We start from the raw sequence: 55,496 nt of genomic DNA, 5'->3' as shown, positions 1-55,496 counted from the left end.
CCGTGATGGGCATGGCGGTCGGCAGTGGTTCCTTTGCCCCGTTGATGGAACACCCCAATCGGGGCAAGCGCAGCATCGGCCTGGCGCTGGAGCAGCCCGGGGCGCTGCAGGTCCTGCACGAACTAATCCGCACCAGCGATGTGTTCCTGACGAACTTCCTGCCCGCCGCGCGACGGCGGCTGGGCATCGAACTCGATGATGTCCGCAAGATCAACCCGGACATCATCTACGTCCGCGGGTCCGGTTTCGGTGCCGCCGGCCCCGACAGCGAGAAAGGCGGCTACGACAGCACCGCCTTCTGGGCTCAGGCCGGTGGCGCGGTAGGGGCCACGCCGGCGGAGTTCGATGGCCTGCCCAAGATGCCTGCCGGCGCCTACGGTGACTCGCTCGGCGGCATGACCATCGCCGGAGGCATCGCGGCGGCGCTCCTAGCGCGCGAACGCACCGGCGAAACGTCGGTGGTCGACGTCTCCCTGCTCGGCGTGGGTGCCTGGGCCAGCGCTCTCTCCGTCGGTTTGGCGCTTCTCGAGGGCGGCCCACCGGCGCCGCGCGCGCCCGGTAACACGGCGCCGACGAACCCGCTGGTGGGCAACTACCGAACCGCCGACAACCGTTGGCTCGTCCTGGCGATGCTCCAACCCGGGCGCTATTGGCCTGAGTTCTGTCGGCACATCGACCGCGAGGACCTCATCGATGATGAGCGATTCGCTAGCGCCGAGGCACTCATGGGCAATACGCCGGCTGCGGCCGAGATCGTGCAGGAGGTCCTCGGCGCGCGGACCCTCGCCGAATGGGTCACCCGGTTCGCCGGTATGGAGGGCCAATGGGCCATCGCGCAGGATCCGTGGGAAGTGGGCCAGGACGCGGCGTTGCGGGCCAACGGAATGATCGCCGAGGTGCTCGACTGCGAGGGCAATGCTCGGGAACTGGTCGCCAACCCGGTCCAGTTCGATGAAAAGCCGGTGCAGCTCACGCGGGCCCCACAGTTCGCCGAACACACCGACGACATCCTGCGCGCCCTCGGCAAGTCGGACGACGAACTAATCGACCTCAAAATCAGTGGTGCGGTGACCTGAAGAAAAGCCGCCGCGGTTGTCAGGTCGCGGTGCGCAGGATGGCCGCCGAGCAGAAGGCCCAGAGGTCATCGACACTGGTCGACCGCCCACCGGACAACACCGCGGAGTGCGACGTCGCCAGCAGTAGTTCCTGCAGCAGCGCGGCCTGGGTGGCTAGCGGGACGTCATCCCGGAGCAGGCCTGCCTCGGCAACCGCTTCGAGCAACTCGACGATGAACGAGTGCAGGGGTTCCAGGGCGTGAGCGAGGTCATTGGGGCGGGATTCGGCGAGCCGCAGGTGCAGCACACTGAGGCCGCGCGCCAGTCGGGCCGGCATCGCGGTGATTTCGGACAGTGCCTCCATCAGCGTCCGCAGCCGCAGCACGGGATCCGTGATGCCCTCACACCGCTCCCGCATCATCGGCATCGCCGTAGTCCGCAGGATCGTCTCGTACACCGCCAACAGCAGGCTGTCTTTGCCGTCGAAGAAGGTGTAGAACGTCCGCTGCGACATGTTCGATTTGTCGACGACATCCTGGATGGTGAAGTCGCTTTCGTCGCGCTCCCCGAGGAGTTCTATCGCCGCCGAGACGAAGCGGTCGCTTCGGGCCTGGGCACGCGCGCGGGCGTTGCGCAGTGACCGGTCGACACTGTCCCTTTGCCAGCCCGGCACATGCGGCTCCGCGGGCTGATGATTCTTCTTCGCCTTCAGCTCAGTTGACCGCGCCATGACGCTCCGCTCTCTCAAGGTCGACTTCGGCCAGGAAATCACCGATGACTCCCCTGACCGTATCCGGGCACTTCTGGTGGGCCGAATGCGCCGCGCCAGCGATCTCGACAAACCGCGCCCGTGGATTGACTTGCGCGAACCGCCGACCCTGTTGCTGACGAGTCGATTCGTCCCGCTCGCCTGCCATCAACAGAATCGGGCACGCGACGCTGGCCAGCGTGTCCTCGGTCAATTCGGGCCAAGCCACGCTGTCCTCGTGCATCGCCGTGACCAGGTCACGCCAGTGCTCTGGCCCATGGGTGGCCTCGTGCAGGCGTCGCAGCGCGAAGGGCCAACTCCGGTACAGATGCTCCAGCCGCGGAGCGCGGTAGTCGATGGGGCGCCCCGTCCCGGGAGAAATGAGGACCAAAGATCGCGCTGTTCCCGGATTGTCTAGCTCCAGCGTCAGCGCAATCTCCGCGCCGTAGGAAAAACCCACCACATGCGGGCGACCCAGGTCCAGGTACTCGATGAGATAGCGCAGGTCCGCGCGGACCACGTCCCCCGTCGTCGCCGTCGGCCGGAATTCCGATCGGCCATGGCCGCGCAGATCGGGCAGGATGCAGCGATAGCCCGGCCCGAGGGCGGCGGCCAGGCCAGCCCATTCGAACTCGCCGGTGGCGGTCGCACCATGGACGAACAGAATCGGCTGAGGTCCGTCGCCGACCACTGCATAGGCCAACGTCAACCCGTCGTGTTGATAGGTGAAGGGGCGAGACATGCCCAACTGCTCAGTCATGCACGCCCCGCAACAACGTGGTTCTCGTTCACTGGCAGACCACAGGTCCATGCGGCGACAGACGACGTGGTTTGAGCCTTCATTCGTCTCCCTCATGCCCTCGGCTAGCGTCCACTCAATTCTTGCATTGCGCCCATCATGTTCTACCAGTGCGAAACGCTGAGCTGCCGTCTGACGAGGTTAACACGCTAAAGCTAAGCTAGCCTGCCTGTCGGACCGGCGACAGTCATTGCAACTCAACTCCAGGCGATGGATTTGAGTTCGGTGAACTCCTCGATCCCGTGGTGGCCCCATTCCCGGCCGACGCCGCTCTGCTTGAATCCGCCGAAGACACCGGTGATGCCCACACCGCTGGGCTGATCGACTGACCAGCCAGGGCCAGAGCTGCCCAGGGCCTCGGTGTTAACAGTGGGCGAACCGACCGTCTGCACCGAGACGTTTCCGGCCCGGATCTGGCGGGCGACGTTGAAGCCGCGCGCGGTATTGCCGGCGATGACGCCGCCACCGAGGCCGTAGATCGAATCGTTGGCGAGGCGGATCGCTTCGGCTTCGGTCTTGTAGGTGATCACGGTGAGGACCGGACCAAAGATTTCCTCCTGGGCAATCCGCATGTCGTTGCGGGCGTTGATGAATAGCGTCGGCTCGTAGAAAAAACCCTTAGCCAGGTGCGCGGGACGTTTGCCACCGAAGACGAGCTCGGCTCCCTCGTCGAGGCCGGACTGTACGTATGCCTCCACCCGGGCGCGCTGCCGCTCGCGGATCAACGGGCCGATCAGCGTGTCGGGCTCTCGGGGGTCGCCCACCTTGAGCGACGACGCCGACTTCTTGGCCCCGTCGACGTACGCGTCGAGCAGGTGCTCAGGTAGCAACATTCTGGTGTGGATGGCGCAGCCCTGCCCGGCGTGAATCATCGAGGTGATGATGCCCATGTTGGCGACGTGATCCTCAGGGACGTCGTTCAAGACGATCGACGCGCTTTTGCCGCCGAGCTCGAGCTGGAGGCGTTTGACCGTGGGCGCCGCGGCCGCCATGATGGCCCGCCCGGTCGCGGTGGAGCCGGTGAACGTCACCATGTCGACCAGCGGGTGAGTGGTCATCTCCTCGCCGACTTCTGGACCGCCGGCGATCACGTTCAGCACGCCGGGTGGAAGGTCGGCATCCTGAGCTGCTTTGGCGATCTCGAAAGCATCCAGTGGCGTCCACTGGTGTGGCTTGAGCACGACGGTGCAGCCGGCCGCCAAAGCCGGCAGGACCTTCACGATGTTGAGAAAGAACGGGAAATTGAACGGGGTAATCGCGGCCACCACTCCGACCGGCTCCCGGACGACGGCATGCCCGGCCATCCCGGTCGGGCCCCCGGCCGGCGGCGACACCTCCGTCCAGCGCACCGCGAACTCCATGGCCTCGGCGATCCAATCGGCGATGTCGATGGTGCCGCGGACCTGAATGATGTCAGCGAGGAAGCCGACCGACCCAGACTCGGCCATCACCAACTTCTTGAGGAAATCGTGGCGCTTGTCGAGGATCGCGGCGAACCAGCGTAGCACGGCGGCGCGTTCTCGAGGCGACGTCCGTGACCAGGGCCCGTCATCGAAGGCCCGTCGCGCCGCCACGATGGCGGCATGGGTGGCCTTGAGGCCAGCATCGGGAACCGAGCCGATGACCTCCTCGGTGGCCGGGTCGATGACCTCGATGACCCCGACTGTGTCGTCGGCCGTCCAGGCGCCGTCGATGAGCAAGTTGTCGTAATCCCACCGGTCACTCACCGCGTACTACCTCCCACTCGCAAGACTTCGACGCACACTGCAGCGCGAACGCCGGCTTACTGCAACAGACATAATCGTGTCAGAGGACGCTAGCAGCGCTATCCCAATTAGGAGAATATTATGTTTCTCAATTAGCACCTGATATATCTTCTTTAAGGCAGACAACATTTTCCAAGATGCCGGAGGAACGATGGAAGACGTACTGGGATATGCGGGACGCCATGTAGTGGTTACCGGCGCCGCATCAGGCATGGGCGCCGCGACAGCAACAACCCTGACCAAGCTCGGAGCACGGGTCACTGCGCTCGACGTGCGGCCCACCGACCTTCCGGTCGACCGGGTCGTCGAGGTGGACCTGCGGGATCGCGCCTCCATCGAGCGGGCAGCCGAATCCATTAAGGGACCGGTGGATGGCTATTTCGGCTGCGCGGGCCTGCCTGGACCGCCGTTCTCCGGCCTCGACGTGTTGCTGGTCAACTTCGTGGGTGCTCGGCATCTGGTGAACCTGGTCCTGCCCAAGATTCCGGCAGGCGGGGCGGTCGCCGTGGTCGCCTCCAATGCCGCTATGGGATGGCAACTGGAGCTCGAGCAGCTGACGGAACTGGTGTCCACCGACGGATTCGATGAAGGCAAGCGGTGGTGCGAAGCCAATGACGCGATGGGGGCCGTCGGGGCGTACCCGTTTTCAAAAAAGGCGATCAACGCCTGGGTCGGATCCCGGGCCGCCACGCTGATCACCGATGGCATCCGGCTCAACTGCATCAACCCCGGCCCGACAGACACAGCGATGCTGCCCCACTTCGTGGAATTCGCGGGGCAGAACATCATCGACGCCTTCGTCGGCCCGATCCGGCGGCGCTCAACCGCCGAGGAACAAGCGTGGCCGCTGATCTTCCTCAACAGCCCCCGATCGAGCTACATCAACGGCGAAGCACTGGTCACAGATGGCGGATTCTTCGGCGCCGTGCAATCCGGCCAGCTCGATCTCACCAAGATGTTCGCTGCCCCGGACACCACCGGCGCGCCTGAGCCACTCCGATGACCGCATCCACACGCAGTTGCCGCCGCGGTACCTGAACGACCCCGACGTCCGGGCCAGGCTGGGCGCCCTGCGCGTGACGCCATCGAGGCCCTCGAAGAGCCCGGCGTCATCGCGGAGGGTCTCAGTTCGCTCGCGGATGACCTGGTCAAACGCGGCCAATGCGCGCCGCTCGGACAGGCGATCTCGGACGCCATCGGGATCGATGGCCGCACCCGCGTGATGAAGTACCAGCCGCTATATTCGCGGGTAACAGACACTCCCGACGGCGTCGCGCTGAACTTCGCCCAACTCGAAATAAAAGCCGCTCCCGACCATGAGGACGCATTGCAATTTCTGTCGAAAAGCACTGAGCCGTTTCGGGTTTGCGAGCTACCGGGGCTGTCCGCGGAGCAGCAGACGGAACTGGCCAGATCGCTGATCATGGCTGGATTCCTTGTTCGGCTGCCCGTCGGGCCCGGCTCAGAGCCAGACACATAAGACCCGTCGAGCTACTCAAACTCTGTGGTGTTCAAGGGATTTGAACTCCGGCGCCTTCCCGGTACCCCGGGGGTTGGTATGCCAAAAGTCTGCCTCAGTAATAGGTACCGGGCGCGGCTGCTCCGCCCGGCGGTTGGTAGCCAGCGGCTGAATTCCGCAGCTGCCATATCAGCTCGGGGCACAGCAAGTTGACCGCATAGGAGACCAGATAATTGGCCGCGAACTCATCGTTTGGGGTCACGTCGCTCTTCACGTCACCCATAACCTGCGCGTACGCTTCGCCCCGGCCGACCTTGTCGCAGATCCCGTGGCCGTAGGCAAGCGCGTCGTTGTTCGGAAAGCCGTAATGCCGCCGCACCACCACGTCGTAGACATACTCGACCTCGGGCGCCGGTACCGCACGCGCCGGCGGTGCCAGTGTCAGCGGGACCCCGCTGACGGCAGTTGCGGCGACAATCACAGCGACGAGCGACCGACGAAAAGTGGTCCTCTGTCGACCTGCTGATCCGACCGGGCTTCGCGCGGCTATCGGCATACACCGAGACATTAAACTATATAACGGATAAGATCTAGCGGTTTCACCGTCGCCGGGACGACGTGTACACCGGAGGACGCGAGCGATGAGTTACCGATGAACTGCACGCCTGGGTGCGTGCGCACATAACTCACGCTGATCCGGTGTGCTGACGCTTCAGGTGTGTTGCACGAAGGGTGGCACGATCGAGCTTGCCTGCGCTGTTGACCGGCAGCTCGGCGACCGTGTACCAGTAACGCGGGATCTTGAAGCCAGCCAGCGTGACGCGGGCGAAGGAACGTAGTTCCTCGGGCCGCGGCGGACGAGTCGAATCCGCGGGCACGACAAACGCGGCCAAGGTTTCTCCGAGTCGTGGATCCGGCACACCCACCACGCCGACCGCGGCGACCGCGGGGTGGGCACCGAGCACATTCTCGACTTCCACCGGATAGATGTTCTCCCCGCCGCGAACCACCATGTCGTGCCGACGACCGCAAAGACGGAGATAACCGTCGGCATCCAGCACACCCAGATCGCCGGTGCGCAACCATCCGTCGGCGCCTTGGACGGAAAGGTGCGTCGCGGAGGCGAACACTTCGCCGATTCCAGCCCGGTCCGGCTCGTCGATGTGCAGACGAAGGCCGCTCACCGGCCGGCCCACACTGGACAGAACGTCGGGATCTTTGGCCGCAGCCAGCCGATGATCATCTGGGCTCAGGCTGGTGATCGGGCTGCCCTCGGTTTGGCCGTAGAGGCTGACCATCGCGACGTCGGGCAGCACGTCAAGAACGCGTCGCAACGTGTCGACGCTGATCGGCGAGGCGCCATAGATCAACGTCTTGAGCGGAACTGCGTCGAGAAGTCCCTCGCTGAGCAACATCTCGATCATGGTCGGCACGAGCAGGCAGTGGGTGGCGTGAAGTTGCTTCAGGTTGCGCCACCAATCGAAGGAGAATCTCGTGGTACAGATAACTGCCGCCCCGGCCGTAAGCGCCACCAGGATGTTGCCCAGACCACCGATGTGATGTAGCGGCGAACCGGTTGCATAACGGTCGTCGGGGCCAATGCCGATCAGGCGACGTAAAAGCGCGGCGCGCGCGTCAAGCACTCCCTCGCTCAGCGAAACTCGCTTGGGAACTCCGGTGGTTCCCGCGGTGTGCAGGTAGATCGCCGTGGGACCGGGTTCCGGATGCAGCGGACGCCTCGACACCGGCAAGAAAGGTATTGTCACCGCACGGATTTCGACCGCGTCGGCAACGTGTCGAGCCGTCTCGGCGAACGCGGCCTCGGCGAGTAACACCGACGAGCCGCTTCGACGCACCGTCTCGGCCAGTTCTGCGGAAGTATGCCGCGGCCCAAGCGGAGCCAGCGGTCTGTCGACGGCGGCACCGCCGAATAGCAGTGCAAGCGCGTCGGCATTAGTGGTGAGCAACGCGGGGATCGGCTGACCTGAGTGGACTTCGAGGTCGACGAGCAGGTCCGCGGCCGCGACGGCCTTTCCGATCAGTTCACGACCGCTAACGGAGCCGGCGTCGCCTATGACAGCTGCACGTTCACTGCGCTCGTGGACTGCGGAGATCCGCTCGAGCCATGTCATCCCAGCGGTTGAACCGCACTAGGGCGAGCAGCTATCAACGTCTCTCCTCGTCGGTTTTGTCAAAGCGATAAATAGTTTACTGTTTGTGTGAATTGATGCGAAGGAGGGCACGGTAACGTGCGGATCATCGTCACAGGCGGAAATAGTGGCGTCGGGAAAGCCACCGCGCACGCCATGGCCGCTGCCGGCCACGAAGTGATCATCGCGTGCCGGACCCCGGCAAAGGCGTACGAAGCCGCGGCGTCGATGCCCGGCGAAGTCGAGGTACGTGAGCTGGATCTAGCCGACCTCACCAGCGTGCGCAAGTTCACCGACACCGTCGACTACGTCGACGTGCTGGTGAACAACGCCGGCGTGTTGGGCTTGCCGCTGACCCGCACGGCCGACGGCTTCGAGGCTCACATGGGCACCAACCACCTTGGCCACTTCGCGTTGACATGTCTACTCGGCGACCGGATCCGCGACCGTGTCGTGGCGGTGGCCAGCACCAACTACAACACCGCCCGCATGCAGTTCGATGACCTCAACTACCACCGGCGCCGCTACAACCCATGGTCGGCTTACGGGGAGTCCAAGCTGGCCAACCTGCTGTTCGTTCGGGAGTTGGTCGCCCGCGGAAAGACCGCCTACGCCTCCGATCCCGGCATGACCGACACCGGCATCACTCGCAACGGTTCGGGTGTACTGCAGTGGGCGGGCCGTGTGCTCTCGCCGCGTATCGCGCAGAGCCCGGCCGACGGTGCTCGCTCGACTATTCAGGCGATCACCACGACCTTGCCCAACGGCACCTACATCGCGCCGCGCGGCCTGATGCACCAGTGGGGCCGACCGAAGCCGACCAAACTCAAAGACAAGGCCCGCGATGCCGAAAGCGCGCGACGGCTGTGGGATACCTCGGTGGAGTTGACCGGTTGCGAGTGGCAGGACAGAGGTCCGTGACCGTCGAGCGGCTGCTGCCGACACCGGAAGCACGCGAGTTGGTTTCCCTCGCGGCCGACGTCGCCGACAAGGTGCTCGATCCGATCGTCGACGAGCATGAGAAGAACGAGACGTATCCCGAAGGTGTTTTCGCGACTCTGGGTGAGACCGGGCTGCTGACGCTGCCGCACCCGCAGGAATGGGGCGGCGGCGGGCAACCATACGAGGTGTACCTACAGGTTCTCGAGGAATTGGCGGCTCGGTGGGCGGCAGTCGCCGTAGCCGTCAGCGTTCACGTCCTGTCCTGCCATCCAATGATCGCGTTCGGCACCGCCGAGCAACAACAGCAGTGGCTGCCAAGCATGCTGAGCGGTCACACGATCGGTGCCTACAGCCTGTCCGAGCCACAGGCCGGCTCCGACGCCGCCGCACTGAACTGTAAGGCCGCCGCGATCGACGGCGGTTACCGCATCAACGGCGCCAAGGCCTGGATCACCCATGGCGGCATCGCAGATTTCTACAGCCTATTCGCCCGCACCGGTGAAGGTGGACAAGGTATTTCGTGTTTTCTAGTCGATAAGAACACAGACGGACTCACGTTCGGCAAACCCGAGGAGAAGATGGGCTTGCATGCCATCCCGACCACCACGGCGCACTACGACGATGCGTTTGTGCCTGCCCAACGCCGTATCGGCGTCGAAGGCCAAGGACTCCAGATCGCCTTCAGCGCATTGGATTCCGGGCGCCTGGGCATCGCGGCGGTGGCCGTCGGGCTGGCGCAGGCAGCACTCGACGAGGCGGTTTCCTACGCCCATCAACGAACGACTTTCGGCCGCAAGATCATCGATCATCAAGGCCTGGCGTTCCTGCTGGCCGATATGGCCGCCGCGGTCGACTCTGCACGCGCCACATACCTGGACGCGACGCGCCGCCGCGACGCCGGACTCCCCTATTCGCGCAACGCTTCAGTGGCGAAGCTGATTGCCACCGACGCCGCAATGAAGGTCACCACCGATGCCGTCCAGGTTTTCGGCGGCTACGGCTACACCAGGGATTACCGTGTCGAGCGCTACATGCGCGAAGCCAAGATCACCCAGATCTTCGAAGGCACCAACCAGATTCAGCGGCTGGTCATCGGCCGATCGTTGGTCGCCTCATGACTTATCAACGCCCCCAGTTGCGATTAGCACCCAGCCCTACCGCAGAGTCCCATGCGTTCTGGACCGGTGGTCGCAACGGCGAGTTGCTGATCACCCGCTGCCACGGTTGCGGCCACTTCTTCCACCCGCCGGGGCCGGCGTGTTGGCGTTGCCGCAGTACCGATGTTGCACCAGAACCCGTTTCGGGGCAGGCAGTCGTCGCGGCGTATACGGTGAACCGCCAAAACTGGATTCCTGGTCTTGACCCGCCTTACATTGTCGCGATGGTCGAGCTTGCCGAGGAGCCCGATACCCGGCTGATGTCCAACGTGGTCGACGTCGCTCCGGACGCGATCAGCATCGGGATGGCCGTCGAGGTCTTCTTCGAAGACTGGACCGCGATGTCGGGCGAGGAACACAGCCGGGTGTGGCTTCCGCTGTTTCGTCCGGTCAAACCGACGTAAAAGTGCGAAACCGACTCGCGGCCAAGGCTTCGGTGCTAGTGTGACAGTCAACTGTCATACTTGAGTCTCAACGATGAGGATTGCGATGACCGGCCAAGCCCTGCACGTCACGCTTCAGTCCGCCGACGACATCACGCCCGACGTTTTGACGTCGCTGATACGTCGACACGATCCCGCCGCGACGGTTACCGGCGTCACGATTGGGCACACCTGGCAGGGCACCACGTCGCACCTTCACCTCGACGTGAAATACGCAGATCCAGATACCCGACTTCCGGAGCGGCTCTTCATCAAGACGCAATTGGGCACGGTGCACGACCTGCCGGAGGCGTTCGACGAATCGTTGTCCGAAGGCGGTGGCGGAACCGTGTTGTATGACGACGAGACAAGGTTTTACCGCGACCTGCGTCCGGACCTGAACGTCGAGACAATGACGACCTTCTTCGCCGACCACCTCGATGGCCCGTCGCAGTTTCTGATCCTCGGAGAGGACATCACCCTGCGCGGCGCGCAGGTCCCCGACGCGGTGACTGGCCTTACCGTCGAGCAGGCCGACGCGCTGCTCACAACGTTGAGCCAACTGCACGCTCCGTTCTGGGGCAGCCGACGGCTGGTCGCGGGCGGCGACCTGTCCTGGCTACAGGATCCCGTCACCGGTGGATTTGCACACTTTCTGCGCGACAACGGGTTTACGATAATCCGCGCGCTGATGGAGGCCCCGTACAAGAAGGCCCTCATGGATACAGCGGGCACCGACATGGACGGGATGGAGTCGGCGTTCTGGAGACTCCAGGAGCGGGTGGCCCGCGACCCGATCACGGTGCTGCACGGCGACCCGCATCCGCGCAACACGTATATGCTGCCCGATGGCCGGGTGGGTGTCCTTGACTGGCAACTGATTCGGCGCGGATCGTGGTCACACGACATCGGTTACGCGTTGATCGCAGCACTGTCCCCGGAGCTTCGGCGGGCCCATGAGCGCGAGCTGCTGGACAACTACCGCGGTCGGCTGCTCGACGCCGGTGTCACTGCGCTACCCGACCGCGAGGCGATGTGGACTGCGTATCGCGAGAGCCCGGCTTGGGGCTTCTGCATGTGGGCGATCGCGCCCGACCAGATGTACTCGGTCGAGGTCGTCGGCGCGGTGCTCGGCCGCTTCGCCGAGGCCTATTCCGACCTGGGCACCGGTACGCTGTTGCGCTGACTGCAGTCAGGTCATGTTCATGCCGGCATCGAGCATCAGCGTCGTGCCCGTGTAATATCGCCCACTGTCCGAGACCAGGAACAACACCGTCTCCGAGACGTCGGACGGTTCGATCACCGTTACCGGTAGGGCGTTGGTCATCGCCTTGGCGAGATGCTCGTTCTGGGCGATCACCTCGAACAGCGCCGGATTCTCCACGATCATCGAGGTGTTGACACCGGTCGGTGCGATCGCCATGACACGGATGTTCTTGGCCGCCATACGCTGTGCGTAGGCCCGTACCAGTCCAGTGACGCCGATTTTGGCCGCGGCGTATGCGTCCGCGCCGCCGCTGCCGTCAGTCAGTGCCTTCAGACCAGCCATCGAGCTGGTGGCGACAATGGCACCGCCGCGATCGGACTTCATCATGTGGGCGCTAGCGATCTGCAGGGTGTTCCACACACCGGTGAGTAGCACGCCGATGCCGAGCTCCCACGCCGCCTCGGGATCGGGCTCGTCAACCCGGTTCAGTACGATCCCCGCGTTCGCCACCACCGTATCTATGTAGCCGAATTCTGCGACGCCATCGTCGAAGGCAGCCTGTAGTGCTTTGCGGTCGCGGACGTCAGCCTGACGGGCGATCATCCGCTGACCGGTCTTCTCCACCAAGTTGACGGTCTCGTCAAGGTCTTCCGGCGTGGCCATCGCATACAGCACGCCGTCGAGTTGGCGGCAGATGTCGACACCAACAATATCCGCACCTTCCTCGGCTAACCGGACAGCGTGTGACCGCCCCTGGCCCTTGCCAGCTCCGGTGATGAAGGCGACGCGACCGTCCATTCTGCCCATTTGCTGCTCCCAGCCTTTACTTGATGACGAATTCGGGTATGCGATAACCGCTTTCGCCGAGGTCGACGATGCGCATCCGCACCGGCTGCCCGATCCGGACATCGGCGGGATCGACATCGATGACCGCGTTGATCCGCAATCCCGGCTGCTCGGCCAGTTCGACGAGCCCGACGACATGGGGGGGCACGCGGCCGGGTACGAGGGCCTGGCGGATCACGATGTAGCTGAAGATCGTGCCGTTGCCGCTGACTTCCTCGAAGTGCACGGGCCCACCGGTGTACCGGCTGCGTTCCAACGGCGGGTGGATCCACTTCCCGGTATCGTCGCAGCGGCACAACATCAACTTGCCATTCTTCAGGCCCTGCCAGTACGGCGCCGAGTCAGGGTCGGGCACCGGAATTGGTGCCGCCAGTACAGGATTCGTCATGGGTGCTCCCTGCTGTAGACGTTGGCCCCGCCGAACGGGCCCGCACCAGCGGTCACGAGCGCGAGTTCGGCATTATCAACCTGACGGACACCAGCCGCGTGCCGAAGTTGCAGCGCTGCCTCGTAATGGTGGTTGAGGCCATGGATATAGCCCTCGGACAGCAGACCACCGTGCGGGTTGACTACCACGTCGCCGCCATAGGTGGCGCGCCCGGTCGAAAAGAACTTGCCGACTTCCCCCTTCTCGCAGAAGCCGAAGCCCTCCATGGTGGCCATCACCGTGTAGGTGAAGCAGTCGTACATGCAGGCCAGGTCCATGTCGGCGGGAGTCAGACCCGTCTTCTGCCAGATCTTCGGACCTGCCGTGCGAGAGAACATCTCGGTGGGATCGTCCCACTCGCTCCAGCCGGCTCCACCCTGTGAGTTCGATGATCCGACGAGCCACATCGGGGGCTGCTTGGTGTTTCTGGCGATGTCCTCGCCGACGATCAGCACCGCTACAGCGCCGTCGACCTCGGATGTGCAATCCAATACCCGGAACGGCTCGTTGATCCAACGCGACGCCAGATATTCGTCCATGGAAAGCGGTTCGCGCCGCAGCGCATGTTCGTTGGGTCCGGCGTGCGTGCGCTGGGTGATGGCGATCTGCCCCAGATCTTCTGAGGTCGAGCCGTATTCGTGCTGATGACGTCTAGCCCACATGGCGATCCACTGAGGGGGCACGAGAAAGCCCGATACCGTATCGAATTGATCGTGGTGCGGCACCTGCATCGGTCCGTCGACGTGGCCGAAGCGGTGCCCGGAGCGGCCGTTGAGCGAGCGGTACACCAGCACCGCCTTGCACAAGCCCGCCTCGATCACGGCTGCGGCCGTGGCAATCTGGTCGGCAACGAGGTTGCCGCCGCCGTACATGGCGTTGGCCCAAGCTAATTCGTCGATCCCTAGCGCCCACCCGACGTAGATGGGCTGCTCGGAGTCGTTGACCATGTACGTGCAGATTCCATCGACGTCGGCGGCCGTCAGACCGGCGTCGGCGATGGCGTCCCGGCAGGCAGCGACGGCCATTCCGCGGGTCGTGCGGCCGGAGTTGCGGGAATATTCGGTACGGCCGATCCCGACGACGGCACATGTCATATGACGCTCCGATCTATTTAGGCGCCGGATCGCGCGGCAGGCCCAGGATGCGCTCGGCGATCAGGTTTCTGACGATTTCCGACGTGCCGCCCGCAATCGTCAGACATCGGCTGAACAGATAGTCGTGTACGACGTCGGGTTCCTCACCCACCAGGATGGCCCGGTCGGCAATACGCAGTGCCAACTCTGCCACCCGCTGGGCGTGCTCGGCCCCGAACAGCTTGGCGATGTTGCCTTCGATTCCGGGTCCGACGTCAAAGACCGCCCTCGCCGCCTGCCGCAGGTTCAGCGTGGCCAAGGTATACGACTCGATGAGCAGCGCACCGACGTCACGTGCCGAGCCGGTGTCGTCGGGCCGGTGCCGAGCCAACAGATCGATCAAAGCGTCGGCGGTCATGGTGACAGAGCCACCGCCGATCGACACCCGCTCGTTGCCGAAGGCTGCCATCGCCACGCTCCACCCGTCGTTCACACCGCCGACCACGTCGCGATCGGGCACGAAGACGTCGTCGAAGAACACCTCGTTGAACAGCGTCTCGCCGGTGATCTCGGTGAGTGGACGAATCCGTACCGCCGGGTCGGCGAGGTCAATGATCATCGCCGTAATGCCCTTGTGCTTGCGCACATTCGGATCAGTGCGCACGGTGGCCAGCCCACGCTGGCAGTTCACCGCGTCACTGGTCCACACCTTCTGACCGCTGACCACCCAGCCGTCGTCGACTCGTTTCGCTTTGGTGGCAACAGCCGCCGCATCCGAGCCGGCGCCGGGCTCACTGAACAGCTGGCACCACCGCAGTTCACCCTCGAGGCTCGGCCAGATCAATCGGTCGAGTTGTTCGGTGCTTCCGTGTTGCAGTAGCGTCGGCACTACCCATTCGCCGAGTCCGAGGCTGGGTTTGTCCAACCCGTCCAGGGCGTCCTCGATGATCAACTGCTCGACGCTGTCCGCAGCTCGTCCGTATGGCGCGGGCCAGTGTGGTTGCAGATAACCGCTTCGCGCCCAGAGCCTTTGGTGGTCGTCGGCGTCGGCCGCCTCAAGTTCAGAGCGGAAATCCAGTGCGGCCTGGCGATACTGCTCGGCACCCTCGGGCAGGTCTACCGACTGGCGCCGGCGAACGCCCGCGCGCTGCAGCGCGATCACATTGTCCCGCAATGCATCCTGGTCGCCAGCGAAGGCCTGCAATACCGTCGCCCGCCTGATGTAGAGGTGGGCGTCGTGCTCCCAGGTATAGCCGATGCCGCCATGCACTTGCACGTTCTGCAGCGCCACCCGTTGATAAGCGGTCAGCGCATGTCCGGCAGCCATCGTCGCGGCCAGATCGGCCTCCGCGCCATCAGCGCGCGCGGCGTCCCAGGTGGCCGCGACTGCCAGTTCGGTATCGAGAAGCATGTTCGCGCAGTGATGTTTGACGGCCTGAAACGAGCCGATAGGCCTGCCGAATTGTTCGCGACCTGCGGCGTAGGCCGTCGCCATCTCGGTACACGCGCCCAGCCCGCCAACAGCTTCAGCGGCGGCCAGCAGCCGAAGGATGCGCCTCGCTATCCCGGCGGCGCCCGGGAAGATCTCGGCAGCCGGCGCGGCACTGAGGTTGACCACAACCACCGGGGCTAGCAGCTGATCCACCGAGTCGACGGTTCGGATGCTGATGCCGTCACCGGCCTCCACCAGGACAAGATCGTCGCCGGTCGGGAGCAGAAACAGATCTGCGCCTGCCTCGGCCAGTGCCGGCACAGCTGCGGCCGAGACTCTCGAATCACGAACGACGGCAACGCTATTGGTACCGATTCCGGCGACGACGTCACCGGATACCAGCCGCGGCAACCACAGCTCACGCTGGTCGTCGGACCCTGCCTCGGCGATCACGGCGGATACCGCGACCGTGGGCAGAAAGGGTCCGCCCACCGCGGCGCGACCGAGCTGCTCCAGCACGATGGTCAGTTCAGGCAGTCCGTAGCCCTGACCGTCGAACCGTTCGTCGACGTGCAGGCCAAGCCACCCGGTCGAGACCATCTCTTTCCAGAGTCCGTCGGTCGACCACCAGCGGCCGCTCCTTTCTGGGTCGAGCAGGATGCGGCGGGCACTCGCGGTGCCCGCGCGCCCGGCGACCATCGCGCGAGCCACTTCGGCGAGTGCGCGATGGTCTTCGGTTATCGCCAATGGCATTGGCAGCTCCTCGTTCTGTTCACCAAGACGTGCCGAACCGCTCGCGGTAGGTCACTGACGTCGCCGGGCGCCGGCGGGGTGGTGAGAGCTTGCGCGCGGGCAACCCTAGGTACACCGCAGCCATCGGGATCAGGTTCTGCGGCAGCTTCAGCAATTCGCGCACGCGATCGACGCCGAAGGTGGTCAGGCCAGTGGTTAGACATGAGCCATACCCCAGGTCGGCAGCGGCGAGAAGCATGTTCTGCACGGCCGGGTAGATGGAAGACGGCGCGTGAATCTCGGGCACCCGATCGGTATCGGCGCACACCACCACCACGACCGGAGCAGCGGCGAATCCGCCTTTGTTGAAGCCAAATTCAAGGTCGGCGACCAATACCTTGTCTTCGACGCTTTGCTTGACGAAGTCGCCGCCACCTGCGTTCCATGTCTCCGTCCACCAAGCTGCGAGCAGGGCGCGGTGGCTATCGTCGCGGACCACGATGAAGGTCCACGGCTGGGTGTTCTCTGCGCTCGGCGCGTGCACCGCGGCCGCCAGTATCTGCTCGACGTCAGAGTCAGGTACCTTGCCGTCCGGATCGAAGCGCCGACACGCGCGCTGCGCGTGGATGCCGGCGAGCAACTCGCCCACTAGCGCTCCGCCAGGACGCGTTCGCCGCGCGGGGCCCATCCGGTGAGAGACACCGTGGTCAGATCAAGCCACTCCCCCAATGACAGCGTTCCTGCCATGACGCGTTTTAGGAACTCCGCCATCACGATGTCGGGCTCGTTGTCCAGCTCGTAGATCACCATGTAACGGTGAGTCGGCGGCGGCAGCTGAGCGGGCAGGTCCTGGTCTTCGGGGACCTTCAGTTCGGTGATGTCGTAACGCTGTGCCGTAACGACTCCCGGAACGTCGAGAACCTCAGGCACGTGCTGAGTGTCGTACCACTTGTTGAATGCGTCGTCTTCGCCCTCGATCGGATTGGTGAGCGCAATGAACAGGTTCGGAGCCACGCAACACGCCTTTCGCAACAGCCAGGGGTTGCAGTCACACTATGACAGTCAACTGCCATAGTCAACGCCGGGCATGCGCCTTGACGTATGACAGTAGACTGCCATAATGAGGGCGTCGTGATCGACGTGCCGTCGGATCCTCCTGTCGGCGCTCCGCCACCGGGCCATGAAATCGGAAGGCGCCAGATGAGATTCGCCGTCTACCTGCCCAACTGTATGCACGTCGCCGCGATCACACAGCCGTGGGAGCACCAGCTCACCGGCGCCGACATCGCGCGAGTTGCCCAACAGGCCGAGCACCTAGGCTATTCGATGGTTTTCCTGCCCGAGCACTTCCTCACCCCGACTGGTCATCTCGAGTTGTCCGGGAACCACTACTTCGACGCAACCACCGCCCAGGCCTTCGTCGCGGGCGCCACCTCGACGATCACCATCGGGTCGATGGTCACGATCTTGCCGTTGCACAACCCGATCGTCGCCGCGAAGCAGATCGCAACGCTCGACTGGCTCAGTGGCGGTCGCGCCCAGACCACCGTCGGTGTCGGTTGGCTCAAAGAGGAGTATGACGCGATCGGTGTTCCCTTCAATAAGCGTGGCCGCTTGACCGATGAGTATCTCGAGGCGATGTTCGAGTTGTGGCACAGCGACTCGCCAAGCTTCGACGGCGACTTCGTCAAGTTCGACGACATCGCGTTCGGGCCCAAGCCGATCTCCAAACCCCACCCGACAGTGTGGATGGGCGGAGATGCCGACGCGGTGTTGCGCCGGGCGGCCCGGTTCGGCGACGGTTGGGCGCCTTGGCTGACCAAGCCCGACGAACTGCCGGCCAAGATGGACTACCTGCGCGCGCAGCCCGGGTTCGACGACCGGCCGTTCTCCCTGTTTTACAGCCTCGCGGTGTTGTCCATCGGTCAAGAGCACGTATTCGTCGACGACCCGAATGCGCATTTCGGCCAGAGCGCCCAGCAGGTGATCGACAACTGCAACATGCTGGCCGAGCGCGGCGTTACGGACACCTGGGTCAACCCGCCGGCACTGGATGGCTTCAATGCCTACCTCGACCATATGCAGTGGGTGGCGGAGGAAATCATCCCGAAGGTCGGATGAGTCTTCGCGCGAAAAACGTCAGATTTACTGACTCCCCGACGACGGCTTGATATTCAGCGGTACCGATTGCAGAGACATCGTCCCGGTCGGCCAGGGCATCTGCGGCGACTTGTCTTGAGCCAGAGTGTATTCGGGTATGCGGGAGTGCCATTCCTCGAGGATCAGACGGAGTTCGAGACGCGCCAGGTGCGAACCCAGACACCGGTGCGGTCCACGCCCGAACGCGAAGTGCACGACCTTGCTATCGAGATGAATCTCGTCGGCGTCCTGGTACCGCCGCGGATCACGGTCGGCGCTGCCATAACTGAGCATGACCGTGGTGTCCTTCGGCACGATCCTGCCCGCCACTTCGACCTCCTCGGTGGTGACACGCGGCGCGAACGGGACAGGTCCGTCGACGCGCAAAATATCCTCGATGAATGCCGGGATGAGCGCGAAGTCGTTGGCGACACGGTGGCGCATCTCGGTGTCGGCCGCCAGCCTGGCCAGGGAGAACCCCACCGCAGAGGTGACGGTATCCAGCCCGGCCAGCACGAACATGAAGCACAGGCCAAGGATCTCGTTGTCCGACATGCCGCCCTCGTCGGTGTCTTGTATCAGCTGGGTGAGCATGTCGCTGCCGGTCGAATCGGCGCGCCGCTCGGCGATGTGCTCGGTCAAATAGGTGAACAATTCCAGCGCGTGAGCCATCACCTCTGGGGTCGCCTCGGCGCTACTCGGATCGGTGAATTGCAGAATCGCGTCCTTCCACCGCACCAGCCGGTCGCGGTCCGCCATGGGCAACCCGAACAGCGTCAGAAACACCTGGGAGGGAAAAGGTGTAGCGAGATCGGTAACCACGTCGCACTCGCCGCGCGCGACGATGGCGTCGATCAATTCTCCTGCCTGCCTGCGCAATTCGGGCTCACGCTCGGCCATCTTCTTAGGGCTGAAGAACGGATCAAGCATTCGGCGGAACCGAGTGTGATCCGGCGGGTCGATCGCAATCGGTACCAGCGGGACGGGGCTTCCTAAGCGGTCGAAAGCTCTTGCCGACGAAAAGATCTCAGGTCGTTTGGCCGCGAACTCGACGGCCTCGGCGCTGGTCAGCACGATCTCCTCGCCAGAACTCACCGCCTCGCCCGCCTCCCGCAGTTCGCGCCAGGCGCGCGTGCGGTCCGCCGTGAAGGGCAGATCGTTGATATTCAGCGTTCCGGTTACGCCCAGCTCGGTCATTGAGACGGAAACTCCCTCTACCCGCGCCGACCGGCGCTCGGGTATCACTGTGACAGTTGACTGTCATACATTGGAAGTATCGTCGGTAGCACGACAAGTGTCAACGATGTACCGGCACCCCTAGTCGTTGTACTGTCAGGACACCCAGACGTAGGAGGAGGTTGGCGGATGGCCCGGGGCGATCGATCACCGCGGGACGCGCATGCGGACCGGATCCGCAATGCTCTGCTGAATGCTGCCCTAAATCTGTTCAGCACCAACGGGTACGACGAGACCACCACAGACCAGATCGCCGAAAGCGTGGGCGTTTCGCCGAGGACCTTCTTCCGGTACTTCCCGACCAAGGAGTCAGTGCTTTTCTTCGGCGAGTACGACTTCATCGACGCCGTGAGCGGCGTGTACCTCGCTCAACCGGAGAAGATGTCAGATTTCGAGGCGCTGGCCAATTCGTTTGCTGTGCTTGCGCCCGGCCTCAAGCGCATCCGCAAAAGGATCGCGCAGTACCACGACGCCGTCGCGTCGTCGCTCGTCCTGCTGGGCCGCGAACGCCGAAACCACGAGGCCAACGCAGAGACCGTCGCCAAGGTGATCGCCGAAAGACGCCGATTGCCCGCCCCCGACAGCGAATGCCGACTGTTGGCAGCGGTCGGCATGCTGCTCGTCGAGCGCGCCCTCAATCATTGGTTGTCGACGCCGGGCCGGTCGCTCGACGACCTGATCCGTCAGGAGTTCGCCGCCCTGCCCGCGGTCCTGAAGTAGCGCGACCTAGCGATCGTTGAAGCGGGTGCCATCGGGGCAGCGCCGTGGTGTGCCTGGTCCGCAGTACTGCGTGCGCAAGTAGCTCGGATAAGTCTGGGTCGGCCCGGCATAGAAGCCGGCGAGGTTCACCGGCAGGTCGTACACCCCGATCGCCACCACGTGTAGAAAGCCGGTGACGGCCAGCACTCTTAACAGCCCTCTGACCCGTGGGCCGGCCCACCGCAGAGTCTCCACACCAGCCTCCACCCGGATCCTGCCGTCGTGGTTGCGGAAAAACATCAGTGCACCGCTTGAACTCAGCACCAGCGACCACAGGATGGGGCCGTACAGCGGGATCTGGACAGTCTGACCCGCCCAGAGCGTGACGCCGGGAATCGACGCAGGATAGCCGAGCAGGCCGTGGCGCACCGCAAAGATCTCGAGCGGAAACTCGATGACGTATACCGCGAGCCAACCGACGCAGAAGGTGCGGACGGGTCCCAGCGTCGGCCAACGTCGGCGGGCACGACCCATGGCCCCGCGGGCGATCGAGCCCATGGCCAACGGCATCCAGATGTAGATCATTCCGATCATCAGCGCTGGTTCGGCCATCAGTCGACCGTCGGGGCTTAACCAGCCGGGGATGTTCTGCGTCCAGTTGCCGAAGTTGACCAGGCCGGCGTTGTAGAACAGCGTTGGCTGAAACCAGTTGATCAGCGGGTCATGCCACCACGCGATCGCCGATCCGATCACGATGGCCGCTTCGACGCAGAGTTGACGCTCGCGAACGCTCTTACGGACTATGCAGCCAATCGCGACCAATGCCAGTATCGGGCAGGCGATTTGGAAGGCGGTCATCGCCCACCGGGTGGCTCCGGGGATCGGGTCGGGACCCGGATTCACCGGTGTCGCATTGCCCGACGCGATCCACGAGATGTAGACGAAGGCAGCGATGACGACGAACACCGCGCCGAGGCTCGACCAGAACAGCACCGGCCGAATGGTCTTGATCCGCCCGGTCTCGATTGTCGACGGCTCTGTATGCCGAGGCGACTTCAGATCCGTCACTGCACAGCTCCCTTGACACGACCTAACCAAAGATGGCAGTTAACTGTCATAGTGTCAACGTCCGGCGGTGTCACTGTAGATTCGCGTGACAAACGACATGTAGTGAACTAGGTTACACAAGTACTTGGATCCCTCTCCATCACTTGCTCGTTGAGAGGCAACGATGCTTTTCGCCACGTCACAATTGGCACCACCAGCGACCCTCAACCCGTCCGGTGTCTGGTTCTTCAACTGGGTGATACCGATCGCCGGCAGCATCTTCATCGTTCTCGCGGTAGCCGATGTGATTCGGCGGCGGCGCCTGACCTGGGGATTCCTTTTCCTGTTCAACAGCCTTGCGGTGTACTGGATGGAGACCATCGGCGACTGGGGCCAGATGTTGTTCTACAGTCCGGCGTTTGCGCAACACCATCTGCTCGAGTGGCTGCCGCTCAAGACTCCCAACGATCCTCTGTTCATGCCGTTCGCCTACGCGGTGTACTGGGGAGTACACGCGCTTCTGGTGTTGTGGCTGAGTCAATGGGTGTCCGCGCGGTTTGGCTGGACCATGCTCAAATCCATGCTGGTGCTTGCAATTCCGGTCAACTACGTGTGGGATTTCGCCGTCGAGGGCACCGCCACGGCAATGGGTTGGTGGACCTACGATCCCGGCATTGGTCCCGCTCTCGAGTGGGGCAACGGCGGTCGCATCACTTTGCTGTGGACCATTGGCATCATGTGCGTGTGGCCCAACCTGATCGCCTATTGGGCCGGTAAGCCGCCGATTCGCGGTCTCAATCACTTCGAGCGGTTCTGCCGATTGGATCGGTTCACAGTTCCCAAGACTTCGTTGCATTCGTCGCTCGGCAGCGAAAGTTGGGGCGGGATAGCCGTTGCGACCAAGCGGGTGCCGTTGACCAAGCAGCAGGAATTCGACGACTACCTCAACTATGAGGTCGCGATTCCGCGATGGCGATTCGAGCTCATGCGACTGGGCGCCTGGTTCATCGTCTTCCAGATCACCTTCTTCGTTTTTCTGGTCATCCCGCTCGTGGTGTTGCGCACGGCGACCGGCGCCGACAGCCCCTACATTCCGTGATCCGATGGGAGCCCTTGTGCCAACTGACCGCATGAAGGACATGTCCGCTGAATTCTTTCTTCCTCCGCAGACCAATGCCGCGCTCCAGCGAGAAACCATCTGGCTTGTCGCGGTAAGCGTGGCCTTCATCGTGATCCTCGGCGTCATCGTGGCACTGACCCGAGGCATCGTCATCACGGTGTGATGCGCTAGTCGGCGGGGCGACGAGTTTCGCCGTGGCACCCGGACTCATCTAACATAAGTGTCACTTCTAACGAAGGGGTGATGGACGTGACTGCAGAGCGGCTGGTTGTCTGCGCAAGCCACAGCCCGGGCAAGGAACGCGACGTCGAACATGCCTTCGGCCGCCGGTTTCGCTCGGCACTGACGTCAGCGGCCGAGCGCGCACGACACTTCGACCCGGACGTGGTGATCGTGTTCGGCGGTGACCATCGCCGCGCATTTCGCCACGTAGTACCCGCATTCGGGGTCGCATTGTCCGCGTCGATCCTGGCCGAGGGCGGCCATCCGGCCGGCGACCTGGACGTCCCGCCGGCGCTGGCACGCCGACTGTGCGAACACCTGCTATCGGCCGGCTTCGACGTCGCCGCGTGTCGGGACATCGGACTGGATCACGCGTTCGCTCAACCCATTCGGGACCTGCTCGGGGAGCTGGCCGTCAAGCCGGTCATCCCGGTGCCGGTGAACTGCGCCACGGCTCCGCTTCCGACTGGGCATCGGGTGGCCGAATTCGGCGCGGAGGTGGGCCGATTCCTTGACGGCATCGCCGAGCGGGTGCTCGTGATCGGTACCGGAGGGTTGTCACATTCCCCGCCGAGTCTGGAAGTCGACACTTATGACCTCAGCGATGAGGATCGGGCGCGGATCATCGCCGAGGGTATGGCCGAAGCGCGGACCAAGATCCGTCCCGACTGGGACGCCGAAGTGTTGGACGCGATGTCGAATTGGGATGTCGCTGAACTGATTCGACTCGTCGACAATGCCCACGCGCGCGCGGGCGCGGGCGCCAACGAGGTCAGGACCTGGCTGGCCGCAGGCGCCGCCGGTGGTGGGCGGCCGGTAACCCCGCTGGTCTATGAGCCTGTGCCGGAATGGATCACCGGAATGGCCGTCGCCGCCTCAGCGTGATCACGTCAGTCCGCCCAAGCCCCACGTCGGCCAGTTCGGCGAATCTGACATTGTTGTCATCAGCTCGAGGAGTGGGCCCACATTGACCGACGCGCCACTGTCCGGCATCACCGTCGTGAGCCTCGAGCAGGCAGTCGCGGCCCCATATGCGACCCGGCAGCTCGCCGACCTCGGCGCGCGGGTGATCAAGGTCGAGCGCCCGCAGGGGGGTGACTTCGCCAGAGGTTACGACCGTGCCGTGCACGGCGAGTCCAGCTACTTCGTCTGGCTCAACCGCGGCAAGGAATCGTTGACCGTGGACTTCAAGCAGCCCGAGGGCAGGCGCATCGTCCACCGCCTGCTGGAAGGCGCCGACGTGCTGGTACAAAATCTGGGGCCGGGCGCTGCGGCCCGGATGGGATTAGATGCTGAGTCGGTGGCCCGCGCACACCCGCGGACCGTCACGGCGACGATCAGCGGGTACGGCCAGGACGGCCCCTGGAGCGACCGCAAGGCCTACGACCTGCTGGTGCAAGCCGAGGCCGGGCTGTTGTCGGTGACTGGCTCGCCAGCCGAGGTGGCGCGCACGGGTGTATCGATCGCCGATATCGCCGCGGGCATGTTCACCTTCTCCGGAATCCTCACGGCGCTCTACGCCCGCGCGACGACCGGTGTTGTCCGGCCGGTATCAGTGTCGTTGTTCGACGCGTTGGTCGAATGGATGTCCCAGCCGCTCTACTACGGCCGGTACGGGGGAACGGCGCCGCCACGCACGGGTGCGCGGCATCCGACGATCGCCCCGTACGGCCCGTTCACCGCAGGCGACGGCGGAACCGTGTTGCTCGCCGTGCAGAACCCCGCCGAATGGCACCGGCTCTGCGAGACCGTATTGGACAGAAGGGATCTCGTCGCCGATCCACGGTTCGCCACGAACCCGGATCGGGTCGCGCACCGCGACGAGTTGGAGGCGATCATCGCGTCCACGGTGGCACGGCTGCGCGCCGAGGAACTCGAGGAGCGCCTGCACAGCGCCGGTGTGGCACACGCGCGCATGAATAGTGTCGACCAGCTGTGGCTACACCCGGTACTCGTCGGCCGCGACCGGTGGCACGAGATTCAGACGCCCGGCGGTCCAGCCGCCGCGCTGCCGCCGCCCGCCAGCCTGGCCGGCGTCGATCCAGTTATCGGCGATGTGCCCGCGTTGGGCGAACACAACCGAAAGATCCTGCGCGAGTTGGGATATTCAGCAGAAGCCACCGACGAACTCATCGCCGCCGGCATCACCACCGCATAGCGCATGACCCCAACTACTTTGCGCGCCCGAAGAAGCCGCGGTTGATGCAGTTCATCAACACGTCGATCAGATCGTCGTCGTCAATCGGGTCGGGCAGATCGAGAGCGGCCTGCGGCACCCGGGTGACGAGCGCGCGCAGTATCAGTGCCGAGACCACCGGATCGAACGGGTACCGATCCGGTCCGCGGATCAGCATCCTGGCCGCGCCGATGTCCATCTGCACCTGACCGTTCTCCCCGATGCTCACGATCGTGGGATCGTCGGTGGCGCCCTCGGCCCACGCCTCGATGCAACCCGAATACTTGTCGTAAAACTCGACGTAGGTGCCCAGCCAGTGCCGCAACGTCGACTTCTTGGCCACCGGATCGACGTCAGCGATCCGGTCGGCGAATGCCATTCCGGCGCTATAGATTTCGGCTGCAACGGCGGCGAGCAGGTCCTGTTTGTCGCTGAAGTACTTGTAGAACGTGCCGCGCGCAACGTCGGCTGCCTCGACGATGTCGTCGACGCTGGTGCTGCGATAGCCCCGGGCACGGAATTGGGCGGCGCCGGCATCGGCTAAAGCATTCACGGTGATGACGGCGCGCTTGCTGAGACTCGCGGTGCGCTCGCTGACGGAAAGCCCTTCGACGCCCGGCGCCGGAGGCACGTCGACGGCGTCGATGTCGCCCGCCGGATCAGCGCTGGCGTGTAAAGCCAACGACCGCAACACCGATGGCGAGGTGTCGGGGAACAACGCCAGCTGAAGGAATACCGACAACGTGTCGACCGCTTCCTTGGCGCTGCGGTCGTAGGCGCGATCGGTGTGGACAAACAGATTGATGCGGTGCACCAGCGCGGTCATGATCATGGCGGCGACTTCCGGGTCCATGCCCTGAAGGCCCGAGGCAGCGAGTCGCGCGGCAACGCGGTGGTTATAACCGCGCACGAACCGGGTGATTTCGGGGCGCACCTTGGTGTCCGACGACGCGATCGCCGTCCACTGCACGAACATCGTGGAGTACTTGTCGAATACCCAGCTCCACTCGCCCAGCCACCAGTTCAGATTGTCGAAGCCCACCTCGTCAGGTCCAAGCGGGCCGATGCGCCGCGCCACCCGGAACAACGCACTGCCGCATTCGTTGAGCAGCTCGAGGAAGATCTCGTCCTTGCCCTTGAAGTACTGATAGAGAGTGGCCCGGGAGACCCCGGCCGCTTTCGCTATCGCGTCGACCGACGTGTCGAAGTACCCGACCCGGCCGAACAGCTCCAACGAGACCTCGGCGATCCGGCTCCGGGTGGTGGCACCGCGAGCGCCCACGGCGGGGCTGGAGGGGCCGTAGCTGGCCCGGCGGACGATCGAGGCTTCGGACATGGTGTTTCCAGCCTATGGCCGATCCGGGCCACCCGCGTCGCGCCGAGCGGCGTTTCGCGGGTTGAGGAACTCCGCGGTGCCGGTGATCGCGACGCCGCCCGTCTGCCGGGTGGCGGTCAACTCGACGCGCACCCGTTCGGCGTCGGGCTCCGTCGATACCGCAGTCACGACGCCAGAGCAGGTCAGCACGTCGCCCGGCCAGACCTGTTCGCGAAAGCGGACACCGAAACGGCGCACGCTGCCCGCGCCCAGCCAATCCGTGGCGAACCCGGCCAGCAACGCCGCGGAGAACATGCCCTGCGCGAACACCGAAGGGTAGCCGGCGGACTGCGCGAGCTGATCGTCGTAATGCATCGGGTTGAGGTCGCCGGACGCGCCGGCGTAGCGGACGAACATCTGCCGGGTGAGCGGGCCGAACTCACGGGCCGGTGCCTGGGTACCCACCCTCAAGGCGGTGGCCGCCGCCAGCTGTGCCCCACCCCCGTTGCCAGAGCTCATCGCGGGGCCGTCTCGATGAAGGTGGCCTTGGCCTCGGCGACGAGCGCTCCCCCAGCGTCGCGGTACTCGGTGACCACGGTGGCGAAACGCATTGTGCCTCCACGTTTGCCCGGTTTCGAGTACCGGCCGACTACCCGCTCCTGTGCGGTCAGGACGTCCCCTGCGGCGGGCAGGTCGCCGTGGAAGATGTACTCCTGTTCGCCGTGCAGCAGGCGCTTGCGATCGAAACCCACGTCGACTCGGACGCCGGCGGGCGCCCAGCGGCCTGCGGTGGTCAAAAACGTCGGCGGCATGATCGCGTCCGGACCACGGTATGAGGGGTCGTCGCACAACATGGCCTCGGCGAACTCGGCGATCTTGCCGCGCTCCACGACCAGCTCCCATGGCCGTCCGGCAGTATCGTCGGCGCCCCCGGCAGGCGATGCAGTCATAGTGACCAATACTGTCAGAAAATCAGCAGAACCGAAACTGAAATATCGCGTCATTACCAATGAGCTGCTTGTCCAAAGATGACATTGCTGCCAGAATCGGTGCCCATGATCGAGTTGGCGGCGAGCTACGCTGCAGGCAAGTGGGTGTCGGGCGCGCACACCGGAACACTGCATGTGACGTCCCCGACCACCGGCGAGCTACTCGGCACGGTCGGTGTCGCCGGCCGTGCGGAAGTGGACTCCGCGGTCGCCGCAGCCCGCGGCGCACAGCAGCCCTGGGGGCGGGCCTCCGCTGCCGATCGCGGCGCCGCGCTGGGGCGACTCGCCGACGCGCTGAGCAGCCGCAAGGGCGAACTGGCGGACCTGACGACCGCGGAGATCGGCTCGCCGCGATCCTGGAGCACGTTCGGTCAGGTCATCACCGCGGTCGGCGTGCTGCGCGCCTACGCGGCGATCACCCCGGACTACCCGTTCTCCGCCATCCGTCCATCGATGACGGGCGGCACCGTCGAGGTGCGTCAGCTTCCCGTCGGCGTGGTCGGCGCCATCGTGCCGTGGAACACGCCGCTGTTCATCGCCGCGTTGAAGCTCGGTCCCGCGTTGGCCGCGGGGTGCACGGTGGTGCTCAAGCCAGCGCCCGACGCCCCGCTCGAATTCGGCGTGCTGATGGAGGCGATCGAGGAGGCTGGTCTGCCCGACGGAGTCGTCAACGTCGTCAACGGTGGCGCCGAAACCGGCGAGCTGCTGACCGAACATCCGGGTGTCGACAAGGTCAGCTTCACCGGCTCGACTGCCGTCGGCGCCAGGATCGCGGCGTCGTGCGGCTCCCGAATCCGCCGCTGCAGCACCGAACTGGGCGGCAAGTCGCCGGCCATCGTGCTGCCCGACGCGCCGCTCGAGACAACGGTGCGCGGTTTGGTCGCCGGCGTGATGGGCAACAACGGCCAGCTGTGCGCCGCGCTGACGCGAATCTTGTTGCCGCGCAGCCGCTACGACGAATTTGCGGCAGCACTGACTGCCGCAGTCGCCGGGCTGATCGTCGGGGATCCCGCCGACCGGGCCACCAATGTTGGTCCGCTGATCAACGAGGCCGCGCGCGAGAGGGTCGAGGGGTTCCTGCGGCGCGCGCGGCAGGACGGCGCCACCGTGCTGGTCGGTGGCGAGCGGCCCGACCGCCCAGGGTGGTTCGTCTCGCCCACGCTTGTTGCTGCGACCAACGACATGGAAATCGCCCGCGAGGAGGTTTTCGGACCGGTCGCGGTCGTGATCCCCTACGACGACACCGGCCCCGACGACGCCGCTGAGGCGGTGGCCATCGCCAACGACTCCCGCTACGGGCTGGTCGGCGCGGTGTGGTCTGCCGACGCGGAACGGGCGGCGGCCGTGGCGGCCCAACTGCTGGTAGGTTCGGTGGCCGTCAACTCGACCGCCGTGCTCGACTTCGCCAGCCCGTTCGGCGGATTCAAGCAGTCCGGCATCGGACGCGAGGGGGGCCCCGAGGGCATCGCCGGGTTCGTCGAACATCACGCCATCATTCGTTGAGCCGGAAGGGATTCCAGTGCAGACCCACGCAGCGGTCCTGTTCGAACGCAACACTCCCTGGTCCATCGAGTCCATCGAGCTCGACGCGCCGAAGGCGACCGAGGTGTTGGTCGAACTGCACGCCTCGGGCATGTGCCACTCCGACGACCACCTCGTCACCGGCGACATGCCGATCCGACTGCCCTGCATCGGTGGCCACGAGGGTGCGGGTGTGGTCAAGTCCGTCGGCGAGCACGTGTCGTGGCTGTCGCCGGGCGACCACGTGGTGTTCAGCTTCATCCCGTCGTGCGGCCGGTGCCCCTCCTGCTCGACGGGCCATCAGAGCCTGTGCGACCTTGGCGCAAAGATCTACTCGGGCATGCAGATTCACGACGGCACCGCTCGCCATCATCTCGGCGACGACGACCTCGCACTGGCCTGCGGCGTCGGCTCATTCGCGCACCACACCGTGGTGCACGAGGCGAGTTGCGTGAAGATCCCGGAGCACTATCGCCTCGACCTGGCCTGTCTTCTCGGCTGCGGGTTCATTACCGGTTGGGGATCGTCGGTCTATGCCGCCGACGTCCGCCCGGGCGACACGGTCGCCATCGCCGGGGTCGGTGGCATCGGAGCCGCGGCGGTACAGGGCGCTCGGCTCGCGGGAGCCCGCACGATCACCGTCATAGATCCGTCCGAGTACAAGCGGGCCGAAGCGGTGAAGATGGGAGCCACTCACACCGCGGCGGACTGGAACGAGGCGAAAGACGTTGTCGCCGAGGCAACCTGGAACCGCGGGGTGGACAAGTTCATCTGCGCGATGGGAGTCGGTGACGGCCAACTGGTCGGCCGGGCGTTGGCCATGACGGCCAAGCGTGGCCGGCTGGTGGTCACTAACATCCACCCGATGCGGGAGCGGGAGATCCGGGCCAATCTGATGGACCTCACCCTGACGGAGAAGCAGATCGTCGGAACTCTCTACGGCTCGGGCAATCCCCGTGCCGACATCCCGAAGATCCTCGAGCTGTACAGCGCCGGGCAGGTGGACCTCGAATCCATGGTCACTCGCACCTACCCCTTGGAGAAGGTCAATGACGGTTACGCCGACATGCACGCCGGCGCCAATATCCGTGGCGTCCTGATCTATCCGCCCGCCGAGGCCTCGATCGGCTGATCGTCCAGCCACGCGCGCACCGGCTCCCAGCCGCCGCCTTCGGACGAGCGGTGCGCGGCATCGATGACCGCGAGCGACAGCAGCCCGTCCTCAAAGGTGGCCGCGTCGCTGGGGCCACCGTCGAACGCGGGCAGCCAATCCTGCAGCATCAGCGCCATCGCCCTGCTGGCGTGACCGGCCAGTCCCCCGGGCAACCGCTCGGGGTGCGCGGGCTCGCGTTCATCCACCGTCAGGGGACTCAATCCCGCATCGGTGGCAGTACCGAGACTGTATGCCGCGGAACGCAAGTCGCCGTCGCCGATGATGGTCCCATCGGAGCCGAACAATTCGAGGCGGTAGTGATCGGCGTGGGCGCCCATCACCGAGAGGCTCAGAATGACCGTCAGCCCGGACTCCATGCGCATCAGCAGTGCCGCGGTGTCGTCGGCGGTCACGGGCAGGGTCCCGCCGTCGGGCAGTTCGCGGACGGGGTCGCTGGTGCGAACCTCCGCGCACACCGACACGGGGCGGCCCAGCAGGCTGCACAGGAAGTCCAGGTCGTGCACCAGCATGCCGGCCAGATAACCGCCGCCCTGCTCGCGGTCGTACATCCAATGGGCCTGAAGCGGATGACTCGGATGCCAGTAGGACGCGCTGCGACTGACCCGCGCGAGGTACTGCGAGCCGAGGAAGCCCGAGCGCACCCGGTCCGCGACGGCCAACCAGTCCGGGTTCCACCGGTTTTCGAAACAGCAGGCGGTCGGCAGCTTGGAATCGGCCGCGGCACGGACCATGTGGCGGGCCGCTTCGAGGTCACCGGCCAGCGGCTTCTCGCACAACACGGGCTTACCTGCCGCGAGTGCGGCGATCGTCATCTCGCGGTGCAGCACGGTGGGAGTCGCGACCGAGATGACGTCGAGGTCGTCGCGAGTCACGAAGGATTGCCAGTCGGTGGAGGTCTGTTCGATCCCCAGCCTCGCCGCCACGCGTTCCAGCCGCGCGGGTGTGCGCGCACACAGCGCGACCGGCTCGAAGCCCTTGGCCGCCCGGAAACCGGGTACCTGCACGTGCGCGCCCCACCCGACGCCGATGATGCCGACCCGTAACGTCATGCGCTCTCCTTCGACGACCTTCCGGTTGCAGTGACACTAATGTTAGATAACTCGTGGCAGCGGTCAAGAAATATTGCGCCATTGCGCCACTTATCCAGTATCACGGCATTGCCTATAAGTGACATGAGTGCCAGAATCGGGTGCTGTGAGCGCGATCGACACCGACGAGCAGCAGTTCGCACCGCTGATCGATCTGCGGTGGTGGCAGGAGCGTCCGGCGGACCGGAGCGAGCTCTACCGGCGCCTTCGCGAGGCCGACGGTCCAGTCTTCGTTCGGACCAACCGACCCGACTCGCCGCGGCCCCGCGGGTTCTGGGCGGTCGGCGCCCACCGCGACGTTGTCGACATCAGCCGGCGCCCCAGCGACTTCAGTTCCGGGCAGGGCACGCAGATTTTCGACCAGACCGCCGAGATGCGCGAATACCGGGGCTCCATCATCGACATGGACGATCCCGAACACATGCGGCTGCGCAAGATCGTCTCGCGCGGCTTCACCCCCCGCATGCTCTCCGAGCTCCGTGGCCTGGCCGAAGAGACCACTGCCGAGATCCTCGAGGAGATGCCCCGTTCGGGTGACTGCGACTTCGTCTCGTCGTTCGCGACGCTGCTGCCGCTGCGCATCATCGACAACATGCTTGGCGTCCCACGCGAACACGAACAGTTCATCCTGCGCGCGACCAATATCGTGCTCGGCGCTTCGGACCCCGAGTACGTACCCGACCAGACCGTCGCCGGCATCGGGGCCGCCGTCACCGAGATCAGCGAGCAGCTCATCGAGCTGCTCAAGCAAATTGCCGAGGACCGCATCGCCCATCCCCGCGACGACGTGATCAGCAAGCTGGTCAACTCCGACGAAGAAAACCTCACCCCCCAGGAGCTGGCCAAGTTCTTCATCCTGCTGATTGGCGCGGGCAACGAGACTACCCGCAATGCGCTGACTCACGGCCTGCTCACTCTCAGCGCGCACCCCGAGCAGCGCGACCGCCTGCTGGCGAACTACGACGAGATGGCGCCCACCGCGGTCGAGGAAATCTTGCGGTATGCCAGCCCGGTGATCCACATGCGCCGCACCGTGACCCGCGACGGCGTGACGTTGACCGACGCCCATGGCGGGGTCACCCACACCTTCAACGCCGGTGACAAGGTCGTGGTTTGGTATCCCGCCGCCAACCGCGACCCGGCAGTATTCGACCAGCCGGAGCGCTTCGATATCGCGCGAAAACCCAACAACCACATCGCTTTCGGTGGCCCGGGACCGCACTATTGCCTGGGTGCGCACCTGGCCCGGTTGGAGCTGAACGTGGCGTTTCAGATGCTCTACGAGCGCTACCCCGACATCACCGCGGTTGGCGAACCGGTCATGCTGAGGTCGAACTTCGTCAACGGCATCAAGCACCTGAAAGCCACGTACACACCATGAACACGCAGGCAGCAATTTTGTCCGACATCGCGGACGGCGTCATGACGATCACTTTGAACCGGCCCGAGGCCGCCAACGCGGTACGTCCCGATGATCGCGATGCCCTGATCGCGTTACTGGCCGCCGCCGACGCCGACGAGAAGGTACGCGTGGTGGTGCTGCGGGCCAACGGTAAGCACTTCTGCTCCGGCGCCGACGTGGGATCGCTGGCCGAACGGCGCGAGAAGGGCGAGAAGCGGGTGCTGGAGCCGACGCGGCGCATCATGAACGGCGCCCAGAAGCTGGTGGCCAGCGTGCTGGACTGCAACAAGCCGGTGATCTCCGCGGTGCACGGTGCGGCGACGGGCCTGGGGGCCCACGTCGTATACGCCTCGGATCTGGTGATCGCGACCGAAACTGCCTACTTCGCAGAGTCTTTCGTCAAGCGTGGGCTGGTTGTCGACGGTGGCGGCTGCTATCTGCTGCCCCGCCGCATCGGTATGCAGAAGGCCAAGGAGATGGCGTTCTTCGGCGAAAAGCTCTCAGCCAGTGAGGCATTCACGCTAGGGCTGGTGAACCGGGTGGTCAGCGCCGCCGACTTCGACGCCACGATCGCCGATTTCGCCGGCCGGCTGGCGGGAGCGCCGACCTCCGCGATCGCATTCACCAAGCGGCTGCTCAACGACTCCCCCGACACCGACCGGTCCGGTGCATTCGTCGCGGAAGCGATGGCGCAGGAGATCCAGTCGTATTCGCACGACTCCACCGAGGGCGTGCAGGCGTTCGTGGAGAAACGACCGACCGAGTTCACCGGGTGGTGAGGGTGGCTCGCGCTGACATTCCCACCATCGACGCGGCAAGCGCTCCCTACTGGGAGGCCGCCAGGCAGGGTCAATTGCTGATCGCCGAATGCGCGGCGTGCGGCAGGGTGCACCACTACCCGCGGCCGTTCTGCCCGTTCTGCTGGAGCGAGGACGTGCGCCCGGTTCAGGCGAGTGGGACTGGGACGTTGTACACGTATTCGACTGTCTACGTGAATGATCTGGCACCATTCAAGGAGCGAGTGCCGTATGTCGCCGCGATCGTCGAACTGGCCGAAGGTCCGCGGCTGATGACGACGATCGAAGGTGCGGACCCTGACGGCCTTCGGGTCGGGATGCCGGTCACCGCGGTCTTTCGACCGGTGGACGATGCCGATCCCGACAGCCCCTATCTGACGGTCTTCACACCAAGCGAGGAGAGCCCATGACCGGACTACTCGACGGCAAAGTCGCCCTGGTGACCGGGGCGGGGCATGGCATCGGCCGCGGCCACGCGCTCGAACTGGCCAAGCACGGCGCCACCGTGATCATCAACGACCTCGGCACCAGCCTGTCGGGCGAGGGCACCGGAAAGGTCGCCGACGAAGTGGTGACGATCATCGAAAGCCGCGGCGGCACTGCGGTTTCGGACTTCAGCGACGTCGGCGACGAGGAGCAGGTCGACCTCGCCGTCGAGCGTGCCTACTCGCAGCTGGGCAGGCTGGACATCGTCGTCAACAACGCGGGAATCGTTCGCGACAAGGCGATCTGGAACATGACCGCCGACGACTTCGACCTGGTGATGCGGGTGCACGTCCGCGGTAGCTGGCTCACCAGCCGCTCGGTCGCCCGCAAGTGGCGCGCGGAATCGAAGGAATCCGGGCGAAAGGTCTACGGCCGCATCATCAACACCACCTCCGGTGCCGGACTGCACGGCCACTTCGGTCAGACCAACTACAGTGCCGCCAAGGCCGCGATCGTCGGTCTGACCCAGACCCTGAGCCTGGAGTTGGCGTCGATCGGCGCCACCGTGAATGCGATCAGCCCGGGTGGGCGCACCCGGATGTCGGCGTCCATGCCCGGCGCGCAGGCGCCGATCGAGCCCGACGAACGCGCCGAGGACGAGTTCGACCCCAAGGACCCGTCACTAGGTTCGCCGGTGGTGGCCTGGTTGGCCAGCCCCGAGGCCGGCCACGTCAGCGGTCAGGTGATCCGCGCGATGGGCGAGCATCTCCAGCTACTCAAGGGCTGGCATCCCGTCGCGTCTGTCTCGAATGGCGAAAAGCGCTGGGATGCAAATCAACTCGGCGCCATCATGGCCACTGACGTGTTCGGCACCCGCAACACCGGGCTGCGACTCGGAGGATGACCAGCACAGCGGACGTCGAAGAGGTCGAGCGGGAGTTTCGGCGGTATTTCATGACCGGGCCGGTGCTCGAGGACTGGCACGCCTGGGCACACCTATTCACCGAGGACGCGACCTACTTCGACCACTTCTACGGAACGTTCACCGGCCCAGCGGAGATCGCCAAGTTCCTCGAGGGCACGATGGGTGCCGCACCACAGGTGTACAGCCCACTCGTCTGGTACGTCGTCGACGGCATGCGGGTGGCATACAAGGTGTTCAATCGCGCCGACAATCCGCGGCCTGGTGGCCCGCCGATCGACTTCCCCTCGTATCAATTCATCGAGTACGCCGGGGGCGGTCAGTGGCGTTCCGAGGAGGACGTCTGGCTGCTGCCCGAGATGAAGGGCTTCGCCGCTCGTTACGCGGCCGCCGAGGCCGCGCACCCGCAGACGCTCGAGCAGAAGCTCCGTCGCGATGATTGGGGTTCGTGGGTGGACTGGGCGCGTCCGCAACCCGGGCACAACGCGGCCCCGTCATGGCTCGGCAAGGCCGGCTTCACGCCATTCTGCGGTGTTGCGGACATCGACTTCGGGGTGCGGTCACACTGACGTCGTGAGGTGTCGCTACGACTCGGTGGCCCAGGCTGGCGATCGCCCGGCTAGAACTGCGCCATCCCCTGGTCGACCGACAAACGGGTGGCGGTGACATAGCGCGACTCGTCGGAGGCCAGCCAACACACCGCAGCCGCAACATCTTCCGGCTCGCAGGCCCACTGCGGCAGGAATGGGGTGCCCATCCCGTTGAGCGTGGGGTTGGTCTCGATCGCGGCGAACAGCGCGGCGATCATCTCCCCGCCGCCCATCGGAGTGTTGACCGGACCGGGATGCACGCTGTTGACCCTGATGTCGTGCTTGCCCAGCTCTGCGGCGAAGGCCCGGGCCATCCCTGTGACGGCATGCTTGCTCGCGGTGTAGTGCACCATGTACGGCTGCACCTTGACACCGGCGTAGGAGCTGATCAGGATGATCGACCCGCCGCGGCCTCCGTCGATGATCCGCTGCGCGCCGGCCATCACCGTGTTCCACGTGCCAGTCACGTTGACGTCGATGATGTCGCGAAACGACTCGGGCGTGATCTCGTTCCACGGCGCCGGGACACATATTCCGGCGTTGGCCACGATGACGTCCAGTCGCCCGTAGGCCTCGACGCCCTCGTCGACGGCCGTCCGCAGCGCGTCCAGATCGCGGATGTCCGCGGCAGTAGCCATGATTCGGCCACCTTTCGCCTTCACCATGGCCACGGTCTCGGCGAGGTCGTCCGGGGTGGCGGAAGGGTAGCGCACCGAGTCGGGTAACGGGCCCGCCAGGTCGACGGCGATGATGTCGGCCCCTTCTTCGGCCATCCGCACCGCGTGTGCACGGCCCTGTCCCCTGGCGGCGCCGGTAATGAAGGCCACCTTCCCAGCGAGCCGACCCGTCATCGGTCTGACCCTGCGGTCGCCGAGTCGACGTCCAGGGCCAGCGGCCCCTCGCGCACTGCGGTGCCCAACAGTCCCAGCTCCACACCCGCCTCGGCCGCCGCCTCACGGCACGCCGCGACGTCCTTCCGCAGGAACGGCCCCGCCAGTACTTCGAACCGTTCCATCCCGCCGATGCGGTGAGCCTGGTCCGCCGCGTGGCTCCTCGCGCTGCACACCTGGAGCGTGGACAACAACACGTCCGGCTCGATGCCCAACTGAGTGCCCAGTTGCGTTGCCGCAGCCAAGAGTTGAGCGTTCGCCGCGAACAACAGATTGTTGATCAGCTTGAGCGCCAACGCGCTGCCCAGTGCGCCGGTCGCCACCACCGGGTCCGCATAAGCGGCCAAGATCGGCGTCACCGAGGCGACGGCATCACCCGGCCCGCCGATCAGCACGGTCAGCGTGCCCGCATCGATGTTCTCGACGGTGCCGCTGACCGGCGCATCGAGGATGATCGGTGCCGAAGGAGCACTATCCCGCAACGCCTCGAGGGTGGACAGCGTGCCCGTCGTATGAGAAACGAACACCGCGCCGTCCTTCGCGTTGGCGATGAAACCGTCTGGGCCGAGACCGGTTTCGCGCAACTGCGCATCGGAGAACAGGCACGAGATCAGGACGTCACTGCCGCGCGCCAGGTCGGCGACCGAACCAGCCAGCGCCGCGCCCTTCGCCGCCAGTCGGCGGCGGACCTCCTCGCGACGGGCACACACCAGTACGTCGTGGCCCGCGCCGAGCAACCGATCGATCATCGGTTCGCCGAGTTGTCCGGCACCGAGGAATCCCACGGCGCTGGTCAATGCGGCCTCCTCAGCTCCACGTCAAATTCAGCGAATCCACGCCGAACACCTGACCGCCGTGCTCGATCGGCTGTCCGGAGACCTCGTAGTCCGGGATGCGCTTGTGCCACTCCTCCAGCACCACCGCCAGCTCCTGCCGGGCGAGGTGCGAACCGAGGCACCGGTGCGGGCCGCCGCCGAAGGAAAGATGACGCGTCACGCCGCGGTCGAGGTCGACGGTACGGGCGTTCGGATAGGCTCCTTGGTCGCGCCCGGCGAACGCCAGCGAGAACGACGCCATGTCGCCCGCCTTGACCGGACAGCCGTGGAACTCCATGTCCTGGGTCGCCTTTCGCGCGGTCTGCACGATCGGATACACCCGAAGCAGTTCCTCCACCGCCCTCGGAATGAGCTCGGGTTCGGCGACGATCCGGGCACGGTCGGCCGGATGGGTGGCCAGATGCAGCATCGCGTAGGACAGCTGGTTGGAGACCGTGTCGAGCCCGGCCATGAACAACAGCAGCAGGCAGTTGAGGAGTTCCAGGTCGTTGATCGGTTCGCCGTCCAGCGTCCAGTCGATGGCCTTGCTGACGATGTCGTCGGCGCCCGGGTCACGGTTCTCGCGTCGCTGTTGAATCAGGCCCGAGAAGTAGCCCATCACGTGCGTCATGCCCTCGAGCCGGGCCGCGTTGACGTCGTCGCCTACGCCACTCTGATGCAGGATCATGTCCTCCCAGGCCAGGAACTGCTCGAGATCCTCGACGGGCATGCCCATAATCGTCAGGAAGACCGTCGACGGGAACACCCGGGAGATCCGCGCCACGAAGTCGCACCCGCCCTCGCCGACAACCTGGTCGATGAGTTCCGCGGCCAGCTTCTGCTGCGCCTCCCGCAGGCCCTTGACCCGGCCTGGTGAGAAGTACTCTGCGAGCACCTGGCGCCATTTCGCATGGTCGGGCGGGTCGATCATGATCGGGATCCACTTGTAGGGCGGCTCCGGTTCGGTCGGCACGATGACGCTGCTCGACCAGAGTTCAGGGTGCTGGAGTCCGTCCAGGATCACCGAGTTCTCGGTGAACACCCAGTAATCCATGCCGGCTTCGGTGTTGCGGAACACCGGCCCGGCTTCGTCCTGGCACTCATCGAGCAGATGGAAGTGTGTCAGAGCAGGCGAGTCAGGGGTGTTCATATCGACGCTCTTTACGGGACATGTTGCCGTTGGCTGGTTCTGGATCATGACGTCCTTCCGTACGGCCGAGAACAAGCGCGAATTACGAGCACGCGCGGCTCGCGTACTACGACAGTCCACTGTCAACCTCGCGCGAATTGCCACGACGGATCAATGGAGACCCGTCGAACTAGGTTAACTATGTAGGGATGCGAACGCAATACTCCTCAACATCCGCCGGGACTGTCAACGGACGGCGAAGCCGGCGTCGAGTGGCCAGGCGGTGCCGGTGATGAAGTTCGCCTCGTCGGACACCAGGAACGCCACCGCGTTCGCGATATCCTCCGGCATCAGGACCTGGATGGGCAGCGCGTTCTGCATTGCGGCCAGCGACGGATCATTGGCCTCGAACATCGCCGCCATCGCGTCGTTCATCACCATTCCGGTGGCAACCCCGGTCGGGTGAATCGTGTTGACGCGAATCGAATACTGCGCCAAGTTATTCGCCCAGGTCTGCATCAGAGCGACCAGACCGCGCTTGGCCGCGCCGTACGCTTGCCCGCCTGCGCGATCGGTATTCGGAGCCTTAAGTCCAGCGCTCGACGACGTCAGCACGATCGATCCGCCGCGGCCTCCGTCGATAAGGGACGGGACTGCGGCCTCCACCGTGTTCCACACGCCGATGAGGTTGACGTCGATGATGTCACGAAAGGTCTGCCGCCGGTCGCCGCCAGGGCCCAGTCGAATGACGCCGGCGTTCGCGATCACGATGTCGAGGCGCCCGAACTCGGCGAGCCCGTCGGCAACCACCTGCTCGACGGCGTCGGCGTCGCGCACGTCGGCCCGGCGGGCGACGATGCGTCTACCCTCCTTCTCGACGAGCTTGGCCGTCTCGTCGAGGTCCTCCGGGCTGGCGTTGGGGTAGTCGATGGAGTCGATGTCGCGGCAGATGTCGAGCGCGACGATGTCGGCGCCGTCCGCCGCGAGCCGGACCGCATGCGCGCGACCCTGGCCTCGGGCCGCTCCGGTGATGAAGGCGACTTTGCCGTTCAAATTACCCATGGCATTTGCTCCTCAGTATCTATCAGTCACGCTGCCGGTGTGAATCCTTGCTTGCCGCAAGCCTTCCTGCGGGTCATCGACCTCGACGTCCCAGTCACCGCACGAGCACGTACAGCGGAAGTGACCATTGACGGGCAGGATCGCCTGACCGTCACAGGATCCGCCGGTGTTGGCGATGCTGGTGAGGAACTCGAGGGGCTTCTCATGCAGAGCGCTGTCGTCGGACACGGCGTTACTCCTCGCCCCGAGGGCCGACGTGAAAGACAGGCAGCAGCCAGCCGTCGGCGATCGGTGAGAAGTCAACGTGGACAGGCATTCCTATCGTGACGTCGGCGGGTGCGATGTCGACGATGTTGGAGACCAGTCGCGCGCCGGGTGCGTCGGGCAGGTCGAGGACCGCCGGCACCAACACCAGATCGGGCATGCCGGGGAAACCATGCACGACGGCGAAGCTGTAAACGACGGCATCGCCGCTGAGGTCGATCCAATTTACTTGTTTCGATTGGCAATTGGGGCAGAACGGTGTGGGGGGCAGCCGGAAGGACCGGCAGTCGCCGCACTGCGGTGCCACCAGACGCCGCTCCTTCGCGGCGATCCAGAACGGCTCGGTGTCCTTGTTCATCGCAATCCGCACATGCTCGCCGGGGATCGTCGTGGCGAGGGTGGCGGCGGCGGTGCTCACGCGGCGCGTCCCAGGACCAGGCCGCTCACGGGCAGGCTCGCCGGGCCGCCGGTGACCAGGGCGAGTTCGGCGTCGGCGACCTGGTTGATAGCGGTGCCGCGCATCTGCTCGACTCCCTCCATGATGTGGGTCATCCCGATGATGTAGGCCTCGGAGAGTTGGCCGCCGTGGGTGTTGACCGGAATCGAGCCGCCGTCGTACCGGATCGCTCCACTTTCGACGAACGCGCCGCCCTCCCCCTTGCCGCAGAACCCGTAGTCCTCGAGCTGCATGAGCACCATCGGGCTGAAATGGTCGTAGAGCAGCGCGACGTCGATGTCGGCGGCGCCGATACCGGCCTGCTCGTAGAGCCGCTTGGAGATGGGCGCATTGCCCGACGAGGCGAAGTATTCGTCAGGCATCCCCATCCAGGCAAAAGCCCTGCCCCACTCTCGGACGCCACCGTGGGCGGCGGCGACCACCGGCACCGCTGGCTGCCTCAGATCCTTTGCACGATTCATGCTGGTGGTGATCACGGCCACCGCCCCGTCGGTCTCCTGACAGAAGTCGTAGAGGCACAAGGGTTCTGCGATCATCCGAGCGTTGAAATAGTCCTCGAGCGTCAGGGGTTCGGGGTGCATCGCCTTCGGTCGATTCGCCGCGTTGGCCCGTGTCGAGAGGGCTATCTCGGCGAATGCCTCGCGGCGGGTGCCGTACAGGTGCATGTGCCGACGAGCCATGACCGACATCAACTGGCCGGGCCCGAACAGCCCGGACGGCTGCAGGAAGGAGTTGATCGGATCGGGTTCGATCGCCGAAAACACTGAGCCGAGGCGCTGTTTGGATTGTTGAAGCGCCATCACCGTCACGACCACCGAGGCATCGCCGGCAACGATGGCGGCCCGTGCCAGCCCGATTGCGCCCGCCGAGCCGCCGCCGCCAGAGGTCAGTGCGGCGGTAAAGCGAACTTCCGGAATCCCAAGCGTTTCCACGAAGTCGGCGGTGTCCATCTTCTCGGTGTAGCCCGCGCTGGCGCCCGAGTGGTAAGCGAAGCCGTCGACGTCGGTCACGGGAAGGCCCGCATCCTCGCACGCCGCCAGGATGGCCTCGCCGGCCAACTCGGTGATCGACTTCGGCAATGACCCACCGCGTTTGTAATAGGGTGTGGCCCCGACACCCACGATCGCGACGTCGCGCAGCCCGGACGAAGTAGTCACGCGCTCAGAACTTTTCGGCCGGGATGGGCGGCACATCCGGGAACAGTTCGTAGAACGTGCCCTGGGTGATGCGCAGCCGGGTCTCGTCGCTCACCCCGTCGAACAGCCCCTTCAGGGTGTCCTGGGTGTGGCCGAAGGTACCTTCCATGTGGGGGTAGTCGCTGCCGAACATCACGTTCTTGTAGCCCATGTGCTCGTAGGCGGCGACCGCGGTCTCGTCGTGCTGGAAAGACGCATACACCTGGGTGTAGAGGATCTCCTTGGGACTACGAGTCAGCTTGGGCCGCACCGCCATATGGTGTTGACGGTAGCCCTCGACCATCCGGTCGCCGAGGAACGGCACCCAGGTCGCGCCGCCTTCGGAGATCAGCACCCGAAGGTCGGGGTGGCGGTCCAGCGCGCCGGAGGCGACCATCTTCATCGCCGCCCGCTGTCCCGAGAACGTGGTCTCGGCGTAATTCATCACCGCGCCACCCGGCCCGCGGTACACCATCCCCGCCCCGCCACTGGCGCCACCGACGGTCATGTCGACCGGGTCGGTGCCGATGTGGAACGCGATCACCATGCAGGCTTCCTCGGCCGCCGCCCAGAACGGTTCCCACTCCTTGCGATGCCAGTCTGGGGCACTGGGGTGCGGTGTCGTCGGCAAGAACACCGCCTTGAAGCCTTTGTCTGCGGCCCAATGTAATTCCTCGACGGCGTCCTCGACGATCAGTGTCGACACCTGGGCAGTTACCACATAGCGCGGCGACACCGCGCAGATCTCCTCGAGCGCCCACTCGTTGCTGGCACGCATGCATGCCTTGAGTAGTTCAGGAGTGCGAAAGGTCGAGCCCCACATGCCCAGCGACGGGAAGATCACCTCGCCCCAGACGCCCTCTTTGTCCAAGTCCCCCAGCCGTGCCTTCGCGTCGCGGATGCCTTGCGGCTTCATGCTCTCCTCGATGAAGGCCTCCATCGCCGAGGACGGCAGCTTGCGCCGGAAGGTCTGTCCGTCGACCGAGACGGTCTCGTACTCCCTGTCGGGATCCTTCTCGGCGTGCGGCGTCAGGTCGGCGAGCGCCTTGGGCAAGCGGGACTGCCACAGGTCGTCGGGTTCCAGGAAGTGGGAGTCTCCCGAATTCGTCCAGATCATGCACATTGGCCCTCCATGGATCCGTCGCTGTTTCGAATGATGCCAGCTGCTCCCATGCAAGTCCAGTATTTATAATAACTAGCCATTACTATTTGGTTCGGGTTGTGACGCCGGTAAGACTGAGGCGAACTAGAGGAGGCCCATGCCGGAGCTGGGAACCGAGTCGGCCGCGGGCGAGCGGAGGCGCAACGCGTCGGGCGAATCGACCCGGGTGATGTTGATGGAAGTCGCCGAGCGGCTCTTCGCCACGCGCGGCATCGAGGCGGTGACGCTGCGGGAGATCCAGCAGGCCGCCGGACAGTCCAACACCTCGGTGATCCGCTATCACTTCGGCTCCCGCGACGGTCTGATTCGCGCGCTGATCGCTTATCGCCAAGCGTCACTCGGGACTGATCGCCAGGAGATGCTCGCGAGCATGCGCGAGGAAGGTAAGGAGGCCGATCCCCGCGCGGTCGTGTGGCTGCTGGTGCGGCCACTGGCCAACAGCATCGCCGCGGGCGAAATGTTCGCGCCCTTCCTGGCCCGGCTTGCCGAGGATCCGCGGGCCCGCAGCGAGTACTGGCCCGATCACGTCGACGACGATTGGACGCAGGAGAAGCTGGAGGAACTGGTCGACGCCGCGCTACAGGACCTGCCCGAGCGGATCCGGCGTGGCCGGACATTTCAGCTCTACATCAGCCTGGTCAACGTGCTGGCCGCCGCCGCCCGCGCCGGGCATGGCCTCAGCGAAGCGCAGCTGCACAATTACGTGGACACCTGGGTCGGAATGCTAACGGCCCCGGTGTCGTATGAAACCCGCGCGCTGATCGCCGAAGACGACGTCTGAGCCGTCAGCTGCCGCCGACGATCTCGCCGGCTTTCAGGCCCGCGATCGCAGCATCGTCCAGCCCGATTTCGCGCAGCACCGCATCGGTGTGCTGCCCGACGGTGCATCCCGCATCGGCCCGCGTCCGTGATCGCGAGAACCGGCACAGCGGCGCGAGCCGACGATGCTCCTCGAAGATCGGGCTGTGGGCGTCCACGGCATAGCCTGCCTCGTAGTACAGGTCGCCCTGCAGCACCAACTCGGAATTGGCCTCCACCACCTCGACGCACCCGACGTCTTGGGCGCACAATTCGCGCTCCCACTCCAGTTTGGTCTTGGTCACGAAAACCGTTGTCAGTGCGGCGATTAACTCCTCGTCATAGCGCGCGCGAGATTCGGCGTCGGCAAAGCGCTCGTCGGCGTGCAGGTCGACGTAGGGCGACATCGCCTTCGCCAGTGCCGGCCATTCGCGTGGCAATGGTGCAGCGAGAAAGACATAACCGTCGGCCGCACGGTACATCCGGTACAAGGCACTCATGCCGAAAAACTGTTCGTCGGCGGGCATCTCGGCGGGACGGGACGCATAGCTCGCGTTGTAGGCGATCATCGCCTGCTGCACAGTGGCGAGCATGGTCGTGACCACGTTCGTCAGCGTCTTGCCGCGGCGCTTGGCGTACAACGCGACCAGCAGCGCCGAACCGACGCCGTGTGCCGCGATGCCGTCGGACTGCACGGCGGGGACGGCTCCGCCCGCGTGGAGTCTGACCGCCCGGCGGTGCAGGTCGTCCAGGTCGGTGGGCGGCTCGCCCGTGTCGTGGCTGTCGACCTGCGCCAGGCCGGACGCCGCACCGACCGACGGTGCGTAGGCCGCACGATGGGCGAACGGCCCGTCGACCCCGTAGCCGGAGGTCGTCACGAACGCCAGGTCCGGGTTGACCGCCCGCAGCGAGGCCTCGTCGATCTTCGCTCGTTCCGCCGCTTTGCCGCGGAAGCATTGCAGCACGACGTCGGACAGCTTGGCCAGCTCGTACACCAGCTCGAGGCCCTCGGGCGTGGTGAAGTCGATCGCCACACTTTCCTTGCCCTGCAACACTTTTGCGCCGCCCGCCTCGGGGAACGCGACCAGGTTGCGGATGTTGTCGCCCTGCAGCGGCTCGACCTTGATCACGCGGGCGCCCAAGTCGGCCAGCAGGGTCGCGCCGTACGGTCCGGCGAACATGCTGCCGAACTCCAGCACCGTCACACCTTTCAGCGGCGGGTCGTCGTGGTCTCCCCGTGGTGCGGGCAGGGCGGCGCCGCCCACTTGGTCGAAGGCGACCGAGCCGTTGTGCTCGCCGACTCGGGGGGCAGGCCGAAGCTCGGTCAGCGGTTTGCCGTCGGCATGAATGAGGGTCGACGGTTGTCGCACGGGTCCGAGGTCGGGGTCGATGACGGTGGTGGCACGCCCTTCGTGAACGGTCTGCGGGTGGTTCAGCGAGTCCTCGGGGCTCCGGAACAGTTCACCGCTCAGGTCAAGGTTCTCCGCCATGGCCTGCTGCCATTCGGCGAGCGTGCGGGCGCCGACCCGTTCGATCATCATGTCCCACCACTCGGTGCGAAGTTCGGGCGTCGGCAGCATCGGAAAGCCCTGCCACTTCGGGTCGGCGAGCTCCCCCAGCAGGTCGAGTTCGGTGAGCCAGGCGCCGATCAACTTCGGCGACACCTGCGCGAACTGCAGCCATCGCCCGTCCTTGGTGGCACACACCAGCAGCGCGTAGATGAGATAGGCCTGGGGCCGGCCCTGATCGTCGTATGCAGCGTCCATCGGTTCGAAGGCGCCCGGATACCGTTGGAGCACCATCTCGTAGAACCAGTTGTAGGGATCCATCGAACCCATGCCGGTCACCAAATTGGTCTCGACGGTTTGGCTGCGCCCACTGGTCTCGCGCTCGAGGAGCGCGGCCAGCACACCCTGAACGGCGGCATGGGCGGCGCCCCACGAGGCATAGGTGAACGTGGTAAACGCCGGGCCCGGACGCGGGGCGAGTCCGCGCTTCTCGTGCATGACGCCGGTCTTCGCCATCACCAGGGCCTCCCAGCCCTTGTAGTCGCGAAACGGCCCAGTCGAACCCCAGCCGGTGACGTTGGCGACGACCAACCCCGGATACCGCGTCGAGAGCGACTCGGGACTTAGGCCGAGGCGCTCGGCGGTGCTCGGCCGCAGCGTGTTCACCATGACGTCGGCACGCCGCAGCAGTGCCCGCAACCGGTTGAGGTCTGCGTCGTGGTGCAGGTCCAACGTCACGCTGCGCTTGCCACGCAGCAGGGCGGGCCAGCCCGCGAGGCCGCGCAACGGACTGCCGTCGCGCGGCTCGACCATGATCACCTCGGCACCGCAGTCGGCGAGAAACTGCGTGGCCTGCGCGCCGGGCAGCGTCGTCGACAGGTCGACCACCACCAGGCCGGCCAGTGGGCCGTCCGACGCGACTTCCGACATGTTCGCTCCCTAGCGCCTGCGGGCGGATCTCAATAAGACGTGAAGTGACGCACGCCACGTCAGCATCTCAGCGATCATTATTAATGTCAATGCATTAGTCTTGCGGAATGACGGAGACTCAAGACGCGGAGCCACGGGGCGGGTTCCCGCCGATGCGGACCTGGCAGGAGCCGACGGTACGCAGCCCGGGTGGGGGCGCCGAATACGGCGACATGATCGCCGCGCTGCGCGATTTCCTCGACGATGTGGCTGCGGCCGCGCCGGACGCGGCGACCACCGTTACCCTGACGAACGACTTGCATAGGTGGGCCGAGCGGCTGGCCCAATCCGCAGTCCCCGAGCGCCGACAGATCTTCGCTCGCCGCCTGGATCTGCCAGGCCGCGGACAAACCATGTCCCCCAACTTTATTCCGATTGCGGGCGACTGTGAGAAGGTGGCGGGCACGGTAACGTTCGGCCGGTATTTTCTGGGCGGCGGTGGAGCTGTCCACGGCGGAGCTATCCCGCTGTTATTCGATGAAGTGCTTGGCCGCCTGGCCAGTAGCGGCGGCCGTGCGCCTGCGCGAACCGCGTATCTACACACCGACTTCCGGTCCATCACTCCCGTCGGCGTGGAACTCGCGGTGCGGGCGTGGTTCGTCAGCGAGCAAGGGCGCAAACGGACTCTCCGTGCTCAACTCACGCACGGGGACACGCTATGCGCCGAAGCCGAGGGCCTGTTCATCGAGCTGCGCCCAGATCAACCATGAGTCTGCTCAGCCTGACGATCGTCGACGTTGAATGTCTTCGTCGTGCAATGTGATCAGTTCACGCAGGGCAAGCCTGTCCGGCTTGAGCATGGGTGTCAGTGGCAGCTCGTCGACAATGAGGAGCTCGTCGGGCGCCTTGTAATCGGCCAACTCGTCCACCACATGAGTGCGCAACTCGGCCAGCGTGGGGGGCCTCGCGGCGTCAGCCGGCACGACGCACGCGACGCCGATCTCTCCGATCACTGGGGCCGAGCGCCCAACTACGGCAGCTTGTTTCACGCCCGCGTGACCGGCGAGTGCGCGCTCCACCTCGCCGGGATGCACGTTATAGCCGCCCCGGATGTACATGTCGCCGCTGCGCCCAACGAGGGTGAGATTGCCGTCGGCGCCGAGCGCGCCGACATCGCCGGTACGCAGCCAACCGTCGCGCAGCACTTCTGCGGTGAGTGTCGGGTTGCGCCAGTAGCCACGCATCACACACGGGCCGCTCACCTCGACGACGCCGTCGGATCCGATCCGTAGGTCCATGCCGGCGGCCGGCCGTCCCACCGTACGGAACTGAATCTCGGGGGCGTCGCTTGGTTCGGTGCCGCTGATAGTCGGGCACTCGGTCATCGCGTACCGCACGACCAGCGGAACCCCGATGCCCTCTCCGACCCGACGCACCAGTTCGGGGGGCGCCGGCGCGGTGGCGACGACGCCGATCCGCAAGTGCGGCAACGCGTGCGGGCTCACGCCTTCGATGTCGAGCAGCTTGGCCCACTGGGTCGGCACGGCGCCGGCGACGGTGACCCGCTCGTCGCGCAGGATGTCGAACATGCCCTGGGCCGACCACGGCGTCGGCGGCACCACCAGCGTGCTGCCCCACACCAACTGATCCCAGAGCTTGAACATATACCCGGCGTGCGAAAACGGCGTCGACGTGAGGCGCCGGTCATACGCCTCGCTCATCACCCCTGATGCGGCCGCGCCCGCGGCCAGCCGGTCGGCATCGAAGGCCGCGCCCTTCGGCGTCCCCGTCGTGCCACTGGTGAAGATCAACGCAACCAGATCCCGGCGGTTCAGCTCCACGCAAGGTGGCGCCGAGCGCGACGTGTCGCTACACAGCGCATCCCGCGACAGCAGCCGATGCCCGGTGTCGGGCAGCGCACCGAGCTCCTCGTCAGCCACGACCAACGCTGGATCGGCCTGCTGCACAATCGATTCGATCTCTCTGCGTCCCAGCCGTGGATTGAGCCCGGTGGTGATCGCGCCGATCATTGCCGCGGCGGCGTAACACGTCGCGTAGTCGATGCCCGATGGCAGCCACAGCACGACTACGTCGCCCTTGCCGACCCCGAGGTCGGCGAATTGCGCTGCCACGCCACGCGCCCGGCCGACCCACTCCGCGAAGGTGATTCGGGCTCCGGGTTCGACGTAGGCCTCGCGGTCCCCGTGGACGGCGGCGGCCGCCTCCACCATCGCCCGGGTGTTGGCCACGTCGGAGCTCAGTGGTGCGCGGGCCACCTACGGCTCCTCGGCGCCGAGAATCATTGTGCCGCTTGAACAGAACCACCCGCCGGTGCCGCTGACGCAGGCGATCCGGGCGTCGGGCACCTGCCGCGGCCCGCATTCGCCGCGCAGCTGACGGGCCGCCTCGACCAGGAGGAACAATCCCCGCTGACCCGGGTGGCACGCGGACAGGCCGCCGCCGTCGGTGTTGGTGGGGAGTTCGCCACCGAGGCGCAACGAGCCTTTCTCGACGAAGCCGCCGCCCTCCCCTTTGGGGCAGAAGCCGAGATCTTCGATAGTGAGCAGCAGCATGTAGGTGAATGCGTCGTAGATTTCGGCGACGTCGACGTCGGACGGGGAGACCCCGGCACGGGCGAACGCCAGTGGCCCGCTGACGGCGGCCGGGCCGACGGTGAGGTCGTCCCACTGGGAGGTCAGCATGTGCGAGGTGGTCTCGCCCGAGCCGAGCACCCATACCGGCTTACTCCGCAGATCCTTCGCGCGTTCCGCGCTGACAAGGACGGCCGCCGCCCCGCCATCGCTGCGAATGCAGCAGTGCAGCTTGGTGAACGGGTCGGCGATCATCGGTCCGCCGAGGACGTCGTCGATGGTGATCGGTTCGCGGTAGTAGGCCTCGGGATTGTCGGCCGCGTTGAACCGCGCGGACACGGCGACCTCGGCCAGCTGCTCGATCGTGGTGCCGTAGGTGAACATGTGCCGCCGCGCGGCCATGGCGTACTTGGAGATCAGGGTGTGGCCGTAGGGCGCCTCCCACTGCAGTGGCCCGCGCGCACCCCAGTTGATGTTGGCCCCCCGCAACCCCTTTCGAAGATCCGACCGGGCGGTGGATCCGTAGGTCAGCAGCACGACGTCGGCGTGCCCGGCGGTGATCGCGTCGGCCGCATGGGCTGCCATCACCTCCCACGACGCTCCGCCGACCGCGGTGGAGTCCATCCAGCGGGGCCGCAGCCCCAGATACTCGCCGACATCGACCGGGGGCAGGGTGCCCTGACCGGTAGAGGCCAACCCATCGACGTCATCGGGCCTCAGGCCGGCGTCAGCCAGGGCGCGGCGGCTGGCCTGGGCGATCAGCTCGTAGGGACCCTTGTAATCGACCCGGCCGACGTCGGACAGGGCGACCCCCGCGATGGCGACCGCGCCGCTCACTGGGCACGGTCCTGGGCCAGTAGTTCGGTCAGCACATCGGTGGGCTCACCGAACAAGTGCCGAAACACGTGTGCGCGCTTCAGATACAAGTGCATGTCGTTGTCGAATGTGTAGCCCATCCCGCCGAATACGTGGATGCCCGCGGAGGCATTGTCGACGGCCGCCGAGCCGGCCACCGTGACGGCCGACAGCACCTGCAGCAGCGCATCGGCGCGTCCACCCGCCACCGCGATCGCGGCGAAGAATGTCTGCGCCTGAGCGGCCTCGGCAGCGATCTCCATGTTGACGCAGGCATGCTTGATCGCTTGGTGCACGCCGATCGGTCTGCCGAACTGCTCACGAGTCTTGGCGTGTTCGGTCGCCGACGCTGCCGCGGCCGCGGCCAAGCCGGTGAGATAGCCCGCAGCGAGCACCATGGCGCGCCCCCAGATCCATTCGTCCTCTGCGGGCAACCAGTGCATCGGCTCGACGGATTTGACTGTGGCAGAAGATATTCGAGTACCCGGGTCGGCCGCGACCACGGGCGCCAGCGGACCGAAGGAATCGATGTCGACCAGCGCGGCGCCGCTGCGGGCCACCAGCAGGGCGTGCGAGGCACCCGCCGATTCGAACAAATCGAAAGTGCCCTTAATGGGGCGCACGTCGCCGTCGCCACGCAGTACCGCGAGGGCCACCGACGCCGTGCCGGAGCCGATCCGCTGCGCCAGCGCGTCGTCGCCGCAATGGGCGGCCACCCGGGCACCCAACGTGCAGGCCAGGAACGGCCCCGGTGCGAGGCGCTTGCCGAGTTCGACGAACAGCAGTGCCTCGTCGTCCAAGGGCCGGCCCGATCCGCCGGACTCCTCGTCAAGTCCGAGCGTGAGCAGACCCAACTCGGCGCATTCCCGCCACAGCGACTCGGGAATCGGCGCCTCCGCATGGCGGCTGGCGCGGATCCGTTCGACGGGCATCCGATCGGCAAGGAAATCTCCTGCTGCCGTGATGATTTCGAGTTGCTCAGCTCCGGGCAGCAGATCCACCGTCGTCTCCTCTCATCGCGGCAGCCCCAGCACGCGCTCGCCGACGATGTTGCGCTGAATCTCCGACGTTCCGCCACCAATGGCTTGGGAGAAGCTGTAGTAGTAATAACCGACCCAGCCGTCGACGTCCCAGCGCGACGAATACCGGACCGAGGCGGGACCGACAACGTCCATCGCCAATTTGCCGATCTCCTTGGCCAATTCGGCGTACATCAACTTGACGATCGAACCCCGCGGACCGGGCATCTCGGTCTTCATGGCCTCGCAGATATTGGTGTAGGTGAGCGCCCGCAGCGACGCCACTGAGGCGCGGGCCCGGGCCAGTCGTCGCGCGATCTCGTCGTCGGCGATGGCAGGCCTGCGACCGTCCGGGCCGACGTGGTCGCGCGCGTAATCGATCAGGTCCTCGATGATCTTGGCCAACCGGACCTGGTTGGCGGTAAACGCGGTCCCACGCTCAAAAGACAAGGTGGCCATCGCGACCGACCAGCCCTCGCCCACCTCGCCGACCACATTACTTAGCGGAATGCGCACATCGTCGTAGAACACTTCGCAAAATTCCGAGCCGCCCTCGATGGTCTCGATCGGGCGGACGTCAATGCCCGGCGTGCTCATGTCACAGATCACCCAAGTGATGCCCGTGTGCTTGCTGCCGGTGTTGTCGGTGCGCACCAGCAGCTCCTGATAGTCGGCGACAGTGGCGAAGCTGGTCCACAGCTTCTGCCCCGACACCACCAGGTGCTCGCCATCGATCACCGCCTTAGTGCGCAACGCCGCCAGGTCCGATCCGGCGTCGGGCTCGGAGAAGCCCTGACACCAAATCACCTCGCCGCCAAGAATTTTCGGCAAGTGGAACGACTTCTGCTCGTCGGTGGCCCTGGTGATCAGGGTCGGCCCGGCGTGCGAGTTACCGACGAAGCACGCATCGATGCCGGGGAACCCCCGAGCGGCGTACTCCTCGTACCAGATCAACTGCTGAAGCAGCGTCAGCCCCTTGCCGCCGTATTCGGTGGGCCAGGCGATGCCGGCCCAGCCGCCTTTGGCCTGAGTGCGTTGCCAGGCCAAGTCGTATTCACGGATACCCGCGTCGTCGCGCGGGCGCGGTTCGGCCGGTTTGTTCTCGTCGAGCCACGTGCGGACCTGGTCGCGGAACTCGAGCTGGTCAGCCGTGAAGTCGAGGTCCATGATCCGGAATTCTAGGTGACACGATAGTCAGAAACAATGCGACGGTCATGGGCTGCGATACCTTGCGGCCAGTTCTTCGGCACCACGGGCCAGCAGTGCCACGTCCGCTCCTACGAGCACGAAGCTCGCGCCGGCCGTCATGTAGCGGCGTGCCAGCGATTCGCTGAACGCGTTGACCCCGGCGCGCTTGCCGTGTTCGCCGATGGTTGCCAACGCAGTTTCTATGGTGCTCACGACGTCTGGATGCTCCGGCTGGCCGAGCTTGCCCATCGAGGCCGCCAGGTCGGCCGGACCGATGAAGACGGCGTCAACGCCGTCGACGTCGGCGATCTCGCCGAGTTGCGCCAGGCCGGCCACACTCTCCACTTGGACCGTCAACGACACCGTTGCATCGGCGGTGACGAGATAGTCAGAAATGCGGTTCCATCGCGATGCCCGGGCCAACGCGCTGCCCACCCCGCGAATCCCCTCGGGCGGGTACCGCGTGGCGGCAACCGCCGCGACTGCCTCACCGGGGCCATCGATCATCGGAACGATGATGTTCTGCGCGCCGATGTCGAGCAGTTGCTTGATGAACACCGGGTCGGCAGACGGCGGACGCACCAGCACATCGACGTCCGGGTAGCCGGCAAGCACCTGCAGCTGTTCGAGCGTGGTGCGCAGATCGTTGGGCGCATGCTCCTGATCCAGCAGCAGCCAGTCGATTCCGGATCCCGCGCAGATTTCGGTGACGTAGCCACTGCCCGAGGCCACCCACATGCCGATCCGCGAGTCGCCGTCGCCGATCCGCTGCGTCCACCGGTTCGTCACGACGCCTCCGAATCGAACGTCACCGACACCGTGCCCAGTGGTCCATAGTCGGCGACAAAGCTGTCCCCCGGTTCGGCGAACACCGGCTTGGTGAACGATCCAGACAGGATCACCTCGCCGCGATTCAGTGAAACACCGTGCGGAGCAAGCCGATTGGCTAGCCAGGCCACGCCGTTGCCGGGATGGTTGAGCACCGCCGCGGCCACCCCGGACTCCTCGATGGTGCCGTTGCGCAGCAACAGGGCCGCCACCCAGCGCAGGTCGACGTCCAATGGGCGGAAGACCCGCCCGCCCAGAACCAGACCGGCGTCCGCGGCGTTGTCGGCGATGGTGTCGACGATGGTGCGCAGATGGCCCGTCTCGGGATCCGACATCTGCACCCTGGCGTCGAGGATCTCGAGCGCCGGAGTGACGAACTCGGTCGCCCGCAGCACGTCGAACAACGTGACGCCCGGGCCGGATAGCTGCTCGCCCAGCACGAACGCCAACTCGACCTCGACGCGGGGACGGATGTAGCGGCCCACCGGGATGCGTCCGCCGTCCTCGATGAACATGTCGTCGAACAGCGCGCCGTAATCCGGTTCGTCGATCGACACCGACCGCTGCATCACCTTCGAGGTCAGGCCGATCTTGCGGCCCTTCACTTCTCGCCCGTCGGCCACCTTCAGCGCGACGAGTGCCCGCTGCACCGCGTACGCATCCTCGATGGTCATGTCGGGATAATCCAACGACAACTGTCGGATCGGCGTGCGGGTCTGCTCGGCCTCGTACAGCCGCCGAGCGATCTCCGCGACCTCGTCGTCGGCGGGTCTGCTCATCTCGAGAGGAACTCGATCGCCGCGGCGTTGAACGCCTCGGGATCCTCGAAATGCGGCCAGTGCCGCACCGAGGGCATCTCGAACACCTCTGAGTTCGGGATCAGATCCGCGAGGGTGCGCGCGGTGTCCTGGTAAACGCCGTGGTCCTTGCCCGAGGCCACGATCATCACCGGCGCCTCGATGCCGCGCCACTTGTCGTCCGGAATCAAGTTGCGGTGGCGGACCTTTTCGTCCTGCAGGATCAGCAGCCGGTCGATGGTGTCGCGGGTGTCCTCGCGCCGATAGACGGCCTGGCGCAAACCGATGAGATCGGGCAGGCGATTGGCCTCGTCGGCGATCAGGTGGGCGAACACGCCGTGCAGCGACTCCCAGGTCGGCTCGTTGACCGCCTTGGTTCGTTCCGCCCGAATGCGCGCCATGTTCGACGCCGAAGCCTCCCGCCCGGCCGGCGACATCAGGATCACCCTGTCCACCCGGTCGGAATGGCCGACGGAGATCGCGGACGCGACGAACGCACCCAGCGACATGGCGATGAAGTTGGCCGACGCCATGCCGAAGTGGTCCATCACCCCCAGCACGTGTTCGACGTAGACCGCGATCTCATAGTCGTAGTCCGGCTTGTCGGAGAACCCGTTGCCGACCATGTCGATCGCGACGCAATGGAAGTGCTGCGAGAGTGCGGCGAGGTTGGGCGCAAACGTCTCCCAATGCCCGCCGGTGCCGTGCAGCAGGATGGCGTGCGGCTTATCCGGCCCGCCCGCCTCGGCATAACGGGTACGGACGGACACACCATTGACTCCGATGTCGACGAACCCTTGCCGGAACTCGAGCTCCTTGAGATACATCCAGATGCTGCGGTAGTTCTCCGTGTCGACCCGGCTCACGTCGGCCGCCGCGGCCGGTGCTTGTAATTGGCTCATCTCGCCTTCCCGCATCTGGAGTATCTGACACAGCTGTCATCTAGTGCTGACGTCGCTCCGCGCGTTCCCCATCGTCGCACAAACTCTATGTTCCCATGTGAATAACGGCTCACACCACTTGGCCTGCGCGCAATACGCCAGGGCGTCGTTCCGTCTTCGTCCATTGATTCTGACACTTGTATGCGGTAATACTGGGCAGGTGAACACTCCGGCCGGACGCCGCGTCCTCGCCGACCTGGTCAACGAGTTCGCGGCCGTGCGGTTGTCGTTGGACGTCAACGGCAACGGCCCCCGCCTGCTCGTCGAGGACCTCGAGGGCGGCGAGCAGGTCTTCTTGTGTCCCTTGGAGTTGGCCAGCTTCACCTTGGCCACCGCCGAAGATCGCGAAGAGTGGGTAAGGGTGGGCAATTATCGCGGCGAACGCCGGCCAACGGAGCGGCCGTGAGCATCGCCGACGCCGACCTGGTCGGCCTGGGCATGACCGCGATGTCGCTGCGTCCGGGCGCCACGCCGCTGGAGCTGGCCGTCAAGGCGAGTGCCGCCGCGCTGGCCGACGCCGGACTCGGGCGCGCTGATGTCGACGGGATCCTGGTCGGCTCGTCGCAGGGCGTCCGGCCGGACCGGCTGGGGGTTGGATTCGCCGCCGCGGCCGGCTTTTCGGACCTGCGCCTGCTGGAGCACGTCGAGATCAAGGGCGCCACGACTATCGCCATGATCCAGCGCGCGCGCCACGCGATCCTTTCCGGTGAGGCGTCGACCGTACTGTGCGTATTCGCCGACGCACCCCTGGTGGCCGGCCGCGGCGCAGGGTCGACTTACGCACACAGCGGCGGCAATGTCGGGGTGCGCGGGCTGGAGCGGGCGTCGGGGCTGCTTGGCTCGGTGCCGACGTATGCACTGCTGACCCAGCGCTGGCTGCACGTCACCGGCACCAGTGCCGACGCGCTGCGGGCGGTGGCCACCACCGCGAGGGGATGGGCGCGCGGCAATCCTGACGCGGTCAACCGAGAGCAGCTCGATGATGCCGACTACGACGCTTCCCCGATGATCGCCGAGCCGCTTCGGCTGCTCGACTGCGCCCGGCCGGTGAACGGCGCGGTCGCCGTCGTACTGACCGGGCGGCCCTCGGTCGGCGGCACCCGATTGCGGATTCGCGGCACTGGGCGTGCACATCCGGTGCGGCGCCGTCGCGCGGGAGCCGAGTCGTGGTTCGGCGGCGGTGGGCGCGCGGTGCAGGACGCGCTCGAACAGGCCGGCATGGTCCGATCCGACCTGCACGTCGCCGAGCTGTATGACCCGTTCTCGATCGTCACCCTGGCGCTGCTCGACGAATACCGGCTCACCGGTGACGTTCCGGCGGGCGCATTCGTGCGCGACGGCCACACCGGGCCGGGCGGCACGCTGCCGACCAACACCGGCGGTGGCCAGCTGTCCGGTTTCTACCTGCAGGGCATGACACCGTTGGCGGAGGCCATGATTCAACTGCGCGGCACCGGCGGGCAACGTCAGGTTCCCGGTGCCACGGTGGCGCTGGTTGGCGGCATCGGGGGCCGGCTGGACCACCATGCCGCGTTGGTGCTGGAGCGCGCCGCATGACCGCCACCGCGGTCGAGGACTGGCTGCTGGACAGCGCGCTGGCACCCGCCGCCGATGACGATGTGCTGGCGCCGCTGTACGGAGCGGCCTCACGCAACGAACTCGTGATGCCGTTCTGCGCGGCGTGCGCCCTGCCACTCGAGCTCGACCAAGAAGTCTGCGACAGCTGCGGGACCGCCGAACGCGCTTGGAGCACAGTCGCTCCGCGCGGAACGGTACACGCTGCGACGCTCATGCACCGGCGCGAGCCCGGCCTGGTGCGCGGCGTCATGCCCTACCCCATCGTCGACGTCGAGCTGACGAGCGGTCACCGGATGGTGATGACAACCGTGCAACCCGCCGGCACCGCACCGCCCATCGGCGCAGCGGTGCACATCGGTTTCCGCCACCTCGGCGACGTCGCCATCCCGGCCATCGACATCCTGGAGGACCAGTGACAACCCTTGAATCCGCCTCTGCCGTAGATGATTTCG

59 protein-coding genes (2 of these 59 only partly in view) are annotated in these 55,496 nt (G+C 65.5%); 26 read left to right on the top strand and 33 right to left on the bottom strand.

Going from position 1 to position 55,496, the window contains the following annotated elements:
* A protein-coding gene (locus MNAB215_RS15675; RefSeq protein ID WP_083746130.1) for a CaiB/BaiF CoA transferase family protein crosses the window boundary here: on the top strand, positions 1-1,076 show its 3' portion. It extends 136 nt beyond the left edge of the window; only the last 1,076 of its 1,212 coding nucleotides appear in the window; its start codon lies beyond the left edge, outside the window; it ends in the stop codon at positions 1,074-1,076.
* Positions 1,077-1,095: 19 nt separating this feature from the next.
* Here MNAB215_RS15675 and MNAB215_RS15670 read toward each other — a convergent pair whose 3' ends face one another.
* The 3 genes from MNAB215_RS15670 to MNAB215_RS15660 form a co-directional block, all read right to left on the bottom strand.
* The gene (locus MNAB215_RS15670) at positions 1,096-1,785 is read right to left on the bottom strand and encodes a TetR/AcrR family transcriptional regulator (RefSeq protein WP_077079655.1); all 690 of its coding nucleotides are present in this window, start codon (positions 1,783-1,785) and stop codon (positions 1,096-1,098) included.
* Positions 1,769-2,563 (bottom strand): alpha/beta fold hydrolase, encoded by a 795-nt coding sequence (locus tag MNAB215_RS15665; RefSeq protein WP_077079654.1) that lies wholly within the window; start codon positions 2,561-2,563, stop codon positions 1,769-1,771. Before MNAB215_RS15665 ends, MNAB215_RS15670 begins: the two co-directional genes overlap by 17 nt.
* A gap of 236 nt (positions 2,564-2,799) precedes the next feature.
* A complete protein-coding gene (locus MNAB215_RS15660) occupies positions 2,800-4,329 on the bottom strand; it encodes an aldehyde dehydrogenase family protein (RefSeq protein ID WP_077079653.1) in 1,530 nt (509 codons plus the stop codon).
* Between the two features lie 190 nt (positions 4,330-4,519).
* Here MNAB215_RS15660 and MNAB215_RS15655 point away from each other — a divergent pair, with 190 nt between their 5' ends.
* Together MNAB215_RS15655 and MNAB215_RS15650 are read left to right on the top strand one after the other, a co-directional pair.
* Positions 4,520-5,371 carry an SDR family oxidoreductase gene (locus tag MNAB215_RS15655; protein ID WP_077079652.1) on the top strand — a complete coding sequence of 284 codons (852 nt, stop codon included), beginning with the start codon at positions 4,520-4,522 and terminating at the stop codon, positions 5,369-5,371.
* Positions 5,372-5,587: 216 nt separating this feature from the next.
* Entirely contained in the window at positions 5,588-5,848 is a 261-nt protein-coding gene (locus MNAB215_RS15650; RefSeq protein WP_165691577.1) for a hypothetical protein, read from the top strand.
* Positions 5,849-5,942: 94 nt separating this feature from the next.
* On the opposite strand, the gene MNAB215_RS15645 is transcribed toward MNAB215_RS15650, so the two are convergent.
* Both MNAB215_RS15645 and MNAB215_RS15640 read right to left on the bottom strand, forming a co-directional pair.
* Positions 5,943-6,308: a DUF732 domain-containing protein gene (locus MNAB215_RS15645; protein ID WP_077079650.1), complete on the bottom strand. Its 366-nt coding sequence runs from the start codon at positions 6,306-6,308 to the stop codon at positions 5,943-5,945.
* A gap of 205 nt (positions 6,309-6,513) precedes the next feature.
* Positions 6,514-7,959 (bottom strand): class I adenylate-forming enzyme family protein, encoded by a 1,446-nt coding sequence (locus tag MNAB215_RS15640; RefSeq protein WP_077079649.1) that lies wholly within the window; start codon positions 7,957-7,959, stop codon positions 6,514-6,516.
* Between the two features lie 117 nt (positions 7,960-8,076).
* On the opposite strand from MNAB215_RS15640, the gene MNAB215_RS15635 reads away from it, so the two are divergent.
* From MNAB215_RS15635 to MNAB215_RS15620, 4 genes are all read left to right on the top strand, one after another.
* A complete protein-coding gene (locus tag MNAB215_RS15635; RefSeq protein WP_077079648.1) occupies positions 8,077-8,898 on the top strand; it encodes an SDR family NAD(P)-dependent oxidoreductase in 822 nt (273 codons plus the stop codon).
* The gene (locus tag MNAB215_RS15630; protein ID WP_077079647.1) at positions 8,895-10,037 is read left to right on the top strand and encodes an acyl-CoA dehydrogenase family protein; all 1,143 of its coding nucleotides are present in this window, start codon (positions 8,895-8,897) and stop codon (positions 10,035-10,037) included. The genes MNAB215_RS15635 and MNAB215_RS15630 overlap by 4 nt, the downstream gene beginning before the upstream one ends.
* Positions 10,034-10,480, top strand: coding sequence for a Zn-ribbon domain-containing OB-fold protein (locus MNAB215_RS15625; protein WP_077079646.1), 447 nt, complete (start codon positions 10,034-10,036; stop codon positions 10,478-10,480). The genes MNAB215_RS15630 and MNAB215_RS15625 overlap by 4 nt, the downstream gene beginning before the upstream one ends.
* A gap of 85 nt (positions 10,481-10,565) precedes the next feature.
* The gene (locus tag MNAB215_RS15620) at positions 10,566-11,684 is read left to right on the top strand and encodes a phosphotransferase (protein WP_077079645.1); all 1,119 of its coding nucleotides are present in this window, start codon (positions 10,566-10,568) and stop codon (positions 11,682-11,684) included.
* A 6-nt stretch (positions 11,685-11,690) separates the two neighbouring features.
* Here the strand turns inward: MNAB215_RS15620 and MNAB215_RS15615 are convergent, their stop codons facing one another.
* The 6 genes from MNAB215_RS15615 to MNAB215_RS15590 are packed head-to-tail and all read right to left on the bottom strand — an operon-like array spanning position 11,691 to position 17,229.
* Positions 11,691-12,512, bottom strand: coding sequence for a mycofactocin-coupled SDR family oxidoreductase (locus MNAB215_RS15615; protein WP_077079644.1), 822 nt, complete (start codon positions 12,510-12,512; stop codon positions 11,691-11,693).
* 16 nt (positions 12,513-12,528) lie between these two features.
* Positions 12,529-12,939: a Zn-ribbon domain-containing OB-fold protein gene (locus MNAB215_RS15610; protein ID WP_077079643.1), complete on the bottom strand. Its 411-nt coding sequence runs from the start codon at positions 12,937-12,939 to the stop codon at positions 12,529-12,531.
* Positions 12,936-14,072, bottom strand: coding sequence for a thiolase C-terminal domain-containing protein (locus MNAB215_RS15605; RefSeq protein ID WP_077079642.1), 1,137 nt, complete (start codon positions 14,070-14,072; stop codon positions 12,936-12,938). Before MNAB215_RS15605 ends, MNAB215_RS15610 begins: the two co-directional genes overlap by 4 nt.
* Positions 14,073-14,085: 13 nt before the next feature.
* On the bottom strand, positions 14,086-16,236 hold the full coding sequence (locus MNAB215_RS15600; protein WP_077079641.1) for an acyl-CoA dehydrogenase family protein: 2,151 nt from the start codon (positions 16,234-16,236) through the stop codon (positions 14,086-14,088).
* Positions 16,237-16,255: 19 nt separating this feature from the next.
* Positions 16,256-16,864, bottom strand: coding sequence for a nitroreductase family protein (locus MNAB215_RS15595; protein WP_077079640.1), 609 nt, complete (start codon positions 16,862-16,864; stop codon positions 16,256-16,258).
* A complete protein-coding gene (locus tag MNAB215_RS15590; RefSeq protein ID WP_077079639.1) occupies positions 16,864-17,229 on the bottom strand; it encodes a DUF4286 family protein in 366 nt (121 codons plus the stop codon). Before MNAB215_RS15590 ends, MNAB215_RS15595 begins: the two co-directional genes overlap by 1 nt.
* Before the next feature lie 186 nt (positions 17,230-17,415).
* Here MNAB215_RS15590 and MNAB215_RS15585 point away from each other — a divergent pair, with 186 nt between their 5' ends.
* Positions 17,416-18,336: a TIGR03619 family F420-dependent LLM class oxidoreductase gene (locus MNAB215_RS15585; RefSeq protein WP_077079638.1), complete on the top strand. Its 921-nt coding sequence runs from the start codon at positions 17,416-17,418 to the stop codon at positions 18,334-18,336.
* Between the two features lie 24 nt (positions 18,337-18,360).
* Here MNAB215_RS15585 and MNAB215_RS15580 read toward each other — a convergent pair whose 3' ends face one another.
* Entirely contained in the window at positions 18,361-19,551 is a 1,191-nt protein-coding gene (locus MNAB215_RS15580) for a cytochrome P450 (protein WP_077079637.1), read from the bottom strand.
* 168 nt (positions 19,552-19,719) lie between these two features.
* Between MNAB215_RS15580 and MNAB215_RS15575 the strand changes: the two genes are divergently transcribed.
* Positions 19,720-20,310, top strand: a complete 591-nt coding sequence (locus MNAB215_RS15575) for a TetR family transcriptional regulator (RefSeq protein WP_077079636.1) — start codon at positions 19,720-19,722, stop codon at positions 20,308-20,310.
* 6 nt (positions 20,311-20,316) lie between these two features.
* Here the strand turns inward: MNAB215_RS15575 and MNAB215_RS15570 are convergent, their stop codons facing one another.
* Positions 20,317-21,357, bottom strand: coding sequence for a spirocyclase AveC family protein (locus MNAB215_RS15570; protein WP_157900612.1), 1,041 nt, complete (start codon positions 21,355-21,357; stop codon positions 20,317-20,319).
* 163 nt (positions 21,358-21,520) lie between these two features.
* Here MNAB215_RS15570 and MNAB215_RS15565 point away from each other — a divergent pair, with 163 nt between their 5' ends.
* The 4 genes from MNAB215_RS15565 (at position 21,521) to MNAB215_RS15555 (ending at position 24,836) form a co-directional block, all read left to right on the top strand.
* Entirely contained in the window at positions 21,521-22,435 is a 915-nt protein-coding gene (locus MNAB215_RS15565) for a spirocyclase AveC family protein (RefSeq protein ID WP_165691576.1), read from the top strand.
* Between the two features lie 31 nt (positions 22,436-22,466).
* Positions 22,467-22,619, top strand: coding sequence for a DUF7156 family protein (locus MNAB215_RS29765; protein WP_165691575.1), 153 nt, complete (start codon positions 22,467-22,469; stop codon positions 22,617-22,619).
* An 80-nt stretch (positions 22,620-22,699) separates the two neighbouring features.
* Positions 22,700-23,563, top strand: coding sequence for a 3-carboxyethylcatechol 2,3-dioxygenase (locus MNAB215_RS15560; RefSeq protein WP_083743416.1), 864 nt, complete (start codon positions 22,700-22,702; stop codon positions 23,561-23,563).
* Between the two features lie 82 nt (positions 23,564-23,645).
* On the top strand, positions 23,646-24,836 hold the full coding sequence (locus MNAB215_RS15555; protein WP_108637636.1) for a CaiB/BaiF CoA transferase family protein: 1,191 nt from the start codon (positions 23,646-23,648) through the stop codon (positions 24,834-24,836).
* 13 nt (positions 24,837-24,849) lie between these two features.
* On the opposite strand, the gene MNAB215_RS15550 is transcribed toward MNAB215_RS15555, so the two are convergent.
* Genes MNAB215_RS15550 through MNAB215_RS15540 form a run of 3 tightly spaced genes read right to left on the bottom strand, consistent with a single transcriptional unit; the run spans position 24,850 to position 27,119 of the window.
* Positions 24,850-26,190, bottom strand: coding sequence for a TetR/AcrR family transcriptional regulator (locus MNAB215_RS15550; RefSeq protein ID WP_077079635.1), 1,341 nt, complete (start codon positions 26,188-26,190; stop codon positions 24,850-24,852).
* 12 nt (positions 26,191-26,202) lie between these two features.
* Positions 26,203-26,688, bottom strand: a complete 486-nt coding sequence (locus MNAB215_RS15545) for a MaoC/PaaZ C-terminal domain-containing protein (RefSeq protein ID WP_077079634.1) — start codon at positions 26,686-26,688, stop codon at positions 26,203-26,205.
* The gene (locus MNAB215_RS15540; RefSeq protein WP_108637635.1) at positions 26,685-27,119 is read right to left on the bottom strand and encodes an FAS1-like dehydratase domain-containing protein; all 435 of its coding nucleotides are present in this window, start codon (positions 27,117-27,119) and stop codon (positions 26,685-26,687) included. Before MNAB215_RS15540 ends, MNAB215_RS15545 begins: the two co-directional genes overlap by 4 nt.
* Positions 27,120-27,197: 78 nt before the next feature.
* On the opposite strand from MNAB215_RS15540, the gene MNAB215_RS15535 reads away from it, so the two are divergent.
* Positions 27,198-28,661: an aldehyde dehydrogenase gene (locus MNAB215_RS15535; protein ID WP_083743415.1), complete on the top strand. Its 1,464-nt coding sequence runs from the start codon at positions 27,198-27,200 to the stop codon at positions 28,659-28,661.
* Positions 28,662-28,677: 16 nt separating this feature from the next.
* A complete protein-coding gene (locus MNAB215_RS15530) occupies positions 28,678-29,811 on the top strand; it encodes an NDMA-dependent alcohol dehydrogenase (RefSeq protein WP_077079633.1) in 1,134 nt (377 codons plus the stop codon).
* On the opposite strand, the gene MNAB215_RS15525 is transcribed toward MNAB215_RS15530, so the two are convergent.
* Positions 29,781-30,902: a Gfo/Idh/MocA family protein gene (locus MNAB215_RS15525; protein WP_077079632.1), complete on the bottom strand. Its 1,122-nt coding sequence runs from the start codon at positions 30,900-30,902 to the stop codon at positions 29,781-29,783. The two genes, MNAB215_RS15530 and MNAB215_RS15525, sit on opposite strands and share 31 nt — an antisense overlap.
* A gap of 145 nt (positions 30,903-31,047) precedes the next feature.
* Here MNAB215_RS15525 and MNAB215_RS15520 point away from each other — a divergent pair, with 145 nt between their 5' ends.
* Genes MNAB215_RS15520 through MNAB215_RS15500 form a run of 5 tightly spaced genes read left to right on the top strand, consistent with a single transcriptional unit; the run spans position 31,048 to position 35,057 of the window.
* A complete protein-coding gene (locus tag MNAB215_RS15520; RefSeq protein WP_077079631.1) occupies positions 31,048-32,322 on the top strand; it encodes a cytochrome P450 in 1,275 nt (424 codons plus the stop codon).
* Positions 32,319-33,122, top strand: a complete 804-nt coding sequence (locus MNAB215_RS15515) for an enoyl-CoA hydratase/isomerase family protein (RefSeq protein ID WP_077079630.1) — start codon at positions 32,319-32,321, stop codon at positions 33,120-33,122. Before MNAB215_RS15520 ends, MNAB215_RS15515 begins: the two co-directional genes overlap by 4 nt.
* Complete coding sequence (locus MNAB215_RS15510) at positions 33,116-33,550, top strand: Zn-ribbon domain-containing OB-fold protein (protein WP_077079629.1); 435 nt, start codon at positions 33,116-33,118, stop codon at positions 33,548-33,550. Before MNAB215_RS15515 ends, MNAB215_RS15510 begins: the two co-directional genes overlap by 7 nt.
* Positions 33,547-34,470, top strand: coding sequence for an SDR family NAD(P)-dependent oxidoreductase (locus MNAB215_RS15505; RefSeq protein ID WP_077079628.1), 924 nt, complete (start codon positions 33,547-33,549; stop codon positions 34,468-34,470). Before MNAB215_RS15510 ends, MNAB215_RS15505 begins: the two co-directional genes overlap by 4 nt.
* Entirely contained in the window at positions 34,467-35,057 is a 591-nt protein-coding gene (locus tag MNAB215_RS15500; protein WP_077079627.1) for a nuclear transport factor 2 family protein, read from the top strand. Before MNAB215_RS15505 ends, MNAB215_RS15500 begins: the two co-directional genes overlap by 4 nt.
* A gap of 50 nt (positions 35,058-35,107) precedes the next feature.
* Here the strand turns inward: MNAB215_RS15500 and MNAB215_RS15495 are convergent, their stop codons facing one another.
* From MNAB215_RS15495 to MNAB215_RS15460, 8 genes are all read right to left on the bottom strand, one after another.
* Complete coding sequence (locus MNAB215_RS15495) at positions 35,108-35,929, bottom strand: mycofactocin-coupled SDR family oxidoreductase (RefSeq protein ID WP_077079626.1); 822 nt, start codon at positions 35,927-35,929, stop codon at positions 35,108-35,110.
* Positions 35,926-36,765, bottom strand: a complete 840-nt coding sequence (locus MNAB215_RS15490; protein ID WP_077079625.1) for an NAD(P)-dependent oxidoreductase — start codon at positions 36,763-36,765, stop codon at positions 35,926-35,928. The genes MNAB215_RS15495 and MNAB215_RS15490 overlap by 4 nt, the downstream gene beginning before the upstream one ends.
* 10 nt (positions 36,766-36,775) lie before the next feature.
* The gene (locus MNAB215_RS15485) at positions 36,776-37,933 is read right to left on the bottom strand and encodes a cytochrome P450 (RefSeq protein ID WP_077079624.1); all 1,158 of its coding nucleotides are present in this window, start codon (positions 37,931-37,933) and stop codon (positions 36,776-36,778) included.
* 225 nt (positions 37,934-38,158) lie between these two features.
* On the bottom strand, positions 38,159-38,974 hold the full coding sequence (locus tag MNAB215_RS15480) for a mycofactocin-coupled SDR family oxidoreductase (protein ID WP_077079623.1): 816 nt from the start codon (positions 38,972-38,974) through the stop codon (positions 38,159-38,161).
* A gap of 12 nt (positions 38,975-38,986) precedes the next feature.
* Positions 38,987-39,202: a hypothetical protein gene (locus MNAB215_RS15475; protein WP_077079622.1), complete on the bottom strand. Its 216-nt coding sequence runs from the start codon at positions 39,200-39,202 to the stop codon at positions 38,987-38,989.
* Positions 39,203-39,206: 4 nt separating this feature from the next.
* Complete coding sequence (locus MNAB215_RS15470; protein WP_077079621.1) at positions 39,207-39,656, bottom strand: Zn-ribbon domain-containing OB-fold protein; 450 nt, start codon at positions 39,654-39,656, stop codon at positions 39,207-39,209.
* The gene (locus tag MNAB215_RS15465; RefSeq protein WP_077079620.1) at positions 39,653-40,852 is read right to left on the bottom strand and encodes a thiolase C-terminal domain-containing protein; all 1,200 of its coding nucleotides are present in this window, start codon (positions 40,850-40,852) and stop codon (positions 39,653-39,655) included. The genes MNAB215_RS15470 and MNAB215_RS15465 overlap by 4 nt, the downstream gene beginning before the upstream one ends.
* Before the next feature lie 4 nt (positions 40,853-40,856).
* Positions 40,857-41,993, bottom strand: a complete 1,137-nt coding sequence (locus tag MNAB215_RS15460) for an amidohydrolase family protein (RefSeq protein WP_077079619.1) — start codon at positions 41,991-41,993, stop codon at positions 40,857-40,859.
* Positions 41,994-42,129: 136 nt separating this feature from the next.
* Between MNAB215_RS15460 and MNAB215_RS15455 the strand changes: the two genes are divergently transcribed.
* Positions 42,130-42,813, top strand: coding sequence for a TetR/AcrR family transcriptional regulator (locus MNAB215_RS15455; protein WP_077079618.1), 684 nt, complete (start codon positions 42,130-42,132; stop codon positions 42,811-42,813).
* A gap of 4 nt (positions 42,814-42,817) precedes the next feature.
* Here the strand turns inward: MNAB215_RS15455 and MNAB215_RS15450 are convergent, their stop codons facing one another.
* On the bottom strand, positions 42,818-45,268 hold the full coding sequence (locus MNAB215_RS15450) for a CaiB/BaiF CoA-transferase family protein (RefSeq protein WP_077079617.1): 2,451 nt from the start codon (positions 45,266-45,268) through the stop codon (positions 42,818-42,820).
* A gap of 212 nt (positions 45,269-45,480) precedes the next feature.
* On the opposite strand from MNAB215_RS15450, the gene MNAB215_RS15445 reads away from it, so the two are divergent.
* On the top strand, positions 45,481-46,017 hold the full coding sequence (locus MNAB215_RS15445) for a hotdog domain-containing protein (RefSeq protein WP_083746319.1): 537 nt from the start codon (positions 45,481-45,483) through the stop codon (positions 46,015-46,017).
* Between the two features lie 6 nt (positions 46,018-46,023).
* Here the strand turns inward: MNAB215_RS15445 and MNAB215_RS15440 are convergent, their stop codons facing one another.
* Genes MNAB215_RS15440 through MNAB215_RS15410 form a run of 7 tightly spaced genes read right to left on the bottom strand, consistent with a single transcriptional unit; the run spans position 46,024 to position 53,427 of the window.
* Entirely contained in the window at positions 46,024-47,523 is a 1,500-nt protein-coding gene (locus tag MNAB215_RS15440) for a class I adenylate-forming enzyme family protein (RefSeq protein WP_173813934.1), read from the bottom strand.
* Positions 47,524-48,675 (bottom strand): acetyl-CoA acetyltransferase, encoded by a 1,152-nt coding sequence (locus MNAB215_RS15435; RefSeq protein WP_077079616.1) that lies wholly within the window; start codon positions 48,673-48,675, stop codon positions 47,524-47,526.
* Positions 48,672-49,694, bottom strand: coding sequence for an acyl-CoA dehydrogenase family protein (locus MNAB215_RS15430; RefSeq protein ID WP_077079615.1), 1,023 nt, complete (start codon positions 49,692-49,694; stop codon positions 48,672-48,674). The genes MNAB215_RS15435 and MNAB215_RS15430 overlap by 4 nt, the downstream gene beginning before the upstream one ends.
* 12 nt (positions 49,695-49,706) lie before the next feature.
* A complete protein-coding gene (locus MNAB215_RS15425; protein WP_077079614.1) occupies positions 49,707-50,879 on the bottom strand; it encodes an acyl-CoA dehydrogenase family protein in 1,173 nt (390 codons plus the stop codon).
* Positions 50,880-50,924: 45 nt separating this feature from the next.
* The gene (locus MNAB215_RS15420; RefSeq protein ID WP_281253327.1) at positions 50,925-51,689 is read right to left on the bottom strand and encodes an aldolase/citrate lyase family protein; all 765 of its coding nucleotides are present in this window, start codon (positions 51,687-51,689) and stop codon (positions 50,925-50,927) included.
* On the bottom strand, positions 51,686-52,507 hold the full coding sequence (hpaH, locus tag MNAB215_RS15415; RefSeq protein WP_077079613.1) for a 2-oxo-hept-4-ene-1,7-dioate hydratase: 822 nt from the start codon (positions 52,505-52,507) through the stop codon (positions 51,686-51,688). Before hpaH ends, MNAB215_RS15420 begins: the two co-directional genes overlap by 4 nt.
* On the bottom strand, positions 52,504-53,427 hold the full coding sequence (locus MNAB215_RS15410) for an alpha/beta fold hydrolase (protein WP_077082043.1): 924 nt from the start codon (positions 53,425-53,427) through the stop codon (positions 52,504-52,506). Before MNAB215_RS15410 ends, hpaH begins: the two co-directional genes overlap by 4 nt.
* A gap of 199 nt (positions 53,428-53,626) precedes the next feature.
* Here MNAB215_RS15410 and MNAB215_RS15405 point away from each other — a divergent pair, with 199 nt between their 5' ends.
* The 4 genes in view from MNAB215_RS15405 to MNAB215_RS15390 are tightly spaced (at most 32 nt apart) and all read left to right on the top strand, a layout consistent with a single transcriptional unit that may run on beyond the window.
* A complete protein-coding gene (locus MNAB215_RS15405) occupies positions 53,627-53,872 on the top strand; it encodes a hypothetical protein (protein ID WP_077079612.1) in 246 nt (81 codons plus the stop codon).
* 32 nt (positions 53,873-53,904) lie between these two features.
* Positions 53,905-55,023, top strand: coding sequence for a thiolase family protein (locus tag MNAB215_RS15400; protein WP_077082042.1), 1,119 nt, complete (start codon positions 53,905-53,907; stop codon positions 55,021-55,023).
* Complete coding sequence (locus MNAB215_RS15395) at positions 55,020-55,460, top strand: Zn-ribbon domain-containing OB-fold protein (RefSeq protein WP_077079611.1); 441 nt, start codon at positions 55,020-55,022, stop codon at positions 55,458-55,460. Before MNAB215_RS15400 ends, MNAB215_RS15395 begins: the two co-directional genes overlap by 4 nt.
* On the top strand, positions 55,457-55,496 hold the start of the coding sequence (locus MNAB215_RS15390; protein ID WP_174604593.1) for an aromatic ring-hydroxylating oxygenase subunit alpha. Its footprint extends 1,256 nt past the window's final position; only the first 40 of its 1,296 coding nucleotides appear in the window; it begins with the start codon at positions 55,457-55,459; its stop codon lies beyond the right edge, outside the window. Before MNAB215_RS15395 ends, MNAB215_RS15390 begins: the two co-directional genes overlap by 4 nt.

Origin of the sequence: Mycobacterium numidiamassiliense (assembly GCF_900157365.1) — a bacterium.
Taxonomy (GTDB): Bacteria; Actinomycetota; Actinomycetes; order Mycobacteriales; family Mycobacteriaceae; genus Mycobacterium; species Mycobacterium numidiamassiliense.
Note: the sequence above shows the minus strand (reverse complement) of the source record. Positions and strands in the feature narration are given on the sequence as shown.

Bases quoted from the DNA above. Each gene is read 5' to 3' on its own strand.
- MNAB215_RS15455 (WP_077079618.1), top strand. From the start codon at position 42,130: ATGCCGGAGCTGGGAACCGAGTCGGCCGCGGGCGAGCGGAGGCGCAAC.
- MNAB215_RS15560 (WP_083743416.1), top strand. From the start codon at position 22,700: ATGGACGTGACTGCAGAGCGGCTGGTTGTCTGCGCAAGCCACAGCCCG.
- MNAB215_RS15585 (WP_077079638.1), top strand. From the start codon at position 17,416: ATGAGATTCGCCGTCTACCTGCCCAACTGTATGCACGTCGCCGCGATC.
- MNAB215_RS15610 (WP_077079643.1), bottom strand. From the start codon at position 12,939: ATGACGAATCCTGTACTGGCGGCACCAATTCCGGTGCCCGACCCTGAC.
- MNAB215_RS15425 (WP_077079614.1), bottom strand. From the start codon at position 50,879: ATGGACCTCGACTTCACGGCTGACCAGCTCGAGTTCCGCGACCAGGTC.
- MNAB215_RS15525 (WP_077079632.1), bottom strand. From the start codon at position 30,902: ATGACGTTACGGGTCGGCATCATCGGCGTCGGGTGGGGCGCGCACGTG.
- MNAB215_RS15485 (WP_077079624.1), bottom strand. From the start codon at position 37,933: ATGAACACCCCTGACTCGCCTGCTCTGACACACTTCCATCTGCTCGAT.
- MNAB215_RS15670 (WP_077079655.1), bottom strand. From the start codon at position 1,785: ATGGCGCGGTCAACTGAGCTGAAGGCGAAGAAGAATCATCAGCCCGCG.
- MNAB215_RS15580 (WP_077079637.1), bottom strand. From the start codon at position 19,551: ATGACCGAGCTGGGCGTAACCGGAACGCTGAATATCAACGATCTGCCC.
- MNAB215_RS15445 (WP_083746319.1), top strand. From the start codon at position 45,481: ATGATCGCCGCGCTGCGCGATTTCCTCGACGATGTGGCTGCGGCCGCG.
- MNAB215_RS29765 (WP_165691575.1), top strand. From the start codon at position 22,467: ATGAAGGACATGTCCGCTGAATTCTTTCTTCCTCCGCAGACCAATGCC.
- MNAB215_RS15480 (WP_077079623.1), bottom strand. From the start codon at position 38,974: ATGGGTAATTTGAACGGCAAAGTCGCCTTCATCACCGGAGCGGCCCGA.
- MNAB215_RS15655 (WP_077079652.1), top strand. From the start codon at position 4,520: ATGGAAGACGTACTGGGATATGCGGGACGCCATGTAGTGGTTACCGGC.
- MNAB215_RS15450 (WP_077079617.1), bottom strand. From the start codon at position 45,268: ATGTCGGAAGTCGCGTCGGACGGCCCACTGGCCGGCCTGGTGGTGGTC.
- MNAB215_RS15620 (WP_077079645.1), top strand. From the start codon at position 10,566: ATGACCGGCCAAGCCCTGCACGTCACGCTTCAGTCCGCCGACGACATC.
- MNAB215_RS15640 (WP_077079649.1), bottom strand. From the start codon at position 7,959: ATGACATGGCTCGAGCGGATCTCCGCAGTCCACGAGCGCAGTGAACGT.
- hpaH (WP_077079613.1), bottom strand. From the start codon at position 52,507: ATGAGCAGACCCGCCGACGACGAGGTCGCGGAGATCGCTCGGCGGCTG.
- MNAB215_RS15400 (WP_077082042.1), top strand. From the start codon at position 53,905: ATGACCGCGATGTCGCTGCGTCCGGGCGCCACGCCGCTGGAGCTGGCC.
- MNAB215_RS15600 (WP_077079641.1), bottom strand. From the start codon at position 16,236: ATGCCATTGGCGATAACCGAAGACCATCGCGCACTCGCCGAAGTGGCT.
- MNAB215_RS15665 (WP_077079654.1), bottom strand. From the start codon at position 2,563: ATGACTGAGCAGTTGGGCATGTCTCGCCCCTTCACCTATCAACACGAC.
- MNAB215_RS15535 (WP_083743415.1), top strand. From the start codon at position 27,198: ATGACATTGCTGCCAGAATCGGTGCCCATGATCGAGTTGGCGGCGAGC.
- MNAB215_RS15575 (WP_077079636.1), top strand. From the start codon at position 19,720: ATGGCCCGGGGCGATCGATCACCGCGGGACGCGCATGCGGACCGGATC.
- MNAB215_RS15495 (WP_077079626.1), bottom strand. From the start codon at position 35,929: ATGACGGGTCGGCTCGCTGGGAAGGTGGCCTTCATTACCGGCGCCGCC.
- MNAB215_RS15395 (WP_077079611.1), top strand. From the start codon at position 55,020: ATGACCGCCACCGCGGTCGAGGACTGGCTGCTGGACAGCGCGCTGGCA.
- MNAB215_RS15625 (WP_077079646.1), top strand. From the start codon at position 10,034: ATGACTTATCAACGCCCCCAGTTGCGATTAGCACCCAGCCCTACCGCA.
- MNAB215_RS15545 (WP_077079634.1), bottom strand. From the start codon at position 26,688: ATGAGCTCTGGCAACGGGGGTGGGGCACAGCTGGCGGCGGCCACCGCC.
- MNAB215_RS15550 (WP_077079635.1), bottom strand. From the start codon at position 26,190: ATGTCCGAAGCCTCGATCGTCCGCCGGGCCAGCTACGGCCCCTCCAGC.
- MNAB215_RS15605 (WP_077079642.1), bottom strand. From the start codon at position 14,072: ATGACATGTGCCGTCGTCGGGATCGGCCGTACCGAATATTCCCGCAAC.
- MNAB215_RS15410 (WP_077082043.1), bottom strand. From the start codon at position 53,427: ATGAGCCAATTACAAGCACCGGCCGCGGCGGCCGACGTGAGCCGGGTC.
- MNAB215_RS15505 (WP_077079628.1), top strand. From the start codon at position 33,547: ATGACCGGACTACTCGACGGCAAAGTCGCCCTGGTGACCGGGGCGGGG.
- MNAB215_RS15540 (WP_108637635.1), bottom strand. From the start codon at position 27,119: ATGACTGCATCGCCTGCCGGGGGCGCCGACGATACTGCCGGACGGCCA.
- MNAB215_RS15565 (WP_165691576.1), top strand. From the start codon at position 21,521: ATGCTTTTCGCCACGTCACAATTGGCACCACCAGCGACCCTCAACCCG.
- MNAB215_RS15615 (WP_077079644.1), bottom strand. From the start codon at position 12,512: ATGGGCAGAATGGACGGTCGCGTCGCCTTCATCACCGGAGCTGGCAAG.
- MNAB215_RS15515 (WP_077079630.1), top strand. From the start codon at position 32,319: ATGAACACGCAGGCAGCAATTTTGTCCGACATCGCGGACGGCGTCATG.
- MNAB215_RS15500 (WP_077079627.1), top strand. From the start codon at position 34,467: ATGACCAGCACAGCGGACGTCGAAGAGGTCGAGCGGGAGTTTCGGCGG.
- MNAB215_RS15460 (WP_077079619.1), bottom strand. From the start codon at position 41,993: ATGTGCATGATCTGGACGAATTCGGGAGACTCCCACTTCCTGGAACCC.